Below are 57385 nucleotides of genomic sequence, written 5' to 3'. Positions count from 1 at the left end.
ACTTTGGAGTCGAAAGCGAACCAGCAGGTGGAGTCCCCGACCACGAACGGAAAGGCGAATAATCCTCCTCCCCCTATCCTCGACCATGAGCCAGACACTGACGGTCGAAGGCATGAGCTGTGGGCACTGCGAACAGACGGTCGAGGACGCCCTGCTGGACGTCGCGGGCGTCGAGGACGCGACGGCCGACAACGAGGCGAACTCGGTGACCGTGACGGGGAGCGCCGACGTCGACGACCTCGTCGCGGCCGTCGAGGACGCCGGCTACGACGCCTCGGCCTGAACCGACCTGCTGAATCGACCCGCCGTTTCTCAGGGTTCTGCGACGACCACCAGCCGGTGGCTCTCGCGTTCCAGCTCGCTCCCGTCGAGCCCCCCGTACAGGTGGACGGCCGAGAACCCGGCGCGTTCGAGCAGCCGGCGCAGCTCCGCCGGGGCGTACAGCCGCAGGTCCCACGACACCTCGCCGACGTGGTCGTAGCCGTCGTCGCGCTCCTCGAACAGCGTCAGCGTCGTCTCCATCCGGCCCGTCGCCGGGGTGTACTCGCCCTCCTCGACGCTGAGGACGCCATCGTCCCGGGCCGCGAACGAGGACCGGAAGTTCGCCATCGTCGCCTCCTTGTTCGCCAGCTCCATCACCAGCACGCCGTCGTCGGCGACCGTCCCGTGCAGGCCGGCCGCGACCGCCTCGTTCGTCGCCTCGTCGAAGTAGCCGAAGGCGGTCCACATGTTGGTGACGAGGTCGTACTCGCCGTCGACCGCATCGAGGTCGCGCATGTCGCCCACCTCGAAGGTCGCGCGGTCGGCCACGCCCGCCTCGGCGGCCCGGTCCCGGGCGGTCTCGACGTACGCCGGCGAGATGTCGACGCCCCGGACCGTCACCCCCGACCCGGCGAGTTCGACCGCGTGCCGGCCGATGCCGCAGGCCACGTCGAGGGCGGTCGCGGGCTCGACGCCGTGGTCGCGGGCGAGGCCGAGCACCTGCTCGACCTGCTCCGGGGCGTCGTCGACGCGCTGTCGCATCGTCACCGCGAACACCTCCGGGTGCTCGACGAACAGTTCCTCGGTCCAGTGGCTCATGGACCGGGTTTCGACGCCCCGACGGAAAAAGCACTGGCGTCCGACAGGTCAGGACAGCAGGACCGGGGTCAGTAGACCGTGCCGCCGCCGTAGACGATGAGGACCGCGACGACCAGCAGCGCGACCGCGGCGAGGCTGGCGCCGTAGAGGAACGGTTTCGCGTCCGCGGCCGGCGCCCGCACCTTCTTCTCGGAGAAGCCGTCGGCGAGCTTGCTCGCGCCGACCTCGCAGAGGCCGGTGAGGACCAGCCAGAGCGCGAGCATCGCCAGCACGAGGTGGCCCCGGGCGCTCCCGAACAGGGAGACGCCGCCACTGTCGCCGATGGTGTAGAGGGTGCCGGCGAGGTGGCCACCGGTGACGAAGAGGACCACCGAGGAGGCGCGGGTGACCCAGCGGAACCGGCCGACGATCGACTCCATCGGGTTCGCGTTCAGTGCGCCGTCTAGCGCCGAGGGGAGGAGCCCGAGGGTGAGAAAGAGCACGCTCCCGGCCCACAGGGCGGCGGTCACGCTGTGCAACGTCCGCATCACGAGGTCGAGGATGGCGACCATATCCGCGGGATGTGACCGGGGGGCGAAAAGCGTTGACTATTCCGACGGCCCTGCACAGTCCGCACAGAGCAACTCGATGGTCGCGGTCTTCGAGCCGAGCACCGTCTCCAGGTCGTTCACCGGGTGCGTCTCGCCGCAGCGTTCGCAGTCGGCCATCGGCTGGGAGACGTCCCCGAGCAGGGTGTCCACGTCGAAGGCGTCGCCCGTCTGCAGTGCCCCCGCGCCGAAGGCGTCCTCGCCGGCGTCGCCCCCGGCGGTCTGCCCGCCGACGGCTGGCTCGGGCTCGACCACGCTCGCCAGCGCCTCGCTGAAGAACTCGGCCGCGAGGTCGTCCGGGAGGCCGGCGTTGCCGTACAGTGCGGCGACGAGGTCGTCGTGGAGCGCGTCGGCGGACCGGTCCTCGCGTGCCGCGACGGCCGCGAGGGCGGCCTGTTCGCGCTCGGCCGGCCCGTCGCTCTCGGCCGGGTCGCGGATGAAGTGGTCGACGACGGCCCGGACCTGCCGGCGGACCGCGGGGGAGACGCTCCAGCGGGCCGGGAACGCGTCGTCGATGTGGTCGTCGAGGTCGCCCGCCCCGTGAGGGCCCTCGAAGTCCGAGGCGAGTTCGGCGGTTGCGGAACCGGCCTCTGCCTCTGTGCCCGCCGCGTGAACCGGTTCTGGGTGTGCGCCAGTCGACGGCTCTGTGGGGCCCGCCTCCGCGGTCGGCGCGTCGCCGGCAGGGTTGCCCGGGTCGGGGGCAGCGCCGGTGGCGTCGGCCGTCTCCGTCACCGCCTGCTCGGCCGTCCCGTCGGGAGTCTCTGCAGGCGTCGTGCCAGCGGCCGAATCGACGACCTCGCCGGGGCGTTCGGCCGCGTTGGGGTCCAGTCGGCCGGAGGCGAGGTCACAGAGGGTCGTCAGGCTCTCCTGGAGCGACGAGGGGTGGTAGCCGTGGCAGTCGGCGTACAGTCGGTCGATACGGTCGGCGAGTCCCGCGGGTATCTCGACCGTCACGACCGCCTCGTCAGTGTGCTGACCCTCGTCCATCGTGAACGCTCTCACCGTCGAGACGTATAAATTTCACTGACCCCGGCGCTGGACCGGACGTCGCCGGGACGCTCTCGATGCGTACAGTTATCACCCCACGGGGACGACATACGGAATCGAACCGGAACGATGTGGACAAGGAACCGACTCGTGCTGTTCGCCGTCGCCATCGCGGTCCTGCTCGTCGGGACCACGCTCACCGCCCCGTCGGTGAGCACGCCCGACCGCGAGGAACCGGACCGCCACCTCGTGACCCTCGGCGAGAGCGACACCGCCATCTGGCCCTACGTGGGCCCGAAGCGGAGCTTCGAGCGGCGCGCGAGTTCGATCAACCTCGTCGTGCAGGCCGACGCCGACGAGGTGACCCGGCGGCTCAGGACGGGAGAGACGGCGTTCAACGACAGCGAACCGGCCTTCACCGAGGAGAACCGCTCCGAGCGACAGGTCGACAACGGCACGGGCGTCACCTGGTCCGACGCCTACGGCGCGAAGCGGTACGTCTACTACGAGACCGACACCCAGCAGGTGTGGACCGCACAGACGAGCCAGTTGCACCACGGCGACTACTTCGGCGGCCAGTACCACGTCCGGGTGTACGACCTCAAGCAGGCCGAGGAGAACTGGACCGTCGTACAGGCACACGACGAGCACTGGGACTGGTTCACCCTGACCCACACGGTCGACAGCCTCGAGGAGGCCCGCGTCACCATCGAGCAGGACTTCATGGCCGCGGCCGGGACCAGCGAGGTCCAGCGCGTCTACTACGACAACGGCGACACCTACGACCACGACGGCTGGACCACGCTCGTCCACCTCGCGCTCCTCCCCCTGCTCGGCGCGACCGCGTTCGTCCCGTCCATCGAACAGGCGGTCGACCGGCTCTGGACCCGCCACACCGTCTGGCGGGTCGTCCTGTTCCTCGCCATCCCGGCGGTCGTGCTCGCGGTCCGGGCCGGCGGCGTCGCGGCGGAGAACTACCTCACGCTCGACCCCGACGTCGTCGTGGCCGCGCTGTATCCCGTCCTCGTGTTCGGGACCCCGGCCGTCGCGTTCGCGGCCGGGCGCCGCCTCGAACCGACCGACGGCTTCCTGTTCGGCGCGCTCGGCTTCGGCATGGCCGTCGTCGTCGACTACGCCGTCATCGGCATCTCGGTCCTCCCCATCGAGATCGTGATGCACCGGGTCGGACTGGCCGTGGCTATCGGCCTCATCGCGGCCGGCGCCCGCCCCCGCGAGGAGTTCGACTTCGAACCGGCGCTCGTCGTCGGGTCGATGCTGTGGTTGCTGTTCGTCGTCACGGCCCACGTGGTGTGAGCCGCGTGCCCGCGGCGGTCGTCGGCCAGCCGCCAGGCAGTCTGTACGCTTTTGTCGGACCCACCCGAACCGTCGGCCCGTGCTTCGCCCTCGCCCCGCGCCCCGGGTCCCGACCCGCCCGAGGCACAGTCTCTCCCACCCGCAGGCCCAGCCGTGGCGTGATTCGCCGTGATGCCCCGGTTCGACCACGTGCGCCGCATCGCTCGCACCGAGGTCCGCCGGACCGTCCGCGGCGTCGGCGACAACCGGACGCAACTGGTCGCGGTGGCGTTCACGGTCGCGATGTTCACCGTCATCGCCGGCATCGCCGGGTACGCACTCGTGCAGGTCGGCGAGGCGTTCCGGGCCGGCGACGTGCCGGACATCCCAGTCGCCGACGGGGTCGTCGGGCTGGTCCGGGGCGCCGTCGGCCTCGCCTTCCTCGGGCTGGTCCTGATGAGCGCCATCCGGACCGTCGGGAAGCGCGCGACCGTCGACGAGCCGGCCGGGCTGTTGCTCGCGAGCCGCGTCCGCGACGTGGTGCCGGCCGTGGTCTGCAGCGAGTTCGTCCTCTACCTCTCGTGGCTGCTCGCGCCGGTCCTCGTCGTCGTGGTCGGCTTCAGCTACGGCGCGGGGGCACCCGGCGTCGTGCTCGCCCTGCCGGCGGTCGTCGTCGGCGTCGGCCTGCCGGGCATCTGGCTCGGCTACCTCGTCGGGCTGGTCGCGCACCACCTCGTCACGCGCTACCCGCCACTGGCGCGCAACCGGGGCGTCCTCGTCGCCGTGGCGTTCGTGGCCTACTTCGGCCTCATCTTCACCGGCACCTTCGGCGAGGCGGTGTCGCTGCTGTTCGACCCGGTGCAGGCGTCGCCCCTGTCGTGGTACGGCGACCTGCTGTTGCTCGGCGCACCGGCCGTCTCGCCGTCGCTCCTCCGGGCGGGCGCGGCGGTGACCGCGACCCTCGCGCTCCTGCCGGTGCTGCAGGTCGCCACGGTGCGGGTCGCCTCGTACCACTGGTTCTCCGACCCGGCCCACGACGCCGAGACGGACGAGGCGGAATCGGCCGCGGTCGGCCCCGACGCGCTGACCGGCGACAGCGTCCTGTCGCGGGTCACCGACCCACTGCTGCGGCCACTGGCCCGGCCGACCCGGCAGGTGGTCCGGGTCGCGTGGCTCCGGACCCGGCGCGCGCCCATCAAACTGCTCTACCTCGGCTACCCCCTGTTCGCGTTCCTCCAGCAGTTCGCGACCATCGTCGAGACCGGCGAGGTCCCGGCGCACATGCCCTTCCTGCTGGCGCTGTACGTCGCCTGGGGCGCCGCGATGGCGTTCACGCTGAACCCCCTCGGCGACGACGGCCCGGTGCTGCCCGCGACGCTGAGTTCGCCCCTCACCGGCCGGCAGTTCGTCACGGGGCACGTCCTCGCCGGGGTGCTCCCCGGCCTGCCCGTCGCGCTGGTGGTCGTCGGTGCGAGCGCGGCGGCCAGTCCGCTCTCGCCGGACCTGGCGGCCGCGGCGGTCGGGACGGGCCTGCTCGGCGTCGTCCTCGCGCCCGTGCTCGCCGCGGGCATCGGCGTCTCGTTCCCCCGGTTCGGGAGCGTGAAGGTCGCCGGGAACCGGAAGGCGGTCGTCCCGAGCAAGACCGCGATGCTGGTGTTCTCGCTGGCGCTCGGGGCCGTCGCGTACGGTGCCGCACTCGCGTTCGTCCCGGTCGCCCGGGAGGCCACCGTCGGCATCCTCGGGCTGGTCGTCGCGGTCGCGACCCCGTGGGAGCTCTCGCTGGCGGCCGGGACGGCCCAGCCGGTCGGGTACGCGCTGGTGCTGGCCGGGGCGGTCGCGCCGCTGGCCTCCTTCCAGTACGCGGTCGGGCAGTACGACGCCTACACCGTGGACTGAGCCGTCGGTCGTCGGGTCGCCGGTCGTCGAATCGCCGATTGTTGCGCCGCCGCCGGTCGCGTCACCGGAACCGTTCCGGCGTGAGCCGGGGGAGCTGTTTCCGGATCATCGTGTACCCGAGCGAGACGAGCAACCCGCCGACGACGAGCTGGCGGACCAGCCCGTCGAAGACGAGCAGACCCGGCACCGCGACGAGGGCGCCGACCGCGAAGTCCTCCGGGGCGCCGTCGTACCGGATGTAGCGCCGGGGGGCGACCCAGCGCTTCAGCGGGTGGACGTACACCGCCCGGGTGGAGGTCGCCTCCCAGGGCCGGAGTTCGAGGCCGCCGCCGAGGGCGTCGCTCGCCGAGTGGATGGCGGCCGCCGCGAGGAAGACCGCCGCGCCGACGGTCAGCTGACTCGGCGCGAGCACGGCCGCGGCGGCAGCCGGCACGGTCGCGACCGAGTACCAGACGGGGAAGTGCAGGGTCTTGCGGTGGACCGCCGCCATGTCGAGGTCCGGGAACGTGCCGCCGGCGAGTCCCGCCAGCGCCGCGACGACCCCGAACCCGGGGGCGACGGCGTTGACGGCGACGGCCAGGAGGAGTCCCACGAACGCGTGGGTGGTCGCCATCATGGTGTCGGTGGTAGGACTGGCGACCTGAAAACCCTGTCTCCCGGCAGGGTTTTTCGCCTGGCGTGTGTACCCCCGGGCATGTCGCTGACACTCTACCAGCTCGACGGCTGTCCGTGGTGCGAGAAGGTGGCCGACCGGCTCGACGAACTCGACGTGGAATACGAGAGCGTCTGGGTCGAGGCGCTGCACTCCGAGCGCGACGAGGTGAAACGCGTCTCCGGCCAGCGCGCGGTCCCCGTCCTCGTCGACGACGAGACCGGCGTGACGATGAACGAGTCCGCGAACATCCTCGAGTACATCGACACGACCTACGCCGAGGCGTAGGCCCCCGGTTTCGCCATCGAAAGCACTACTTCTGGGCGGCCGTACCTGACAGCCATGCCCACACCGACCGTCGGTGACGACGCCGACGACTTCTCGCCCGACCGCGAGTACGCCCGCGACCTCGACGACGCGGACCCGCTGGCCGACCTGCGCGAGCGGTTCTTCGTGCCCGAGGACGAGCGCTACATGGACGGGAACTCGCTCGGCCTCTGCTCCGAGGACGCGGCGGCCGCCCTCGACCAGGTGGTCGAGGAGTGGAAGGAACTCGCCATCCGCGGCTGGACCGACGCCGACCCGGACTGGTTCCACTACGGCGAGCGCCTCGGGGACCGCATCGCCCCCCTCGTCGGCGCCCGCGAGTCCGAAGTGGTCGTCGGCAACTCGACCACCGTCAACATCCACACGCTGGTCGGGACGATGCTCGACGCCCACGACGGCGAGACCGTCCTCGTGAACGACCTCGACTTCCCGACCGACCACTACGCCATCGCCGCCCAGTTGCGCCAGCGCGGCCTCGACCCCGACGAGCACCTCCTGCGCGTCGAGAGCGAGGACGGCCGGACCATCACCGCAGATGCGGTCGAGACGGCCCTCGAAACCCACGACGTGGACATCGTGTTCATGCCGACGGTGCTGTACCGGTCCGGGCAACTGCTGGACGTGGAAGCAATCACCGAACTCGCCCACGAGCACGACGCCCTCGCCGGGTTCGACGCGGCGCACTCGGTCGGGGTGGTTCCCCACGAGTTCGACGAGGTGGGCGTCGACTTCGCGGTCTGGTGCACCTACAAGTACCTCAACGCCGGGCCGGGCGCCATCGCCGGCCTGTACGTGAACGAGCGCCACTTCGACGCCGAGCCCGCCCTCGCCGGCTGGTGGGGCCACGACAAGGCGACCCAGTTCGAGATGAACCACGCGTTCACCCCCGCCGACGACGCCGGCGCGTGGCAGATCGGCACGATTCCGGTGCTGGCGGCCGCGCCCCTGGACGGCGCACTCGACGTGACCCACGACGCCGGTATCGAGGCGCTGCGCGAGAAGTCGGTGCTGCTGACGGACTACCTGATTCGTCTCGCCGACGAACGCCTCGTGGACCTCGGGTACGCGGTCGGGACTCCCCGCGACCCAGAGCGCCGGGGTGGGCACGTCGCGATAGAGCACGAGGAGGCATACCGCATCAGCCAGGCGCTCAAAGAGCGCGGCGTGGTCGTGGACTACCGCCCGCCGAACGTGGTTCGCGTGGCGCCCTCGCCGTACTACGTCGGCTTCGAGGAGGTCTGGACCGTGGTCGAGGACCTGCACGACATCGCGGCGAACGAGCTGTTCCGGGAGTACGAACCGCAGTCCGGCGGCGTGACGTAGGTCGTCGCCGGGACAGAAGGAGAGGCCGTCTCAGTCGTCGTCGATGTCGATGGTCTCGGACTCGTCTTCGACCTCGTCTGCGTCCGCCGCCTCGTCTTCCGCGGCCTCGTCGACGTCGAGTTCGACGGGCTCGGTCTTCGCGGCCTCGGCCTTGTCGCCGGCGCGGTCGGCGAGGATGTAGCCGAACAGGCCGCCGACGAGCATGCCCAGGCCGGACGCGCGGGCCGACTCGACGTACCAGTCGCGGGGTTCGAGTTCGCCGGTGTTCTCGAACGTCGGGGAGAGCACGACGCGCTGGGCGATCTTGACGGTCTTGCGCGGGGCGATGAGACTGAGAAGCCCGTACGCCGCGGTCGCGGCCGACACTGCCTTTCGGATCTTCGGGGAGCCGAGCATACCTGTGGCTACGTCGCCCACCGGGAAAAACCCCGACCAAACGGCAGGGTCGGCTGGTGGGGACCGTGGCGCGGCCGGCTACACTACAGTGTCTGGAGCCCCGACAGTTTTCGTCCCGGCGACGCTGGGTGGCGTATGGACATCGACATCGAGGCCATCCGTGCAGAGGCCCGCGAACAGCGGGCGAACGCCTCGGCGTCCGAACTCGAAGCCATCGACCGCCGGGTCACCGAGTTGCTCGACCTGCTGGGGAAGGCCCACACCATGGCCATCCTCCGGGAGTTCGCTCTCGGCGACGACGCCTACCGCTTCTCCGAACTCGAGGACCGGCTGGAGGTGTCGCCGACGACTCTCTCGAACCGCCTCGGCGAACTCACCGAGGCCGGCCTGCTGACCCGGCGGTCCTACGACGAGATACCGCCCCGGGTCGAGTACCGGACCACCGAGACGGCCGACGCGCTCGACCCGATGTTCGAGCACCTCCACCGCTGGGCCGCGAGCCACGAACTCGAATAGCTACAGTTCCTGTAGTTACTACAGGGTCGCCGAGATGACTATATAAGCAGGCGGCGGTGCTACCCTGTGCCGATGACAGACGGTTCCGAACGACTCGCCATCGACGCGCGGGACGTTCGCCTGACCTACGGCGACGGCACCGAGGCCGTCAGGGGTATCGACCTCGCCATCCCGGACGGGGAGTTCTTCGGGTTCCTCGGCCCGAACGGGGCCGGGAAGACGACGACCATCAAGACGCTGGTGACGCTGCTCCAGCCGACCGGTGGCGAGATAACGGTCAACGGGCACGACGTGACCGCCGACCCGCGGGCGGTCCGGCGCTCCATCGGTTACATGCCACAGGAGACGAGCGTCGACCCGGAGCTGACCGCCCGCGAGAACGTGAAGTTCGCCGCGGAGGCCTTCGGCGTGCCCAAGAGCGAACGCGCCGACCGCATCGACGAGTTGCTCGACCTGACCGACCTCGCCGACGTGGCCGACAAGAGGGCCAAGACGTTCTCCGGCGGGATGAAGAAACGGCTCGACGTGGCGACCGTGCTGGTCCACGAGCCACCCATCGTCTTCCTCGACGAGCCGACGACAGGGCTCGACCCCAAAGCCAGGAACCGGCTCTGGGAGTACTTCCGGCGCATCAACGAGGAGGGCACCACGGTCTTCCTGACGACGCAGTACCTGGAGGAGGCCGACGAACTCTGCGAGCGCCTCGCGGTCATCAAGGACGGCGAGATCGTCATCGAGGGCGCGCCCGACGACCTCAAAGCGCGGGTCGGCGGCGACGTCCTGGAGATCGAACTCGACGACCCGACCCCGGACCGGCGCTCGCGGGCGGCCGAGGTCGTCCGGGAGTCGGGGCTGCTCGACGGGGCCGAGGTCCAGACGACCGAGGAGGGCGTCAGCGTCGCCTCCGAGCGCGCCCGGTCGGTCGGAACCGACGTGCTCATCGCGCTGAAGGAGGCCGGCTTCACGCCGACGGGGTTCACCGTCCACTCGCCGACGCTGGACGACGTGTTCCTCGCCATCACGGGCGAGCCGACCGAGGAGACGGCCTCCGAGGCCGAATCGTCGGCGGTCGCCGCCGAGGAGGTGCTGCGATGAGCTCCGAGACCGCTACCGGGGGCCAGACCATCGCACCCGGCAACGGCTGGCTCGGCGACGTCTGGGTGAACTTCAAGCGCTGGAACCTCAAGGCAGTGCGGAACCCGTTCGTGCTCACGGTCTCGACCATCCAGCCCGCCGTCTTCCTCATCCTCTTCTCGGAGGTGTTCGGCGGGGTCGCGGGCGCCGCCCTCTCGGGCCTGCCCGGCGACATCAGCTACGTCTCGTACCTGACCCCGGCCATCGTGATGCAGGTCGCGCTCATCGCGGCCGCCACCTCCGGCATCGGCCTCGTCGAGGACATCGAGGACGGGATGTTCGAGAAGACGCTGGTCTCGCCGATGCGGCGCTCGGCCGTCTTCGTCGGGAAGACGCTCTCGGAGATGCTACGCATCGCGGTCCAGATATGCATCGTACTCGGGCTCGGCAGCCTGCTCGGGGCGGAGGTCGCCACGGGCATCCCCGGCGCGCTCGCCATCATCGGCGTCGGCATCGTCTTCTCCATCTGGTTCGCGTCGTTCTCGAACGTCATCGCCATCAAGACGAAGAACTCCGAGGCGACCATCATCGCGGCGAACATCCTCCAGTTCCCCCTGCTGTTCCTCTCGACCGCGTTCCTGCCCAAGCAGGCGCTCCCGGAGTGGGTCCAGACGTTCGCCGAACTCAACCCCATCACCTACGGGGTCGAGGCCGCCCGCGAGATAATGCTGTTCGGCTGGGACACCGGCGTCATCCTCGAATCGCTGGCCGTCCTCGTCGCGCTCGACCTCGCGCTCGGCGCGGTCGCCATCTACGTGCTCACGAAGGCGTCGAGTTCGAAGGTGCAGTAGGCCGGGCAGGGATCGGTCGGGGGCCGTCAGGAGCCGGCCGGGGACCGGTCAGGGACCGGTCGGGAACTCCTCGCCGCCGTCGACCCAGGCGGACCCGCCGTCGCCACCGCCGGTCTTGTAGACGCCGCGGGCGGTGGCGACCGACTGGCCGGTCACGTCCTCGACCGTGATGTCGACGGTCGCGACGTCACCCCCGTTCCGGACGACCTCCGCTTCGGCGACGAGGTCGTCGGTCGCCGGCGAGAGGTGGTCGATGCGGATGTCGATGGTGGGTGTGGGCTTGTGGACGAGGGAGATGATGGCCGCGCCGCCGACGTGGTCCGCGAGGGAGTGGACCACGCCGCCGTGGGCGACGACCCGACCGGGGACCGACGAGTGCTCCTCGCCGAGTTCGAGGACCCCGCGAGCGTAGCCCTCGTCGGCATCGGTGAGTTCGATGCCGAGGTGCTGGGCGTAGGGCATCGCGTCGAAGATGTCTGCGACGGTCATGGCACTGGACAGGAGAGCCACCGTGAAACCGTTTCGCCAACGGGAGAGAACGGGCCGACCGTGGATTCTGGGCAGACGGGTGAGCGTGTGTCGGCTATCGTGGCAAACATTTTCCACGTATCGGACACGTTATTTCGTCGATGCGACGACGTGCCCTCCTCGGAACGATCTCCGCCGGGATGACACTCCTCGGCGGGTGTAGCGACCTCCAGTCGGGTGGCGGCCAGCCCGACGTGTACAACCCAACCGGACGCGCCACAATCCGCCCGCTCCAGACACCGTTCGTCCGACACGGCATCGACAGCGACGCCGACCAGTACCTGTACGCGGGACTGTTCACCGAGGGTGCGACCCTCGACGTGACCGACGAACCAGATGCACGACGGTACGCCGCCGAGGTCGCGAGTCTCGCGACCGACCAGTTCGCGCTGCTCACGACTCTCCGGACGTCGGCGAGTAACCCGGCATACTTCTGGCCCGCCGAAACCGAGTGGCGGGACGGCCGCCTCCGGGTCGAACTCGAACGGCAACCCAAGTCGCCACTGGACTCCGGCGACGAAGCGGTAGGTGTCGCACTGACGACGTTCGACGTCGACGGCGAGCCGCCGGACGGGGCCAGTCTGGTCACTCCCGGCGGTGCGACGCTCTCGGTCTGAGGCTGCCACACCGCTGGTGTATCGGCCTCGGGGACATCCGCTGACGAGGACAGTCGTGGGGCGGGCGCCAACCGCGGCGACGACCGCCAATCACAACCCCTACGGTGCCTGCCCGAACACCCTGAGCCATGCAACTGGGCGTAATCGGACTCGGCCGGATGGGCCGTATCGTGGTAGACAGAGTTCTCGACGCCGGCCACGACGTGGTCGCGTTCGACCTCGACGACGACGCCGTCGCGGCCGCCGCCGATGCAGGGGCCACCCCCGCCGACTCGGTCCGCGGGCTGGCGAACGAACTCGGCGAGGACAAGCGCATCTGGCTGATGGTGCCGGCCGGCGAACCGGTCGACGCCGCACTGGACGACCTCGAACCGCTGCTCGACGAGGACGACGTGGTCGTCGACGGCGGGAACTCCCACTTCGAGGACTCGGTCCGCCGCGCCGAATCGACCGACGCGGCCTACCTCGACTGCGGGACCTCCGGCGGCCCCGCGGGCGCGGAACTCGGCTTCTCGCTCATGGTCGGCGGCCCGCAGTGGGCCTACGACGAGCTGGTCCCGGTCTTCGACGCGGTCGCGACCGGCCCCGACGGCCACGACCGCATGGGCCCCGCCGGCTCCGGCCACTACGTCAAGATGGTCCACAACGGCGTCGAGTACGTGCTGATGCAGGCCTACGGCGAGGGCTTCGAACTGCTCGCGAACGGCCGATACGACCTCGACCTCGAGGCCGTCTCGCGCACCTGGAACAACGGCGCGGTCATCCGGTCGTGGCTGCTCGAGTTGTGCGAGGAGGCGTTCCGCGAGGAGGGCAACGACCTCGGCGACGTGGCCGACCACGTCGCGGGCGGCTCGACCGGCACCTGGACGGTGCAGGAGGCGCTCGAACAGGAGGTTCCCGTCCCGCTCATCTACCAGTCGCTCGCCGAGCGCTTCGGGTCGCGCGCCCCCGAACAGGGCCGGTTCTCCCGCCGGCTGGCGAACCGCCTCCGGTACGGCTTCGGCCGCCACGAGGTCGCCCGCGACGACTGAGGACAGCAGGCGACCGATTCCAGCGGAGATACACTTTTCAGGGGTCGCCGCGCCTCGTGTTGTATGTCAGCACTTACCAGTTCTGGTGGTCGTCGATGACCGCGGCGGCGGACCTGGTCGCGACGCTCGAAGCGAGCGGCGTCTCGACCGTCTTCGGCTTCCCGTGCGAACAGCTGGAACCGTACTACGCCGCGCTCGCGGACTCGGGAATCCGACACGTGCATCCGCGAAGCGAGGCCAGCGCGGCGATGATGGCCGACGCCTACGCTCGCGTCACGGGCCGACTCGGCGTCTGCGACGGCGTGGGCGGCCCCGGGGCGGCGTACACCGGCGTCGGGCTGACCGAGGCCGAGGGTGCCTCGAGTCCGGTCCTCGCGCTCACCGGGGACAACGACCGGTCCTTCAGGGGACGCGAGGCCATCCAGGACGCGGACAACGCGGCCATCCTCGACGCGTTCGTCGGCGCGAGTCACGACCCCGAATCGCCCGACCGGGTCGTCGAGGCGGTCCGGAACGCGGCGCGTGCGGCCACGGTCGGCGTCCCGGAGCCGACACACGTGAACCTGCCCGAGGACGTCCTCGCGGGGGAGACGGAGGCGGGACCGGGTGAGGCACTCTCGCTCGAGTTCGCCACCGGGCGACCCGCGCCCGCCGCGGACGACGTGGCGGCACTCGCCGACGTGGTGACCGAGGCCGAGCGCCCGGTCGTCGTCGCGGGCGAGGGCGCACTGCGCGCGGACGCCGCCGACGCCGTGACCGCGTTCGCGGCCGAGACGAACACCCCCGTCGTCACGTCGATGAACGGGAAGGGCGTCGTCGCCGAGGACGAACCGTACGCCGGCGGCGTCGTCGGCCGCTGGGGGTACTGCGAGGTGGCGAACGACCTCGTCGAGGACGCCGATGCCATCCTGGGGCTGGGCTGTCGCTTCGGCGAGCTGTCGACCGTCGGCTGGTCCCTGCTCCCGGACGACGCCACGCTGGCCCACGTCGACCTCGACCCGCACTGGCTCGGGCGCAACTACGACGCCGACGTGGCCGTCCAGGCCGACCTCCGGGCGACGGTCGAGGCGCTGCGCGAGGCACTCCTCGCGGTCGACTTCAGCGAGCGACGACCCCGCATCGAGCAGGTCGCCGCGGACCGCGAGGCGTGGCGCGAGGAGTACGCCGGGCGACTGGAGAGCGACCGGACGCCCATCGACCCGGCCCGCGTCGTCGCCGAGCTCCAGTCCACGATGCCGGAGGACGGCCTGCTCGTCTCCGCGACGTCGTTCCCCGGCTTCTTCACCGGCGCCTTCTACGAGGTCCGCGAGCCCGGTATCGGCTACATCCAGGCCCGCGGGAGCGACGGGATCAACTGCTGTCTCCCGCAGGCACTCGGCGCGCAGGCGGCCGACCCGGACCGGGCGGTCGTCGCCGTCTCGGGCGACGGCGGCATCGGCTACCACATCGCCGACCTCGAGACCGCCGTGCGCGAGGACCTCCCGGTCGTGGTCGTCGTGCTGAACAACCAGTCGCTCGCCTCCTCGAAGGCCAGCCAGCTGACGAACTGGGGCGTCGACGTCTCGACCGACTTCGAGGCCGGCACCGACTACGCGGCCGTGGCCCGCGGGTTCGGCTGTGCGGGGGCCGTCGTCGAGGACCCGGACGCGGTCCGCCCGGAACTCGCCGACGCGCTCGCCCGCGACCGACCGACGCTGCTCGACGTGCGGGTCGACCCCGGTGCGGTGCCGCCCGTGCTGATGGACTGACGGCGCCTCCGTGTACCCGGGTCAGAGCGAGTCCGCCGGCTCGTACACCCCGGCGTCCGTCTCCGCGTACCGCGCCTCGAGCACGTCCCGGAGCACGTCTGCGCCGACCATCGACTCGATATCGAACGGGCCGACCGCCCCGCCGCTCCCGCGCTTCAGTATCTCGTTCAGCGTCTCGGCGTCCGCGACGTCGTCGTCGACCATCCGGTGTGCCTCGTTCACCAGCGCGGCGACGATGGGCTGGACGTCGTGGGGCGCTTCGACAGCGGGCAGGACCGCCTCGCCGTCCTCCCAGACGAAGAAGCCCTCCCCGTCCTTCGCTCCCGCCCGCCCGTCGGCGACCATGCCCTCCATGCGCTCGCGGACCGGGGTGGGCGGGGCGAAGCGCCCGTCGTACTCCTCGGCGAGGTTGTCGACCGTGGCGAGGTGGATGTCGAGCCCGATGAGGTCGACGAACGCGAGCGGGCCGCGGGGGAACCCCATGTTCCGCGCGCCCACCTCGATGGCGGCCGCGTCGGCGGCCAGCAGCTCCCAGGTCCCGGCGCACTTGATGGCCGCCGAGAGGCGGCTGAGGCCGTTCGCCCGGCGCTCGGTGCCGAGCCGGAACGGTTCCTTCCCCATCCCGCGGGCGACCGACACCGCGAGGTCGAGGGCGGCCTCGCTGGCCCGTTCGCCGTTCACCTCGACGACGTCGCGCGGGATGGCGGGGTTGGCGAAGTGGAAGAGGACGACCCGTTCCGGGTGGTCGGCCGCCGCAGCCACGTCGCTGGCGGTCAGCGAGGAGGTGTTGGTCCCGATGACCGCGTCGGGGTCGAGGACGGCTTCGAGGTCCGCGAGCAGCCCGTGTTTCGCGGCGAGGTCCTCGCTGATCGCCTCGACCACGAACTCGCAGTCGGCGAGCGCGTCGAGGCCCGTCGCGTAGTGGACGCGGGAGACGACCGTCTCGCCGGCGTCCGCCGGCCGCAGGCCCGCGTCGACGAGCGCCGCTCCGACCTCGCGCTCGTGGTACCGTTCGGCCGCCGCGAGCGCGTCCTCGTCGACGTCCACGAGGACGACCTCGGCACCGCCGTTCGCCAGCAGGGCGGCGATGTCCCGACCCATCACCCCGGCGCCGACGACGCCGACGTGACGGCCGGCGAGCGACCCCCGACTCGTGCTATCAGGTGACATGTCCGGGGCGACGGGGCGAGGGCTTAAAACTCCTCGTCGAACCCCTCCAGGAGGCCGATTCCCCGCCCGGCGAGGTACCGTCGCCGGACGAGGTAGTACGCCCCGCCGGCACCGACGGTCAGCCCGGCCCACGCACCGAACAGCAGCGGGCTCTGGCTGGCGAGCAGGACGAGCAACACGGCGTTCGCACAGACGGCCGCCACCGCCAGTGCGACCGTCACCCGGGCAGGGACCGGCAGTGGCGTCGCCGCGTACCGGTCGGGGTGCCGGCGGACGAACCTGACCGCGGCGACCATCATCGGGACGATGAGGACGATGCCGCCGAACCCGAGCAGCGAGCCGAGGTCCGCGACCGGCAGCGGGCTGAGCAGGGAGGCGAGCGAGAGCAGGAAGACGAGCGTGAGCCCCCAGTGCGGCGTGTCGAACCGGGCGTTCGTGTCCGCCAGTACCGCCGGGAAGAAGCCGTCGTCGGCGAGGACGACCATGTACTTCGGAGCGATGATGAACACGGCGTTGATGCTGGTCGCGATGGCGAACAGCGCCCCACCCACGACGAAGAACGTCGCCAGCGCCGGCGGGAGGGCGACCTGGGCCGGGACGCTGAGCGTCGCGCCGTCCATCGACCCCGGGCCGGCTGCGCCGACGGTTCCGACCGCGACCAGCGCCGTGCCGACGTAGAGGACGAACACGAGCGGGATGCTCACCGCCAGCGACCGCGGGATGGTCACCGTCGCGGCCTGCACGTCCTCGCCGAGGTCCACGATGAAGTTCGCGCCGAGGCAGACGAAGTACAGCACGCCGGCGCCCGTCAGGAGGCCGGTGACCCCCGTCGAGAGGAACGGCTCGAAGTTCGCGGGCTCGACGGCGGGGGCCCCGACCACGATGAACACGACGAGACTCGCAACCAGCGTGGCGAACAGCAGCAACTGGACGCTGGCGGCCACGTCGATACCGGCGAGGTTGACCAGGTAGAACGCGGTCAGGACGACGACGCCGACGCCCACCGGGTCGACCGCGACGAGCGAGTCGACGTACCGGCCGAAGCTCAGGGCGTACACCGGCAGGCCGCCGCCGAACATGCTGATGGAGAGCCCCCAGGCGGTGAGGAACGCGACCCGCGGTGACCAGAGCCGGCTCGGGTACCAGTAGTTCCCGCCGGTCACGGGCCGGGCGGCCGCGAGCGCCGCCGTCGGCACCAGACTCATCGCGACGACGGTGAACGTGAACACGTAGGACAGCGGGACCGCGGTGCCAGCCAGCGTCGTCGCGACGCCCGTCAGCGAGAACAGCCCCGCCCCGACGATGAGCCCCACCTCGATGGCGACCGCCTGCAGCAGGCCGACGCTGTCGCCGGCCCCGTCGCCGCCCCCGCCGTCGCCGGCCGTCATCGCTCGGACTCGCGTCGACCGGGCCGACACCCGTGCTGGCCCCTGGCCGTGCCTCGTCCCGTCTCGCCCCCAGCGACCGGGGCGAGCGTCGACGCTTCGTCGTCGACCGCCCACCGCCCCACCACCGATTGCATGTCTCTCTCTAACAGGGACCCGACACTAATACTCTCCCCCGGTCGACGCGGCGGCACCGGTCGAGACGAGCCACCCCGACCCAGGGACGCGAGTGACAGTCCGGCCCGATAATTTATGTATTGGGTCGGAGACAGGAGATGGTATGGTGAAAAGTACGGTCCGATTCTCCGAATCGACCGTCGACGAGATCGAGTCACTCGTCGAGGAGGGGGTCTTCGAGAGCAAATCGGAGTTCTACCGCTTCGCGTCCGAGTACATCCTCGAGCAACTCTCGGACGACTACGAGCCGTCGACCGTCGACTTCGAGGACATCAAGAACGACGTCTTCCCCGACGAACAGCTCATCGAACCGGCCGAAGGCCCCGAGTCCGGCCTCCCCTTCTTCGAGTCCGTCGCGACCATCCGGCGGTTCGTCATCCGCGGGAACGTCCAGGACGCCGAGGACTTCATCGACCACCACTACAACAGCAGTTCCCGCGACGCCCTCCTCCTCGAGGAACTGCTGGAGTGCTACTGCCGGCAGTACGGCGCCGCCCGGTCGAACCGCGAGTGACCAGCCGACCCCCTCCGACGACGACTCGTCTCACCCCCTTCTGCCAGCGCGAGTGACGGCCGATTCCCTCCCCTGTGCCCGCTCGCCAATCACAAATGAATTAAACCCGTACTCCAAATCTCCGAACACATGGCCATCAACGAACTGGGACTGGCTATCGGGCTCTCCCTGACGGTCATCGCCGTCGTCATGCACTTCTTGCGTGGGACCGCATGGACCCCCACCGAGGACATCTCGCAGGAGGTCCTCGAACGACGCGCGTCGACCGTCGCCGAAACCGACTTCCCCGAACCCATGAACCGCGCCATCGGCGGCGGTGGCGCTGCCGGCGCCATCGCCGGCGGCGAGGCCGGTGGCGAACTCGAGGGCGGCGAGGACGCCGAAGAGGAGTCCACGAGCCCGGCCGATATCCCCGAGGACGAGGTCGAGTACTTCGACATCGAGTACACGAAGGAGGGCGCGACCGTCGAGGTCGCCAACAACGAGACCCTGCTCGAAGCCGGCGAGGACGAGGGCTGGGACCTCCCCTACGCCTGCCGACAGGGCCAGTGTGTCTCCTGTGCGGGCCACATCGCCGACGGCGGCGACTCCCGCGACTACGTCGTCCACGACAACCAGGAGATGCTCGACGACCCCGAACTCGAGGACGGCTACGTCCTGACGTGTGTCGCCTACCCCAAGGCCGAGTTCACCATCGAGACGAACGAGACGCCGTAACAGCCCGCAGACCCCCCGTTCTTCGTTTCTCACACGCCCCGGAGAGATTTCTTTCGCGGCCGTCACCTCGATACAACAGATTGAAACGGTAGTGTTTCGTTTCGAAGTAGCGTGAACAGCACACCCTCAGACAGTATCACAGAGGGTGGCCTCGCGCGACCCATGTTCCGGCTCGCGTGGCCGATCGTCGCCCTCCAGCTCCTCCAGGTCACGTACAACATCGCGGACACCTTCTGGCTCGGGCAGTTCGACACCGACGCCCTGGCCGCCATCAGTCTCGCGTTCCCCCTCATCTTCCTCCTCATCTCGGTCGCCGGCGGCTTCACCGCGGCGGGCAGCATCCTCGTCGCCCAGTACACCGGCGCGAAGAGCGAGGGCTCGGCGGGCCGCGTCGCCGGCCAGACCATCTCGTTCGTCTCCATCCTCGCGGTCGGCCTCGGCCTCGTCGGCTACGTCTTCACCGAGGAGATGCTCGGCCTCCTCCCCAGCCAGGCCGAGACCGCCGCGAACGTCATCCCCCTCGCCGCCCGCTACATGGAGGTGTTCTTCCTCGGCATCGTCTTCATGTTCGGCTTCTTCGTCTTCTCGGCGCTCATGCGCGGTTACGGCAACACCAAGACCCCGATGCGGGTCATGCTCGCCAGCGTCGCCATGAACGTCGTCTTAGACCCCATCCTCATCTTCGGCTGGGGGCCCATCGACGGCATGGGCATCGTCGGCGCCGCCGTCGCCACGGTCGCCTCCCGCGGCCTCGGGACCGTCCTCGGCCTCTACATCCTCTTCATGACCGACGCCGGCCCCACCATCGAGCTCCACCACCTCGCGCCGGACCTCGACGTCATCAGGGACATCGTCGACATCGGCGTCCCCAGCGCGCTCGAACAGTCCGCCAGCGCGCTCGCCATGGTCACGCTGACCGCCATGATCGTCCAGTTCGCCCCGCCCGTCGTCGCCGCCTACGGCCTCGGCAACCGCATCGCCTCGCTCATCTTCCTCCCCGCGATGGGCCTCGGCCGCGCCACCAACACCATGGTCGGCCAGAACCTCGGTGCAGGCAACACCGAGCGCGCCGAACGCGCCGTCTGGCTCGCCGCGAAGGTCTCCGGCGGCGTCCTGCTCGTCGTCGGCGTCCTCGTGTTCCTCTTCCCCACCGTCCTCGTCGACGCCTTCGTCAGCAAGGACATCCCCGACGCCCTCGCCACCATCGACCTCGGCGCCGAGTACATCCAGATCCGCACCGTCGAGTTCGCCTTCATCGGCGTCCTGCAGGTCCTGCTCGGCGCCTACCGCGGCGCCGGCAACACCAAGACCGCCCTCGTCTTCTCGCTCGTCGCGCTCTGGATCGGCCGGGTGGCGACCGTCTCGGTCCTCGCGTTCGACACCGTCCCCATCCTCGGCATCGCCGGCTACGGGATGGGCGCGACCGGCTTCTGGTACGGGATGGCCATGGGCAACGTCGTCGGCGCCATCGCCGCTGGCCTCTGGTTCACCCGCGGGACGTGGAAGCAGTCGGTCATCGACAAGCGAGGGCCGAGCCCGTCGGTCGCCGACGGCGGCGAGGAATAACGGCCTGCCATCGAAGCGCCCCCTATCGCTTGTCCAGTTCACAACCGTTATGTCGGCGCGATTGCTACGGTTCCCTGAGGGCCCGTAGCTCAGTGGACAGAGTGCTTGGTTCCGGACCAAGATGTCGCGGGTTCAAATCCCGTCGGGTCCGTCCCGTTTCGTACCGTTTCAAATTCGACAGACAGCGGTAGGTCCCTCTTATATTGAGTGTCCTACGCGTCAGCGAGTTCGATACGCTTCGTACCGCGGGTCGTCGCCTTCACGCGATTCTGCTGATTTAAGGTGCGCAGAGAGCATAATCCTGTGGTCATACGTTTTCGTGTGAGTCCATGTCTCGTGCTCTGTATCACCAAAGGTCAGGTCCACGGCCGCCACGCCGGCCAATAACGAGCGAAAAAGTAAACAGAAACACGACACTAGCGCCTCCTAACAACCACATCTGCTCTGGTGGCTGGATCTCCTGATACGCCAAGTACGCCTGAATCAAGGCCGTCGCTGCCAGCAGTCCGGTAGCAAGCGTGAGCACTATGTCGATTTTTCGACTCTCCGAACGCCACTCATCTTCCTTTTTTGTCCGGTGCTGATCATGAGCAACTTGGTACCCCTCCTCAGTCAAACGATACACAACGAAATCTGTGTCATCGAATGGTTTGATATAGTGAATAAGACCCTCATCAAGAAGATGGTTTAGTTCAATTATGGCTTGATTTTCGGTGAGTTCAGTCTCTGTAAGTAACGTGGAATCTGAAGATAGACGTTCTACAACCTCATACCCATCTTCTGAAATATTTTCAGGGACAGTCATATGGCTCAGACTTACTACAACATCAGTCTCATAGAGGACCTCGAGAACGCTGACCCATCCACGTGTTACCCATTTTTCGCCATCTACAGTTCTTTCCATCGGTAAGATGGTTATTTAGTGGCCTGAAAAATATTCGTGATACCCGACTCATAGATCCCCCACGCGAACACGCTTGCATGAATCCAGCATCTCTCTTTAAATAGTACGAATCTTCGAATTTACACTCTGTTACCATCTTTGGAGAGTTGCAAGCCGCCCAAATAAATGTCAAATTAATATAGCTGACTTTGTTTAAATACCTTTTCAGAGACAATTCGTCGAGGCCGTGCTAAATACAGGGCGCGTATTCAGATCTGAGATGCGGAACCGATACCTTCCAGTTGGAGTTTCAATGTCAGTCCAGTTCTTCTTCAATTTCCTCTAGCGACTCTGCCACCTGAGTCATAATCTGGATATACGTACCTCGGTAGTCCCTGACCGGGCGGCTCATATCAACAGAATCCATAGCTCGCTGCCATTTACTATTCCCGCGGTGGGCACGGTCAATACGAAGGTCGTACACAGCATTAAGTGGATCAAGCAAATCCCCCGCTCTACTCTCATTGAACAGGTAGACGGACATTTCATAGAGTGCAGATTTCGATCCGTCCACCTCTTCAGCTCGTTCCTCCGGAAGGTAGTCCTGAATATTATCGATATGGTTCCCTCCAATCCGTTCAAAGAATACTTCATTGAGGGCTTCCATCGCGTCCAACAACTGGTCTTTCTCATTGCGGGCAGGCATAATCACCTGATCAACTGGGTCGTCCTCACGGAGGCCACCGAGCATTGGAGAGCCGTGAACTGATTGGAATTGTTCGGCAAGAGCATCAATCGCATCCATCACTCGGCTACTGTACGACGAATCCGCGTCTTCGTCGACAAATTTCCCCTCTATGTAGGTTGTAATGGCATGGTCAGGAACACCACCTTGTGGCGTTCTGTTATGCGCTTTCCAGTGTGGGACTTCAGATGCAGGGATCTTTTTCAGGTCCTCGAGAAGGATGACGACCTCATACTCCTCGTTCCGGAAGATCCGCTGTATCATGAGGTCTTGCCATTCGACATTGCCCATCTGCGCTGTTGACCACTCGACAGTCCCGTCTTCGGATTTTATGTACTTCTCCAGAACGTCCATGTCGAAGAACGCCCAATCCGTGTACCTTGCTGATCCAGGAACACCCCCTTCGACATCCTTAACTGAGAATTCGTTCCCGTCAAGTGTGACAAACTTAGCTTCCTTGTTTTCCTCAAGTTGGCGTTGGGCACTCGCATCACTCGTGGTCGGATAGATGGGGCAGAGCCAGTGGAGTTCGCCGCTGGGAATGGTGGAGAGGCCTGTGGTTGGGGAAGCATATCGGAATGCAGGGCCATCGAATACATCAACTGGTTCATGGTCTTTTTCTTCAATGTTGATTGTTTGACTCTCGTATTGTATTTCGCGGGTTTCGAAGTATCCGATGACGAGAGCGGCATCGCGGACGTCAAGGTAGTCAAGCAGGTATCCAGTTTGGATATCGATGTGAACGATGTCGTTTTCTAGTACTGTAGGATCTCCGAAGGTGAGTTCCTCCCATTTTTCATCGCTGAATCTGACCACTAGGTCGTCGGTGTGATATGTCACGTAGTTTCCGGGGGAGTCCTCAACGAGATCGTGGTAGTCGATGATTCCTGGTTCGAGCTGTGGCCGGTTGTAGCGGAAAGAGGTTAGGAAGCGGTCCATGTCGACTCCATTGAAGGTACGCGTGGTGCCGTCGTCCCATTCGTATCCTCCAGAGGGTGTGCCGACTTCGCCCCCTCCGTAGAATTCTAGTTCCCGGATTTTACCGTACGGGTCTGTATCTAAAAAGTCGTCAATGTCGTCAATGTCGACAAGTGCGGGTAGGGCATAGAACGTTTGCTTGAGCTCCCCATGGGCAGTCTCTATGGTGTTCGTTCCTTGCTGATAGACGCGGGTCCAGTTTCCTTCTATCGGATAATATTCGTGGGACTGGTCGAACGCGATCCATTCTGGAAGTTTACTTAAAGGGATTACCTGGTCAAAGACATGGAACATATTGACTAACAAGATGGAGGGGGAGACTAATAGAGTATCGACGATGGTGGTTTAGTGTTGTGCTGCACCCATCCTTTCTGTCTCGCACACCGCTGCTGTCAGTTCAATAGTAATTCAGCAAAGTCATAGAGTCTTCTAGTCCGCAGCAATCAAGACTGTCCTTCTTGATTGGCGAACTCATCTTTGAGATATAAGATAGTGAGTCCTGTAATGGCGTCAATCTCGTTCAGATTTAAATATATATCACCCTTGTCACCCGTCACAACCCGCTCTACGATGCCCCTCTGTTTCAGATCGAACGCGTCGGTTAGGACTGCTGCATCTGGGCCGTAGGACTCGTCATCGTGATAAATCAAACGTCGTAATTGGTCTTCGACTGAGCGATGGTTTTGTGCACGGCGGTGGAATTGGACTCGCTCAGCAAGTTCTGATTTTCGGTCCTTCGCGGTTGATGTGATTGTATGGACAAGTTTGTCAACAGCTTTTCTAGCATCTTTCCTGTCGCAATCGTAGGGTAGCCGATTGACGAAGTGACGAGTGACTTTTTCTTTTACTTCGTCTTGGATGTCAAACTTTTCGATGACCAACTCCGCAACCTTCTCAGGAGTTACCTCATCATGATCAAGTTTCCGTAGCTCAAGTTCCGTATACCGTTTCCCTTTTCGGATTTTGCGCTGTATGGTCCCGAATACCCCATCAGTTGAAGACCAGTCAATTGTAGTCTCACTTTCTGGTCGTCCAGGACTGTCCTTCACGCAATATTCATAAACAACAATCTCGCTAGTGTGGAGGGTATTATTAGTGGAAAAGAGTCTATCAGTGTGGTCTTGCCAGCGGTTTTGTAGGAAACAATGGCCAATCAGTACGTTCGTATCTAAGTAGTAATTTGACATTCGCGTTCAAATTTCTGCAAAGTCTAATTGAGACACCATCACCGCGTCTGCTGCTTCAGCCGTGAAATCTGGAGGCTGTTCTATTTTAAGATGCTCACCCTCCAATTGCTGGAGTCGGTAACTCAGGTAACCTTGGAGATCATATGGGTCATCAATTCCGAGTTCCCTTGCGAACTCTTTCGGACCAATACCGGTCTCTGGTCCAGTCCCCAAGTCCAGCATGATAATTGTCCAGAAGATTTCCGCGATGTCTTCAACCTGACCGACATTCACAGAGTTATCATCGAGTGTGGTTGATAGAAGATCGTACCAGAGATAGAGGTCATTTAAATACTCACTGAATTCTTCTTCCGGGAAGGCATCTATAAAGTCGTTAACCTGTCCTCGTATAGTCTCTCGGTCGAATTCAGTCTCATTTTCGCCATGTACTTGTATCTCTGTCTGGATAGTAGTGTCCAGCTTCCGGTATTCTCGCTGAAAATCATATGGAGCGTCTTTATACATCCGCTCAGTCAGCCCCTCTGTTTTCAATCGTTCATACTCCTGTAAGACCTCTCTTGTCACCGATCGAATCTCTTTTTCAGTTTCTGAAGTAATGGATATCTCATCCAACGTGGTAGAGCACAGCACCTCAGATCTCTCTCCAGATGGCTCAATCGTGATGGAACTACCCGCTGTTGCAGTCATAGTCCCGTATTTGTACCAGAAATAGTCAATATCAGTTTCGTACCCTCTTGAGAGAAGGTTCTTATTAATGAAATAGGTGAGTTTATAGAACGCTTTTGGACTCATTGTGGAAGGCCGATCGAATTCCTCAAACAGGATTGCGGCCACGTCGTCAAGGTTAATTTGATTCGTGTCAGAGTCCATCTTTAAGAACTGTTATGCCAGGATACACTTGTAGATTTTCCATTCCTTGGTAGTGTTTTATATTCCCTGTCTTGTTACTTGAGGGACACACACTAGAATACCGTTTTCATGTTCCAGAATCACCAAGGTGGGCGGGAAAAAAGTGCAGAACACGGAGAGAGCTACAAGCAACAAATTCGTGAATATTGGGAAGCACGTGGGTATGACTATATTGGCGACTCGAGGGACGACAATTCGACTGTAGACCAAATCTTTAGGAGGACTTACGAACACGGGAGTCTCGATATCTGGGTTGAAGCAAAATATTCCAAACTCAGTCGGACTAATAGCGATTTCCTACGAGAATTCGCCAGCTACCTTATCGAGTTTCAGGAAAGGGCAGCAGCCGAGCCATTCGAACTACACATATTCATCCGGGAGATCGCGGCTCCGAACAAGTGGCGTGCTGTATTTGATATTCCATACCAAAAAGATGAATTGGTCGAGGAGTTCTACGACCGCGTAACGAAGAACGACGATCTTGCTGACGCACAGCGTGAGAAGGTGCTGAGTTACGATTATGAAACGTTTCGCGAATTCATCAGTGAGTATGTGACGGTCCATCCTGCAACGTACGAGGTACTCCGGATGGAGACAGACCAACTCGAAAAGAGCAATAGATACGATTTCGATGAGAGGTTCACCAGTGAACGTGAACCGATTAACGAAACCGAGCCACTTGAACCAAACTTTGCAGAAATCAACGACCTTCCTCAAAAGATCTACATTGGGGATGTCGATGTCCCAAATTACAATGAAGAAGCAGTTCGACTGCAACTTCCGCTAATTCAACCCTTCTGGTTCGAATCGAACAAAGTCTATTCGCTTCGACCACCAGAGGACTTCCCGGATATAATCAAGAAAGTGACGAAGATGGAAACCGTTTCTCCGGTTTCATTCAGTGGATGGATGGAAGATCCCAACCATATTGATACTGCTAAAGTCCTGTTATTGCGAGAGATATCGCGAGTGTTCGTTGAAACAAACAAGCCGGACAATCCAGTCGCATTCAAGTATCGCGGGAAGCATTTCTTGATGTTCGAACATCCCACGCTGGAGTTGGACAAAAAAGACATCAAAGGACAGCTGGTTTCGAAAGCATATACTAATGGGTCTTCACCCTTCGTTCGTCACCGTGCTGCTCAGTTGCAATTACTTTCATTCGACGGCGACCTCTGTCTCGCAGTCTTAGTGAAGAACCATTTCACAAAGAACGGCAAAAAACACACGTTGATACGGGGAGATCAAAAAGGTAGACTTCACCACCGATTCAACCAGAATAGCTACAACAATAGTCAAGCACACAGTGAGTACAAGCACTGGCGGCGAATTCTCAATATCCATAATAAGCACAAGGACACCTCAGGACAGGCAATCGGTTTCAGAAAAATCACAGAGATTGTTGTAAACAAACGGTCTCCAGGCGATAAAGAAGAGCTCACAACTCGAGATACGGATAGTCAGCAGCAGCAATTGGGTGATTTTAATGACTAAATTCACAACAGAGTATATTTCTGAACCTCGCTTGCGCTTCGGTGAAGGGGAAGCCCAAGACCCGAGAGCAGGCCTTATGAAACACGGACCGTGGTCACCGGGCGGAGCAGCTAATCACAACGAGATAAAGCTAGGCTTCATCGGAACGAGTCAATCGATTGCTGCAAGCAAACAATTATTCCGAGAGATGGAGGCAGTGATTCCTCGGGATGGAGATGAAATCGCACGTCATAAGCCTCCATTCCCCTCCATGGGTGAACAGTCACCATTCAGGGCAAGCTTGAATCTTCAACCAAAGTGGGAGGACAAGCTCACCAGAGAAGACATTGAAATTATAAAAGACGAACCCACACCGAGCGGAAGCGTTCGTGAGTTACTGGAGATCATGAAATTCCGCATAGAATGGCTCTCCGAACAGGATCCACCGCCGAAAGTCGTTGTTATATCCCTCCCAGAGGAAATTGTAGAGGCTTGCTCACCCGCGGGAGTTGAAAAGCCCAAGATGAAGGACGGCACGACCGACTTCCACGACCGAATAAAAACATTCGGTCTTCAATATGACCTCCCAACACAGCTGATTCGACCGCAAACGTTGGACTTCAGCCGCCAAGGTCAAGAAAAGGCACAAGTAGCATGGAATTTAGCAGTTGCTCTTCTGTACAAGTCAAGAGAAGGACGCCCATGGAAATTAGCCCATCTTGAAAATGATACCTGCTACGCAGGGATTTCATTCTACCGAGACCGAGAAAATCGGGAGAAAGCGCATGCGTCGCTTGCTCAAGTTTTCCTGGGCACGGGAGAAAGCTTCGTCCTTCGGGGCGACCCAGCAGTAAAAGATGAGGAGTCCAGAAACTATCACCTGACAAAAGACAGCGCAGAAGAAATTGTTGGGCAAGTTCTTAATCAGTATGAACGGTACAGAGGGACTAAGCCGCGGCGTCTCGTGCTGCATAAGACCTCCAGATTTGATGAGGAAGAGAGACAGGGATTCATTTCAGGGTCTGAAAATGTAGATACCCGAGATTTTGTGACAATTAGGGATAATGATCCCGTTCGGTTCTACGCAACTGGACAGTATCCCCCCCTACGAGGTACAGTCATAACACCGCGAGGGACATCTAAGCATTTCCTCTACACGAAAGGCTACGTCCCGACTCTCGAGACTTACCCCGGTCCACGTGTACCAACCCCAATTACGGTTGAGCCCGACCCGGAAGTCTGTGAAACATCGTATCTTGATCTTTGTAAGGAGATTTTATCTTTCACCAAGATGGATTGGAACACTTCTGACTTCGCGAGGAGGAAGCCAGTGACAATCAAAGTTGCACGTGCTGTAGGTGCCATCTTGGCCGAGTCAGAGCAGCGAGGAATACGGGTAAAGCCACAGTATTATTATTACATGTAATATTCGGTTCGGAGATTGTTTAAATACGGCAGAACCAGGTTTCCTCCATCTCTCAAGCTAAATTTGGAGAACCAGTAACTAACGCCGCCCCAACAACAACCAGCACCACGCCCGCGACCACGCCCCGGGTGACGCGCTCAAGGTTGCCGAGCCAGAGCCACGAGAAGACCACCGTGAACAGCGGCGCGGTGGCGACGATGGGGTCCACGACTGCGATCCGGCCCTCTGGTGCGGCGAGCGCCGTGAACATCGAGAGCAGGGCGACCGCGGTGATGACGCCGCTGGCGGCGAACACGGCGTAGGTCTTCGGGGGCTTGCCCATGACGCGCTTGCGACCGGTAGCGAGGACGTAGCCGCCGAGGGCGACGAGGGCGGCGAACTCGTTGACGGCGACGGCTTCGAGGGGCGTCGCCTCGCCGATGCCGAGGCCCCAGCGCCGGGCCACGTTGCCGGCGGCGAACAGGAGCGCGGCGGCGAGGGGGACCAGCAGGTCGCGGGTGGTCCAGCCGCTCAGGTCGCCGCCGCGGGAGACCGAGAGGACGGCGAGGCCGGCGACGATGACGACGATACCGACCGCGGTCGGGGCCGAGAGGGGTTCGCCGAGGAACCCGACCGCGAGGGCGGTGGCGAACAGGGGGCGGGCACTGACGACCGCGCTGGAGATGCTCGCGCCGACGCGGGCGTTGCCGGCGAAGATGGCGAGGCGGCCCATGGCGGTGCCGACCGCGCCGGCGGCGGCGAAGATGGCGACGGTCCCGAGCGTCAGGTCGGCGAAGGGGGCGGGCTGGAAGACCGGGAGGGCGAGCAGGTAGACCGCGGAGTCGACGACGACCACGGTGAGGGCGGCCTGGAGTGGCGTGCCGCCGTCGGAGAGCGCCCGTTTCTCGATGACGGGCGTGAAGCCCCACAGCACGGCCGGCGCGAGCGCGAGGAGGAGGATGGGAAGCGGGGCCGAGAGGTCCATACCGGGCCTCCGGAAGCCGTCAGTAAATACGGCGGGGATTCGACACGTGGCCGGCGACCGCACCGAGGGCCTTTGCCTGCCGGGGCCCGATGCCCACGCATGGGACTCCTCGACCGCTTCAGGAACTGGCGGTGTGCACGCTGCGGGAAGACGTACTGGCGCGAGCCGCGGGAGTGCCGGGACTGCGGGCACACGGTGTACGACCGCATCGAGTAGCCTAGGGGCGGTAGGTCGGTCCTTTTCCCGCCGCCGGGCCGGACTCTCGGACATGACCTACAGTGCCGAAGTCGTCGCGGTCCACCAGCAGACACCGGACGTGAAGCAGTTCCGGCTCCGGGTCGACGACCACGAGTTCGACCACGACCCGGGCCAGCACGTCACGGTCCAGTTCACCTTCGACGGCGAGGGGACCGAGGGCGACGTCGAGCCCGGCGAGGAGGTCGTCCGGCCCTACACGCCGACGAACCTGCCCGGCACCGGGGAGCTGACGCTGGCCATCAAGCAGTACCAGGACGGCCTCGCCTCGGCGTACATGCACCAGCGCCGCGTCGGCGACGAGGTGACGCTCGGGGAGCCCGAGGGCGACCTCCACGTGCGCGAGTACGGGAACGACGTGGCGTTCGTCTCCACCGGGACTGGCATCACCCCGATGCTGGCGATGCTCCGGGACTACCTCGACCGCGGCGAGGGCCACGTCCACTTCGTCCACGGGGCGCGGGACCGCGAGCACGTCATGTTCCGCGAGACGCTGGAAGGGCTGGCCAGCGAGCACGCGAACCTCGACCTGACGTTCGTGCTCTCCGAGAGCGAGCCGTCGTGGAACGGGCGCATCGGCCACGTGCAGGACCACCTCGGAGACCTGTTCGACGCGGTCGACGACCGCGACCACTACGTCTGTGGCGTCCCCGAGATGGTGGTCGAGACGCGCGAGACGCTCCACGACCTCGGCGCCCCGGACGAGCGCGTGTACGCCGAGGGGTGGGAGTCGGACGCGGTCGGTGAGGGCGACGGCGACGACGACTGACCCGGGCCGGTCCTACTCCTGCCGGACCGCCTTGACGTGGCGGTCGTGGCCGCGGTCGGCGAGGACCCGCACCTCGAAGCCGAGGTCGGCGAGCGTGTCGACCACCTCGTCGGGCTCGCGGCCGTAGTCCACGGTCGAGCGACGGGTGTCGGTCGGTTCGTGGACCTCGCAGTACACCACCCGACATTCGGGACGGGAGAGCGTCTCGGAGAGCCCGTCGATGACGACGCCCTCGGCGCCCTCGACGTCGATCTTGACGACCGAGGGCGGGTCGACCACGCCCTGCTCGACCAGGTCGTCGCCGACCGCGGTCTCTATCTCGACACCGGATTCGCACTGCGGGTCGAGCGAGGCCGTCCCGCTCCACTCCGAGCGATGCTTGAACGGGTTGTCGAGGGTCGCCTGTCCGGCCTCGTTCGACAGCGCCACGTCGAAGACGGCGACGTCGGCGTCGTTGTGCTCGACGTTCAGCTCGAGCAACTCCCGCATCGGCGGGTAGGGTTCGAACGCGACGACGTGCCCGCGGGGCGTCTGTTCCGCCGCGAGACAGGCGAACAGCCCCATGTGGCCGCCGACGTCGAAGAACACGTCGTCGGGGCGGAGTTCGTCGAGGAGGTCCTCGAGCATCACCGACTCCATGTCGGGGAGGTTCCTGACCATCCGGCTCTCGCCGACGGTCCGTGTCCTGAACCCGGCCGAGACGCCGTCGACGGTGACGGGGCGGGCCCCGCGGAGGGCCCAGTACTGGTCGATGAGCCGGTATCGCACGGCGTCGAGACTCACCCGGGCGAGGTCGGTGGCGCCGTGTCGCTGGTAGGCACCTGTGAGGCGGGAGCCGAGTGACATTGCCCCCGTATTGGCGGCGTGGCGGCAACATTTGCAGGGGTACGTGTGTAGGGTTGGCACGGGTCACGCCCAGTCACGGGCACGGCGCAGTCACAGGCGACGGTGTCCGGCCGAGGTCGCGGTCGCCGGGTATCGGGCCGGTGGCGACGAACCGGTGTCGTGTTCGTCCTCGACGGGATGGGAACGAGATGCGAGGACGGTCTGCACGCGGTGTCCCAGCGGAGAAATGATAGAATAGATTCATTCATGATTGATGCGGTACCAGTAATGAATCGCGTTCTCAGCTCCTGAAAACCCACTGAAACGCACCCCTGTCCAAACCATCTTGGCAAATGATGCAACTTCGTCACGTCGTAACGCAGAGGCATGGCGTCTTCCGAGAGCGAACGCTACGGTCGGCGATCGTTCCTGAAGGCTGCAGGCGGTGCAGCTGTGACCACGACGGTTGCCGGCTGTCTGGGTGGAAACGGCGGCGGAACCGACACGCAGACCGACCAGGGTGAATCGACAGGGACCTCGACGACGTCGGGTGGTGATAAGGGGAAGGAACTCCCCGAGGACTTCCCGGTGACCATCACGCAGGGGAACATGCCCGGGACGCTCGACCCCCACGACCACCGGGCCATCCCGAACGACATCGTGATGCTCCAGTGCTACGAGGGGCTCCTCCGGCGGACCCGCGAGGGGAAGATCGAGGCGAACCTCGCGAAGGAGTGGGAGCGCAAGGAGAAAGGGCGGGTGCGCTTTCACATCCGCGACGGACCGACCTTCCAGAAGACGGGGAACGAGCTGACCCCCGAGGACGTCGCGTACTCCATCAACCGCATCGTCGAGAAGGACACGGGGTTCGTCAGTCCGCAGTCCGGCCAGCTCGCCGGCGTGACCGGGGCGGAGGCCGTCGACGGGGAGCGCGCCGTCGACGTCACGTCCGACGGGCTCAACCCCATCGTCTTCGCCGAGTTCGCCATCTACTGCGACATCGTGGAGAAGCAGTGGGTGAAAGAGCACGAGAAGAGCTACATCGCGAAGAACATGAACGGCACCGGGCCGTTCGAGCTGACGACGTACAAACCCGGCTCGCGCATCGTCTTCGAGCGGTACGAGGACTACTGGAAGGAGCCGGCCGCGGTCACGAAGCTCACGTTCGACGCGGCGAAGAAGGCCAGCGTCCGCGTGAACCAGCTCGTCGCCGGCGAGACGGACATCACGGTCAACGTGCCGCCGCAGGCGGTGCCCCGGGTGAAGAACGAGAAGAAGGCGGGCGTCGAGGCGGTCGGGTCGACGCGCGTCCTCTACAACGCGATGCGCTCGGACGTCGAGCCGTTCTCCTCGCCGAAGTTCCGGCGCGCGATGAACTACTCCATCGACCTGGAGAGCATCGTGAAGGACGTGCTCTCTGGCTTCGGGAGCCAGACCGGCCAGCCGACGCTGAAGCCGTTCTTCGGCTACGACGACGGGCTGAGCCCGTACGAGCACGACCCGAAGAAGGCCGAGAAACTGGTCGAGGAGAGCGGCCACGCCGGCGCCAGCATCCAGTTGCACACGCCGGTCGGGCGCTACCTGAAGGACGTCCAGATCGCCCAGGCGGTCGCGAACATGATCGACAACCTCCCCAACGTCTCCTGTGGCGTCAAGCAGCGCGACTTCAACGCGCTGGCCAAGCAGCTGACCGACGGGAACCTGGAGACCAGCCCGAAGTTCTACCTCATCGGCTGGGGCAACGCGACGTTCGACGCGAGCCAGACCATCAACCCGACCCTGTCCAGCGACGGGGTGCTCACCTCCTACAAGAACGACGAGCTCGACAGCCTGCTGCAGAAGGCGAACAGCACCGCGGAGAAGCAGAAACGGAGTGACCTGCTCCAGCAGGCGAACACGCACTGTCACGAGCAGGCGCCGTGGATCTTCCTGAACCGCCAGTACAGCGTCTACGGCGTCTCGTCGGACATCTCGTGGAAGCCCCGCGTCGACGAACGTATCCACGCCTACGCCATCGAGCCGGCCCAGTGACCAGGCATGAGCTACGGCAGGTTCATCCTGAAGCGGCTGGGGCAGGCCGTCCTCGTCGTCTGGGGCGTCATCACGGTGGTGTTCCTGCTCCGGTTCGTGACACCGGGCAGCCCCATCACCTACATCGCGCCCCTCGACGCCGGGCAGGCCTTGCGCCAGGAAATCGCCCGCGAACTCGGGCTCGACAGGCCCCTGTACGTCCAGTACCTGGACTACCTCTGGGGGCTGCTCCACGGCGACATGGGCCGGTCGTACAAGGCCGGCGTGAGCGTCTCCGAACGCGTCTTCGCGCGGCTCCCCCGGAGCATCGAGCTGGCGGTCGCCTCGACGGTCGTCGCGGTCGTGCTCTCGATCCCCCTCGGCGTCATCAGCGCGACCCACCGCCACGAACCGGAGGACTACGGCGCGACGACGTTCTCCCTGCTCGGCATCAGCACGCCGAACTTCTGGCTCGGTATCATGCTCGTGCTGGTGCTGGCGGTCCAGTTCAACGTCTTCCCGACCAGCGGGGTCGGCCACATGCAGGGCCAGACGGTGCTGTTCGTCGACGCCGTGAGCCACCTGCTCCAGGGCGACCCGGACTGGATGGTCACCTGGCTGAAGCACATCGCGCTCCCGGCCATCACGCTGGGGACGTACTTCACCGCCCTCGTCACCCGGCTCACCCGGAGCGGGATGCTCGACGAGATGGGCCAGAGCTACGTCCGGGCGCTCCGGGCGAAGGGCATCCCCGAGTCGCTCGTGCGGTACCGCCACGCGCTGAAGAACACGCTCATCCCCATCATCACGGTGCTCGGCCTGCAACTGGGCACCCTCATCGGCGGCGCGGTCATCACGGAACGGGTCTTCGCCTGGCACGGGCTCGGTAGCATGCTCATCAACGCCATCAACGCCCGCGACTGGATGCTCATCCAGGGCAGCCTCATCGTCATCTGCGTCGGCTTCGTCGCCGTGAACACCGCCGTCGACGCCCTCTACGCCTACCTGAACCCCGAGGTGAGAGCCGAATGATATCGCCACGAACGCGCCGGAACCTCAAGAAGGAACTCCGCCGGAACGGGCTCGCGAAACTCGGCATCGTGCTGTTCGTGCTCGTCATCGCGGTCGCGGTGTTCGCCCCCTTCATCGCGCCGAACAACCCGCGAGCACAGCACCTCGGCCAGAAACTGCTCCCGCCGCTCGGCTTCAGCAAGGTCGTCACGTCGTCCTCGACGGAGCTGGTCAACGGGTCGGTCCAGACCGTCACCGAGACGCGGAAGGTGAGTGCGACCTGGGAGTACCCGCTCGGGACCGGCCCCCTCGGCCGCGGGATGTTCTCACGTATCGTCTACGGGGCCCGGACGTCGGTCCTCGTCGGCCTGCTCGGGACCGGCGTCGCGGCCGTCGTCGGCGTCCCCGTCGGCCTCGCCGCCGGCTACTACGGCGGGAAGGTCGACGACACCCTGATGCGGGCCGCCGACATCATGCTCGCGTTCCCGTCGCTGGTGCTCGCCATCGCGCTCGTCGGGCTGTTCGGCCGGGCCTCGGTCCAGATTCCCGACCCCTGGGTCGCGCTGGGGCTGGCGCCGGGGAACATGCCATCGCACTTCGTCCTCCCCGGGACCGTCGTGCTCGTGGTCGGCCTCGTGAACTGGGTGTGGCTCGCCCGGGTCGCCCGCGGCGAAGCGCTCTCCGTCTCCGAGAGCGAGTACGTCAAGTCCGCCCGGAGCATCGGCGCGAGCGACCTGCGCATCATCGGCCGGCACGTCCTGCCCAACGCCATCACGCCCATCCTCGTGCTGGCGACCATCCAGGTCGCGGCCATCATCCTGCTGGAGAGTTCCCTGGCGTACCTCGGGTTCTCCGGGACGACCCTGTCGTGGGGGTTCGACATCAACCAGGGCCAGCAACACCTCGCGAACGCCTGGTGGGTGGCCACGTTCCCCGGTCTGGCGATCGTGGTGACGGTCATCGGCGTGAACCTCATCGGCGACTGGCTGCGTGACGCACTGGACCCCGGCATCGAAGGGGAGGGTGGTCTCTGATGACGCGGGACCTCATCCGCGTCCGCGACCTCTCCACCCGCTTCTTCACCGAGGAGGGGCAGGTGAACGCGGTCGAGTCGGTCGACTTCACGGTCCGCGACGGCGAGGTGTTCGGTGTCGTCGGCGAGTCCGGCTCGGGCAAGTCCGTCACCGCGCTGTCGCTCATCGACCTCGTCGAGTCGCCCGGGCGCATCACGGACGGGGAGATATGGTACCGGAACGGATCGCTCGCCGAGCGCACCGCCGGGGACCAGCCCGCGGCGGTCGACGGCGACTTCGTGGACGTCCTCGCGCTCCCCGAGGACGCCCGGCGCTCGCTGCGCGGCCCGAACTTCGCGACCATCTTCCAGGACCCGCTGTCGAGTTTCGACCCGGCGGTCACCGTCGGCGAGCAGATCGGCGAGGCCGTCGAGGTGCAGCGCCGGGCCAGTTCGAACCCGCGGTCGACCGACTCGCGGACCCGCGAGTACAGCCTCGGGAACATCGTCCTCGACAGCGTCGTCCCCGACCGGGGCTACGTCTCCGACGACTCCTGGGACGAGGCCATCGAGCTGCTCGACCAGGTGGGCATCCCGGACCCGGCGGCGCGCGCCGAGGAGTACCCCCACGAGTTCTCCGGGGGGATGCTCCAGCGGGCGATGATCGCCCAGGCACTCGCCGGCGAACCCGACCTGCTCATCGCGGACGAACCGACCACGGCGCTGGACGTGACCATCCAGGCCCAGATACTGAACCTGCTCGACGACCTGCAATCGGAGACCGACATGAGCATCCTGCTCATCACGCACAACCTGGGCGTCATCGCCCGGATGTGCGACCGCGTCGGCGTGATGTACGCCGGCGAGATCGCCGAGCGCGGTACCCTGGAGGACGTCTTCCAGGACCACGTCCACCCCTACACCGAGGGGCTGCTCGGCTCCGTTCCCGACCTCGAGGACCCCGAGCCGCGGCTCCAGCCCATCGAGGGGAACGTCCCGAGCCTCATCGACGAGGAGATGGGCGACCGGTGTTACTTCGCCGACCGCTGCCCGAAGGCGATGGAGGACTGCCTGGAGAAGCCGCCGGAGTACGAGGTCGGCGAGGAGCACGCGGCGCGCTGCGTGCTCGCCGAGATGGACTACGACGAATCGCGCGCACTACCCGACGATCACTTCGAGGAGGAAGCATGAGCGACACACTCGTCTCCGTCCAGGAACTGGAGAAGTACTACTACGACCAGGACAGCCTCGTCGACCGGCTGCTTGGCCGCGACCCGACGGCCGTGCAGGCCGTCGACGGCATCAGTTTCGACGTGGCCGAGGGCGAGACGCTCGGCCTCGTCGGCGAGTCCGGCTGTGGGAAGTCCACCACCGGCGAGACGCTACTCAAACTGCGTGAGCCGACAGACGGCGACGTGGTCTTCGACGACGACAGCGTCTACGACCTCGGCGGCGACGACCTCACCCGGTTCCGGCGGCGGACCGGCATCGTCTTCCAGGACCCCTACTCGAGCCTGAACCCGCGGATGACCGCCGGGCAGATGATCCGCGAGCCGCTGGACGTGCACTCCATCGGCACCGACGAGGAGCGCGAGGAGCGCGCCCGCGAGCTGCTCGAACGCGTCGGGATGTCGGCCGACCAGTACGAACGGTACCCCAACGAGTTCTCTGGCGGGCAGCGCCAGCGCATCGGCATCGCCCGCGCCCTCGCCGTCGAACCGGACTTCGTCGTGCTGGACGAACCGGTGTCCGCGCTGGACGTCTCGGTGCAGGCCCAGATACTGAACCTGCTCGACGACCTGCAGGACGAGTTCGACCTGACGTACCTCCTCATCGCGCACGACCTGAGCGTCGTCCGGCACATCTGCGACCGCGTCGCCGTGATGTACCTCGGCGAACTGGCGGAGGTCGGGCCGACCGACCGCATCTTCGACGACCCGCAACACCCCTACACCGAGGCGCTGCTGGAGAGCGTCCCGCGCGCCGAGGTCGCGGAGAACGGGCGCCGCGCCGACGTGCTCGACGGGGGCGTCCCGTCCCCGCGCGAGCCGCCTTCGGGGTGCCGGTTCCACACGCGCTGTCCGTACGCCCGGGAGGCGTGCACGCAGGAGGACCCCGACCTCTTCGACGCCGGGGAGCAGGCCGCCGCCTGCTTCCGGGTGCGCGAGGACCACGCGTACTGGGACTCGCCGTCGCTGGAGACTGAAGAGGCGTCCGGCGACGGGCAGGTGGCCGAGGACGAGGGAGCCGGCGACGAGCAGGTGGTCGGCGAGTAGGCCGCCCCCGACCCACGTCCCCGACCGGACCGTCCACGAACCGGGACAGTCAGGCGAGGAAACAGATTTGTGGCGGTCGCCTGAACTGGAGGTATGGACCGGCATCTCTCCCGGCGGGCCGTCCTCGGGGGGACGTCGACGCTGCTGGGGCTGGCGAGCCTCGGCCGGCGCTCCCGCGCCACCCCGACGACGCCCCCGACCCGGTTCGACCCGGCGACCCACGGGTTCGGCTTCCGGAACTGGGGGACGAAGTCGCAGTACTTCGCGGCGCCCCCGACCGAACCGCGGGGGAACCTGCCGGAGCGGGTCCGTACGGGCTGGCGGAATCACGCACGGGCCCTCCTCGGGGTGCAGTCGATCAGCGCCTCGACGCTGCTCGTCGAGGCCATCGCGACCCAGCTCCGGACCGCGGTGACCCAGCGTGCCGGGACCAACGGCCACTGTTACGGGATGGTGCTGGCCGCGCAGTCGTACTTCGAGGACGCCGGGACGATACCGGTCGACCGCGAGGTGGCGAGCGAGATAGAGAGCCCGGTCGTCCCCGTGGACACGCCCGAGACACCGGTCTACGACGACATCGTCCGGCGGCAGGCGTCGCAGTTCCTGCGGCTCCGGGTGTGGCTCGGGCGGGTGCCGATGGTCTACCCCGGCTGGATCGACACGACGGCGGTGGTCCGTGACATCGCGGCGTCGGTCAGGGAACTCGGCAGCGCCGCCGTGATGGTGTTCACGCCGGGGTCGCTCTCCGCCCACCAGGTCCTCGTCTCCGACGTGACGGAGACCGACGGTGGCGTCTCGATGCGGGTCTACGACCCGAACCGGCCGGCCTGGGCGTACCGGCACGTCGAACCGACCATCGAGTTCGAGCGCGAGGACGGCCGGCTGGTGATGCAGCCCTACGAGTCGGGGACCACCACCTACACGCAGGTCCTGTTCAACCGGCACGACCGCATCGAGCGCGCGACCGACCGCGACAGCGCGACCCCGCTCGACCACCTCACGGTCGAGGCGGAGACGCTCCGCGAGGGCGCGTTGCCCCTCGGGCTCGTGCTCGTGGACTCGGACGACGTCGTCCTCACCGTGGTCGACCCGGCCGGCGAGCCCGGCGACCGACTTCGGAGCCCGCAGATGGACCGCTCGCGCGGCGAGTACGCCCGGATGCGGTCGCTGTACGGCGTCGCCCCCGGCGACTACCGGATCCGGGTCGTCGGGACCGACGAGGCGACCTACGGACTCCGGACGCTCGTGGCGGACCACGAGACGGCCATCGTCGACGACGCGCGCCGGGCCGCCATCGACCCCGGCGAGGTCCACGAGTACGTGCTCTCGGTCGACGACGACCGGACCGGCGCGGTCCGGCGGGCCGGGCGTGGCCGCCTGCCGCCGTCGGTGCTCGGTGGCGCGGCGGCCGTCGGCGGCCTCGGGGTGGGTGCGGTCGGGTACCGACTGCTCGCCCGCGACGGGCGGTGACCCCACCCCCGGACAACGCCGGTAATGGGCCCATACCACGGAGAAACGGCGTTCCGTGCCCGAACGGAACCGTGTGAACAGTTACCGACCGTCCCGGTGAGCGCCCGGCGAACGACCCGTTTCGGCGCCTGAAGCGCCCCATAGGTAACCTATCTTACATCCTCTCTACTGGTAGCTGCCATGACCGAACGGGAGAACGGGGGATCTGGGACGCCGCGCCTGTCGAGACGACAGGTGCTGGCTGGACTGGGCGTGGTCGGCGTCGCGAGCGCGGGGACCGGACTGGGGACGACCGCGTTCTTCGCCGACCGCGAAGAACTCGAGGGCTGGCTGGACGCCGGCCGCGTCGACCTGCTGCTCGACTACCGGTCGACGTACCAGCCGTGGGATCGATACGAACTGAAGGGGGAGACGCCGCCGGCACTCGTGGCCGACACCACGATGACCTACGAGATAGCGGCCGCACCGGCCGTCCGGCACGTCGACACCGGTGAGGCCCTCTCCCACCAGGAGTGGGCGGACCTCGTCACAGGGAACACGGACGCCTTCGGTGACGTCTGTACGCTGGCGGATCCTACTGACATCTCCGACCTGCTCCCCGAGGGCTTCGAGACGCTCCGGAGCGGCACGGCCGAGGCACCCGGGGTCTACCACCCGGGCTTCATCGACGGCCCGCGGGGCATGTTCGTCGACCTCGTCGACGTGAAACCGTACGACGAGGGCGAGACAACCTTCAGCCTGCACGTCTGTGGCAACCCCGCCTTCGTCTTCGCGGAACTGCTCCGCGAGGACAGCGAGGGGCAACCGCTCCCGCGAAGCGACGAGCACGTGCTGGTCGAACCGGAGAGCGCGGCCGGCGACACCACGCTGGACCTCGGCGAGCTGTGTGACTACCTCTACGTCGTGGTCTCGACCGACCCCGACTGCGACAACCTCGCCCCCGCCGCGGACGACTCTGGCGACACCAACCCGCTCGGCGTCGAGGGCGAGGACGGCCACGTCCTCTACGCCGGGTCGATGACGGGCTGGCTCGAACAGTTCGGGCCGACCGGTGACGGCCGCCTCGTCATCCCGCCGGTGTTCCCCGTGAACGACACCAGCAAGCAGTCCTGCTTCACGCCGGGAGTCCACTGCTACGTGATGAACTGGTACCTCCCGTGCAAGGAGTTCGACGGGGCGTCCCGCCTCGGCTTCACCGACCTGCCCGTCAAGAACGCGCTGGTCGAGGGCCAGGTGGTCACCGACCAGGACGGCGACGCCGCCATCACGTTCAACGACGAACTCCGCCAGCGCGGCTACGTCGTCGACGGCCTCGACGCCACCGAATCGGTGAACGTCACCCAGACCGACTCCTGCCACGTCGGCATGCGCTTCGTCGCGGAGCAGTGCCGCCACAACATGGAGTGGGAGGAGGACGGGACGGCCGACCCCGAGGTCAGCCAGGAGCCCGGGACGACCACCGAGGGCGGCCAGGACGGGGGCGGGACCGGCACCGGCGACGGGACCACGACCCAGGAACCGGGCACGACGACCGGTGAGCCGGGTACGACGACCGGTGAGCCCGGGACCACGACGAGCGACCCCGGAACGACCACAACGAACCCCGGCACCACGACGACGACCGACCCGGGAACCACCACGACCAACTCGGGGACCACCACCACCACGACGAACCCCGGCACCACCACCACCACGACGAACCCCGGCACCACCACCACCACGACCAATCCGGGAACCACGAAACCCACCACCAGGTCGGTCAGGAGGCTCGGGGCACCCGAACCCACCACCACCGTCACCCCGGGCACGACCACCGGTCCGGGCACCACGATGAACACCGGCGGGACGACGACCGCCGGGGCCGGTGGGAGCGTCGGAGGCGGGACCGCCGGCGGCGGAACCACGACCGCCGGGGGCGCCGGCACGACCACCACCGCGGCCGGTGCCGGTGGCGGGGCGGCGACCACGGGCGGGAGCAACGCCGCGGCCGGCGGCGTGACCTGGACCAGCAACCCCCTGAAGTTCGCGGGGTCGCAGCTGTCCTCGCCGGCCGGCCTGCTGCTCGGCGGCCTCGCCGGCACGGTCGCCGCCATCGTCGGCCTCTGGCGGAAGTACCACGAGGACGACGAGAGCGTCTAGGGGCGGCGCGGCCCCTGGCGCGGTGACCGACGCCGACAGCACTGTGAGACGGGTCTTTTTCTACCTGCGTGGTTCGACAGTGTCTACTGATTGAAAGATACTTGTCCCGGGGGCCGGTACGGCCGGCCATGGTCCCCTCCCACGCGACCGATAGACGACGAGTACTCCGTGCCCTCGGAGGCGGTGCCCTCGCGGGCCTCGCCGGGTGTCTGTCCGGGTCCGAGACGGCCGACCCCACGCTCCGGGCACCGGAGACGGTGCTGGCGGACGACCCGTTCGGCATCCGCGTCGAAGGTCTCTCCCCGGGCGCCACGGTCACGCTCCGCGCCACGTCCCTGTTCGGGGGCGACCGGTACGGCTCCTTCGCGCGGTTCGAGGCCGACGAGTCGGGGGCGCTCGACCTCCGTGAGGCCGCGCCGGTCGCGGGCACCTACGAGGGGACCGACCCGATGGGCCTCGTCTGGTCGCTGCGACCCGCGGCCGACCTGCCCGAGGGCGCCCCGCCCGGCATGGCGAAGACGGACACCGATGACGGCCCGGGCCTCGCCGAGGACGAACTGGCGGTCCGGGCGGTCGTCGACGACGACCAGGTCGCCGGGACCCAGGTCCGGCGCCGCGTCGCGGACCCCGACCTGACGACCGTGACGGCCCCCGAGGGCATCGTCGCGCGCTGTTACCTGCCGCCCGACGACGGCCCCGCGCCGGCCGTCCTGGTCCTCCACGGCGGCGGGAGAGGGCGCTGGATGGACCGGCCAGCGAAGCAACTGGCCTCGCACGGGTTCGCTGCGGTCGCGCTCCGGTACGTCGGCCCGCAGGCGCCCATCCGGTCGCGCCCGAAGCGGATTCCCCTCGGGTACGTCGACCGCGCCATCGACTGGGTGACCGGCCTCGACGGCGTCGCGGACGGCCCGGTCGGGGCGATGGGCTGGTCGCTCGGCGGCCAGCTCGCGCTCCTGCTGGGCGCGCGCCGGGACGACGTCGGCGCTGTCGCGGCCTACTGCGCCATGGACCACGTCACGCACTTCGACCGGTTCGGCACGTCACCGTGGGAGGTCGACGGGGAACCGCTTCCCTCCCTCGAAATCGACTGGGACGACGGCGAGGTCAGGCCCGTCGGCGACTCGAAAGGCTACCACACCCGCCCGGCGTTCGAGGCGGCCTTTGCGGCAGCCGACGAGGCGACGCTCGCGGACGTCCGGATTCCGGTCGAACAGACCGACGGGCCGGTCGTTGCGGTCGGCGGGGGCGCCGACGCGGTGCTCCCGGCGGCCGACGCGGCCCGCCGCATCGAGACGACGCTGACCGAGCACGACCATCCACACCGGGTCGAGGCGCTCACCTACGAGGACACCGGCCACGCCACCGCGATCCCGTACCGGCCGACCACGGGCCGCGCCGTCAGGGGCAAGCGTGCCTTCGGCGGGACGCCGGCCGGCATCGCCCGCGCCGAGGCGGACTCGTGGCCGACGGTGCTGTCGGTGCTCGAAGACGGATTACAGGACTGAGTGCGAGCCTGGTGCGAGACCGGTACGGGACTGGTACGAGAGTCTGGCTGCCGACCCCGGCTCACGCCGTGGAACTCGTCGACCGCGAGGTCGACGGAGCGTACCCGCCGCGGACCGCGTTGATGACGGCCCCCACGAGCATCACGATGCCACTGAAGTAGAACCACGTGAGCAACAGCAGGATGCCGGTGAAGATGCCGACGTGCTGGTCGCCCGTCGCGACCGCGACGTAGAGCTGGAACAGCCCCTGCAGGAGCGCCCAGCCGACCGCGGCGAAGCCCACGCCGGGGAGTATCTCGCGGACCGAGACGTCGGCGTCGGGGAAGACGTAGTACATCGGGAGGAACGCGACGACGAGCCCGACCGCGAGCACCAGCGGGAGCAACAGCCCGAGGTAGGGCACGGTGCCCGCGAAGGTAGCGAAGGCGCTCGTCGCGACGATGATGGCCGCCAGCGAGAGGACCAGCGAGACGAGGACGACGAGGCCGTCCCTGAGCTGGTCGACGAACGACTCGGACTCGTCGACCTCGTAGATCTCCGAGAAGGCCACGTCGAGCCCGCGGAACACCTTCAGCGCGCCCCAGAGGAGGACGGCCGTCCCGACGACCGAGGAGCCAGCCGCCCCATCAGCCCGTCGGCTGAGGATCTCCTCGAACAGGCCGCCGATGGTCGCCGAGACGTTCTCGGTGACGAGCGCGAGCACCTCCTGGCGCGTGCCGGGGGCCAGCAGCGTCACCGCGAACACGGCGAACAGGAACAGCGGCACCATCGAGATGAAGGCGTTGTACGCGATGCCGCCGGCGAGGAACGTGACGTTCTTTTCGCGGACGACGGTGACGACCGCGTCGACGAACGATCTCGCGCTGGAGAGGCGTCCCATGTACGGACGACTACCGGGGCGACAGGCAAAAGGGACCCAGTTACTCTCGAAATCCGTCGTGTCGGGGGATGACAGCAGGGGGACGGGTGCGCGCGTCGGTTACTGCCCGGCGGCGATGAGACTCGGCGTCTGCGTCTCCTCGTCCTCGTCGCTCGCGGCCTCGTAGACGACGTGGGCGGCGGCGACGTCCTGGATGGCGAGGCCGGTCGAGTCGAAGACGGTCACGCCGTCGTCCGCGGTCCGACCCTCGAGTTTGCCGGTGACGATCTCGCCGATCTGGCCGTAGATGTCGTCGTCGGAGAGGACGCCCTCGTGGAAGGGGACGTTGATCTCGCCGGAGTGGGTCGTCTGGTCGTAATCGTCGATGACGAGCTTGGCGTCGAGGAGCACCTCGTCGGCGAGTTCGTGCTTGCCCTCGGCGTCGGCACCCATCGCGTTGACGTGGGTGTGCTCGCCGAGGTCCTCGGCGGAGACGATGGGGTCTTCCACCGGGGTCACCGTCGAGAGCACGTCACAGGATGCGGCCTCCGCGATGGAGCCCTCGCGCACGTCGAACTCGTCGTCGAAGGCGTCGATGAACGCCGAGACGCGCGCCTCGTCGAGGTCGCTCACGACGACCGTCTCGATGTCGCGGACCGACGCGATGGCCTCGACCTGCGTGTAGGACTGGACACCCGCGCCGACGATGCCGAGCGAGGAGGCGTCGGCGACGGCGAGGTGGTCGGTGGCGACCGCGGCGGCCGCGCCGGTGCGGCGCATCGTGAGTTCGGTCCCGTCCATGATGGCCAGCGGGAAGCCGGTCTCGGGGTCGGAGTAGATCATCGTGCCCATCACGGTCGGCAGGTCGTGGTCGGCGGGGTTGTCCGGGTGGACGTTGACCCACTTGATGCCCGCGGCGTCCCAGTCGCCCGCGTCCATGTAGGCGGGCATCGACCGGAAGTCGCCGTTGTACTGGGGCAGGTCGATGTAGGACTTCGGGGGCATCTGGGCGTCGCCGGTCTCGTAGGCCGCGAACGCGTCCTCGATGGCCGCGACGAGGGCTGTCATGGGCGAGTACTGCTGTACGTCGTCACCGTCGAGCAGGTGGGTCTGCATGGAGGGTACTTGCGGAAACGTGGGCTAATAAGAGTCCCCGCACATGTCCGGGGGTCGGTGGCGGTGGTGGCGGTACTGCTTACTCCGCCCCCGGGTTCTCGCCGAAGCGCGCCTCGACCCAGTCCTGGTCGTCGATTGGCGGACGCTCGTACTCGCCGCGGTCCTCCCGTGCCGGGAGTTCGATGGGGTCCGGCGTCAGGTCCTCGTACTCGATCTGGTCGAGCAGGTGGCTGATGCAGTTGAGCCGGGCGTGGCGTTTCACGTCGGCGTGGACGACGTACCACGGCGCCTCGGGGATGTCCGTGTGTGCGAACATCTCGTCTTTCGCCTTCGAGTACTCCTCCCAGCGGGCGCGGGCCTCGAGGTCCATCGGGCTGAGCTTCCAGCGACGTTTCGGGTCCTCGTTGCGCTTCTGGAAGCGGCGCTCTTGCTCCTCGTCGCTGATGGAGAACCAGTACTTCACGAGGACGATGCCGTCACGGACCAGCATGCGCTCGAACCGCGGGCACTCCTCGAGGAAGCGCTCGTACTCCTCGTCGGTGCAGAAGTCCATCACGCGCTCGACGCCGGCGCGGTTGTACCAGCTCCGGTCGAACAGGACCATCTCGCCCTCGCTGGGCAGCTGTTCGACGTAGCGCTGGAAGTACCACTGGCCCTGCTCGCGGTCGGTCGGTTTCCCGAGCGCGACGACGCGGACGACCCGGGGGTTCAGGCGCCGGGTGATGCGCTTGATGACGCCACCCTTGCCGGCGGCGTCCCGACCCTCGAACACGACGACGACCCGGAGCCCCTGGTCGCGGACCCAGTACTGCAGTTTCACGAGTTCCTCCTGCAGGCGTTTCAGCTCCCGCTTGTAGTGTTTCTTCTTCAGGACGCCGTCGTCGTCGTAGTGGTCGGCCGGCCGGTCGATGGTCATCCAGACGTGTACGCTGGCCGAGGATAAAACACTGCAGTGAGGCCGGGGCGTCGCCGTCGGACCGAAGCCGCCGGGACGACCCGTCCTGTTCTCATCAGGAACTCGTCATCCGCGACCGGGGTGCAAGCACCCTTCAGCGGCCATATCCGTCGGTCGTCCATGCATATCCATGCATCAGTGATATACGCCGAACACCGCGAATCAGTACTGGAGCGGTCAGTACACACATGACGCAGGTGGCAACACGTCAGCGTGACCGCGTCTAGATGCGACCCGATTGCGAACCATCACAACAGTATAATCTCATGTTCGTTCGTTTCACTCTCGACTCCCAACTTCTGCAGCATGCACTCGCCGTACCGACAGACATGCAGGCGACGGTCGAACAGTTCGACACGACGGCGGAGATGCCTCTTCGGGCCGTCTGCTGGGTGACCGGCGGCGACTTCGACGCCTTCGAGGCGGCACTCGAGGAGGACCCCACCGTCACCGACAGCACGGTTCTCGCCGACGAGCGGAGCCGCCGACTCTACCGGATGACCTGCCCGGCAGACCTCCCCGACGTGGAGGCGTACCGGGCGGTCGTCGACCTCGACGGGGTCATCCTCAACGCCGCGACGGACGGCGAGGGCTGGACGGTCAAGACGCTCTTTCCCGACCGCGACGCCTTCGCCAGTTTCCGCGACACCTGTCAGGACGTCGGCCTCACGCCGACCGTCGAATCGATCCACAGCGGCGCCGTCGAGCACGACGACAAGGGGGCGGACCTGACCCCGGCCCAGAAGGAGATCCTGACGCGGGCCGTCGAGGTGGGGTACTTCGACATCCCGCGGCAGACGACGCTCCGGGGCCTCGGCGCCGACGTGGGCGTCTCCGGGCAGGCGGCCTCGGAACGGCTCCGCCGCGGCATGGAGACGCTGGTCCGCGAGACGCTCGCGGACGACCTGCCCGAGGAGTAGTACAGACTCAGTCGTCGGCGACCGGCGCGGCCGGGCTCGCCGCCGCCAGTCCTTCTCTCGCGGTCGGCGTGAGCCGGTTCACGACCGACCGTCCGTCGCGTTCGCGCTCGACCAGCCCCGCGTCTTCCAGCCGGCCGAGGTGGTGCGAGAGCGTGCTGGGGTCGCGGTCGAGCGCCTCGGCGAGTTCCCCGACGAGCGCCCCACCCTCGGCGGCGAGTCGCTCGATGATGGCGGCCCGCGGCGGGCTGGCCAGGGCCGCGTGGAGTTCGCGGTCCTCGGTGTCGGCCGGGAAGTACCGGCGCTTGCCCTCTAGCTTGACGCTCGTGACGAGGCCCTCCTCCTCCAGGATGCGCACGTGGTGGCGAACCGTCGAGAGGGGGACGTCCGAGGCGTCGCTGATGGCGGAGAGGTAGACGCCGGGCGCGTCGGTCACGACGCGGTGGATACGTGCCCGGTCCTCGTGGGCCAGCGGGTCCGAGCCGTCGTACCGGCTGTACCGGAGGACCGCACCCAGTGGCGAGTCGTCGAGCGCGTCCCGCAGCCACCGGAGGATGGACCGGCCACGCGTGTATGCGGTGCCGCCGACGGCCAGCGAGGCGGCGGCGAGGCCAGCACCCATCGGCCCCGGAACCGCCCCGCCGAGGCCGGCCGGGGTCGCGGGGAGCCAGCCGGCCGCCCCGGTCGCTGCCGCGTCTCGCCCGTCGGGCGACCCGGCGAGGACGTCTCCGGCCCGGGACTGGTCGCCGGTCGTCCCGGTGGCGAACTGGCCGCCGCGCCACGCCGCCCGGTCGACGCGCCGGCTGGTGCTGTCGGGCTGCCGGGCTGCGGTGGCGTCACCGGAGTCGAGGACCGTCAGCAGGGATTCGACGGGGGCGACGACGCCGGCCGACAGGGAGACCGAGTCGACGGTGGCGTCGGCCGACAGCGAGGCGGTGTCGCCGTCTGCAGTGAGGCTCGCGTTCCCGGAGGTGTTCACGGCTCCCGACGACCCGCCCGAGGTGTTCGTCGTGAGCCCGTCGTCCAGCGTCGCGTCGGTGTCGGTCGACGTCGTGGTGTCGCCCGCCGTCAGGTCGGTCGAGAGCGAGCCGGAGGCGGTGACGGTGTCGCCGGACGCGTCGGTCGTGTTCTCGACGGTGTCGGTGGTGTCGCTGGTGGTGTCCGTCGTGCCGGAGAGGGTCTCGTCGGTGGTGTTGGTCGTGTCGTCGGTGGTGTCGTTCACCGTCCCGTCGACGAGGTCCGTCTCGTTGTCGGGGCGGTCGACCGCGACGGAATCGGTTCCGGAGGCGTCGGGAGTTCCGACGGTTCCGGCAGTCCCGAGCGTGTCGGCAGTTCCGGCAGTCTCGGCCGCCCCGACGGCCCCGGCAGCGACCGGCCCCGCCAGGGCCGCGGTGGCGCCGGACAGGACCACGAGGACCGCGAGGGCGTGTGCGAGTGTCGCCGTCGGGTACCCGGGTTCGCCCCCGTCGACACGTGCCATGCTTCGGGTTAGAGCATGTCATTCGAGACCAAATGTGTTGCCATATTTGCCGGAACAGGGTGGCCGGTGGCGGGGACGGGGGCGGGGTCGGCCGCCGACCAGTTCCCAGAGTCACTTGGTACCACACTCAACTACCTCCTCTGCATACGCAGTGTCATGTCACGCGAGGCCGAGGTCCTCGTGGTCGACGACGGCGAGGACGCGGACGCACTCGGCCTGTGCCTCACGGCACGCGAGTTCCAGGCCCGCACCGTCGAGACCCTCACCAGCGCCCGTCACCAGCTCGACGGACACGTCGAGTGCGTGGTCTGTGGGTCGCTCGCCGACCGGACCGTCACGGAACTCGTGGCGACCCTCGGCCGGTACGAGGCCCCGGTCGTGTACGTCTACGAGGACGACGAGGCCGCGACGACCGCCCTCGACGTGGGGGCCGCGGCGACGGTCCCCCGGGGCGACCCGACCGCCGACTGGGGCGACCACCTCGCGGCGACCGTCGACAGCGTCGCCGGCGGCCAGCAGGGCAGCGACGCCGGCACGTCGCTGGCGAGTGCCGCCCTCGAGGAGTTGCGCGACGTCTTCTTCGTCTTCGACCTCGACGGGAACTTCCTCCGGTGGAACCGCACGCTCACCGAGGTGACGGGCTACACCGACGCCGAGGTCGCGGCGATGGTGCCGACCGACTTCGTCCCCGAGGACGAACGCGAGACCATCGAGAACGCCATCGGGCGCGTCGTGATGCAGGGCAAGGCGTCGGAGACGGCCCACCTGCTGACGAAAGCCGGCGAGGAACGCCCCTACGAGTTCACGGCGTCGCTGCTCGACGACGGTGGGACACAGGCCATCTGTGGCATCGGTCGGGACATCCGGGACCGCCGGCGGCGCGAGGCCGAACTCGAGGAGCAGGCCGAGCGACTCGAGACGCTGCACCGGGTCAACGACGTCATCCGCCGGGTGACGAGCACGCTCGTCCGGACGGACTCGCGCGAGGAGATCGAGCAGACGCTCTGTGACCAGTTCGCCGCGGCCGACCCCTACGCGTTCGCCTGGGTCGGGGAGTACGACCCGGCGACCGACCGGGTCGAGCCGACCGCCTGGGCGGGTGACGGCGCCGACTACCTGGAGGACCGCCCGGCCGCGGACGAGCTCCGCGGCGAGGACGTGACCGCGGGGACGGCCGTCAGGGAGCGCAGCATCAGGTTCGCCCAGAACATCTCCGAGGACCCCGTGGCCCACGCCTGGCGGCGGGCGGCCCTCGAACGCGGCTACGAGTCCGCCGCGGCCATCCCGCTGGTCTACGACGACGTGGTGTACGGTTGCCTCTGCGTGTACGCGCCCCGGCCGTTCGCCTTCGAGGAGCTGGAACGGACCGTGCTGGCCGAACTCGGGGAGACGGTCGGCCACGCCATCCGGGCCGCCGAGACGCGCAAGGCACTGGTGAGCGACACCCGGACGGAACTCACCTTCGCGGTCACCGACCCCGACGAGTTCCTCGTGCAGGTCGCCCACGAGACCGACGCGAGGCTCGAACTCACCGGGACCGTCAGCAACCCCGACGGGTCGGTCTCGGAGCTGTTCGCGGTGCGGGGTGCGGCCCTGGCGGACCTCGAGGCCCTCGTCGAGGCGGCCCCGGCGACGGTCGAGATACTGGCCGAGCGCGACGCCGAGGCGCTGGTCCGGGTGGTCGTCGACGGCGACTCCGTCGTCGAGGCCATCGCGGACGTGGGCGGGTCGGTCCGGAGCGTCCGCGTCGGCGACGGCGAGTGCCGCATCGTGGCCGACGTACCGACCGACGCCGACGTCTCGACCGTCCTCGACCGCGTCTCCGGGGTCCTCGACGTGGAGTTGCTCTCCCAGCGCGAGGTCGAGCGCGGGGCCACGAGCGACGTGGCCTACCGGGCCGCCATCGAGCAGTCGCTGACCGACCGGCAGTCCGAGGTGCTGGAGACGGCCTACCGGGCCGGCTTCTTCGACTGGCCCCGCGAGACCTCCGGCGACGAGATGGCCGACCTCCTCGGCGTGACGCCGCCGACCTTCCACCAGCACGTCCGGGTCGCCGAGCAGAAACTGCTCGACGCCCTGTTCGACGGCGACCCCACCGACCACCTAACTTGATTAGGTATCCAGTGTCGCCGATAGGTACTGGTGAGAACCGAACAGTACACCGCCTGTTTTGGCCACCTACAGGCCCTGTAACACTCATTTGGACGCGTTTGTCACAATCACTTTTGAATCCTGCATCGACGTTCGGGATGGACCACCATGGGACACGAGAACAGTGGTAAACCGCACGACGTGGCAGAGACAGTTTCGAACGAGACGGCGCGGACCGGCGGCGAAGATGTCGCTTCGCGTGATATTTGGTCTCGGCTTCAACAGGGCGTCACTGCACTGGGAGGACGTGGCATGACACGCGACGACGGCACGAACCTCTCACGACGGAACTTCCTGCGGTCGACAGGGACGCTCGCTGCAGCAGGCCTGCTCGGAGCCGGCGCGACCGGGTCCGCGGCGGCCGCGACCGGCGAACTGGACCCCGACTTCTTCAACTGGCGGGCCCGCGAGGCCAGCCGCGTCTGGGACCGCGGCTACCGCGGGCGGCCTGACCGCACCATCGCACTGACCGACTCCGGTATCGAAGCACGGCATCCAGACCTCGGGCCGTGGAACGGGGTCCGGGCGACGGTCCGGAACGGCGACCTCGTCATCCCGAAGTCGGAGCGAGAACGCATCGACCTCGCCGGCGAGGGCGAGTCCTTCTCGGGCACCATCGGGCCGGGCACGTTCGCGGACCCGACGACGAAGACCCACGAGTTCACCACGCCGACAGACGCCGAGGGCATCGACGTGACGATGACCTGGACGCCCGGCGACGTCGACGGGAACGGCGAGGACCTCGAGCTGTACCTCGACAGGCAGACCGAGGACGGCTGGGAGCGCGTCGCCGCCTCGACGACCGGTAGCCAGCCCGAGGCCATCGACAACTACGTGAAGTCGGGCCACACCTACCGGTTCGTCGTCGAGACGTGGCTGAACGTCACGGCCGAGTACGAGATCTCGGCCGGCTACTACGCGTTCGAGGGCGAGTTCGAGGCGGCCGACCCGAGCGTCGTCTTCGAGGACGTCGGGACCACCGCGGACGACCCGAAGACGGTCGGCTGGTTCGACGAGGGCACGCGCTACGGTCTCCACGAGAAGCCACGTGACCCGAACGGCCACGGGAGCCACTGCGCGTCCATCATGGGCGGGACGGGGCGGGCGAGCGCCATCGACCCCGAGACCGTCACGACCGAGGCCCCCGGCGAGGTGCTCGCGCTCGGTGACACGCGCCAGTACGAGGTGCAGGCTGAAGCCGGGACGGGCGTGTTCGGCTCGGCGTACGGCACCGCCATCGAACTCCTCATCGAGGGGCCCGACGGGCAGGAACTCGACGCGGCCACGCTCACCAGCGACTCGGGCATCACCGACAACGTCGTCGTGGAGGCCCCGGCCGAGCAGTCCGGGACCTACACCGTCATCGCCCGCGCCAGCGGCGGCGAACTCGTCTCCTCGGGCGACCTGGAGTCCATCAGCGTCGGCGCGTTCACCGACCCGCAGGACACGAACGGCGACCGCACCGGGTCCCCGGTCGGGCTCCACACCGGTGTCGCGCCGAACCAGAGCCTCGTCGGCCTGCAGGGTCTCTCCGGCCCGACCGGCCACCTCGCCGACCACGCCGAGGCCTTCGCGGACATGTTCAACATGCGCGCCGTGAACATGTCGTGGGGCTACGTCGGCGGGCTTCCGCTCGGCTCGGTGGGTGGCATCCTCGACTCCATCCCGGCCGGCATCAAGGACATCGCCCAGGCCGGCATCCTCACCTGTGCCGCGGCCGGTAACGCGGCCACCCCGGCCAACGGGAACGGCTCACCCGCCATCGCGGACGAGTGCATCTCGGTGACCGCGACCGGCCCCCTCGACGGCCTCAGCGCGTACTCCTCGGGCGGACTCGGCGCGCTCGACGAGGACGAACTCGACCAGTACATGAAACCCGACGTATCCGCACCGGGCGGCTACGTCGACGACCTCATCAACGCGGCGCTCACGGGTGACGCGAACGCGGCCGAGTCCGAGCAGCCCGCCATCCGCGACTACACGGGCAAGGCCGGTACCTCGATGGCGACGCCCTTCACGACCGGCGTGGCCGGCCTCGTCTCGCAGGCGATGGAGGAGGACGCCCCGGCGAGCATCGCGCTCCCGGCCCCGGCCGCCGCCGACCTCGACGACGTCTACCGGCTCAAGCAGGTCCTGCTCGCGACCGCCAGCGAGACGGCCTTCACCGCCGCACCGTTCCACCGCGCCCACCCGGCGACCTACGAGTTCGGCGGCCGCGACCCCTACGAGGGCTTCGGCCGGGTGAACCCCGACGCCGCGGTCGACGCGGTCACGCGCGAACTCTCCGGCAGTTCCGACGAGGTGCTGGGCCTGAACCTGCCCGAGGACAGCCGCGCGGTCGCGGGCCACGTCCAGGCCGGCCCCGGCACGGTCGAGGCGAGCGTGAGCTTCGAGTACTACTCGGGCGGCAACAAGGGCCAGACCAAGGGCGCCCCCCACGTGGACCTGTTCGTCTACGACGCCGAGGAGCCGGCGCAGTACGGCGAACCCAACATCGTCGCCCGGGCGCAGGGCCTGCAGGGCGACGCCAGCGCGACCGTCTCGCTCCCGCGGGACAGCGAAACACGGACGTTCTACGTGGTCGCGAAGCTCGTGGACGTCCCCGGCGCGGTCAACGGCGACGACGTGCAGGCACACTGCACGCTCGACGTCTCGGTCGAGGACGGCTTCTTCGTCTCCGGCACGCGCGAGGACGACGGCTCGGTGTTCACCGGCGGCCAGACCAACCAGGTGACGGTGACCGCGAACCCATCCACGGACAGCCAGGTCCGGGACGTGATCCCGACCTCGTGGACCGTCCTCACGGACTACTCCGACGACGTCGAGCGCGTCGAGGTGAGCAACGGCGTCCAGTACGTCTACTTCACCGAGAGGGCGACCGCCGACACCGAGACGAGCTACACCTACTTCGCGGAGGCCCCGGACAACGTCTCGGCCTCCGACGCCTACCAGTTCGGGCCACAGGAGGTGAAGCCGGGCGAGGCCCGCGGCTGGGTGGCGGTCTCCGGCACCGGCGAGACCAACTACGTGGTCGCCCAGTCGACCTGAGGCTCCTGTCCAGGCTCCCGATGACCCGCCCCGCCGCCACGACGGCCCCGGGCTGACCCCCCACGAGTCCCGGGGACTGTCGAGGGGACACGATGGGCCACCGCCCCGTGCCACAGGGCGGCCGGCCCGCCGACGACCGGCGGCTGCGACGGCGGCGAGGGAACCTGTCGACGGGACGCGGCAGCCGGACGCCACGGCTGCCACCCCCTTCCCCCTTCTGCGACGGGCCACCGACGACCCATAGCCCACCAGACCCACGACGATTCCAGACAGCGAGACACCACCAGTACCCCATCCATGACAGACGACGACACGACACACGGTTCCGCGACACGCGACTCACGGGCACGACTCGACCGGCGAACGTTCCTCACGGCGACCGCCGGCCTGGCCGGCGCGGCCGCGCTCCCCCTCGCTGGGGGCGTGGGCGCTGCGGCCGCCGCGACCGACACCAGCGTCCTCGACGACGCCTTCGACCTCTCGGGCGACGCGCCCATCGAGGGCATCGTCGTCTTCGACTCGCGCGAGTCGATGGACCGACTGGACGACCTCGACCTGCAGGCCGGGAGACACGAGTACCGCGAGTTGCCGATGACCTACACCGCGCTGACGCCGGACCAGCTCACCACGGTCGCGGGCTGGGACGGCGTCAGGCGCGTGAAGAAGGCCGAGGAACTGGAGTGGTTCACCGACGACTCCCGCGAGCTGACGGGCGTCGACGTGGTCCAGGACGAACTCGGCTACGACGGCTCCTCGGTCGACGCGGTCGTCATCGACTCCGGGTTCAGCGGCCCCCACCCCGACTTCGAGGGGCGGCTCGAGTCGAACTGGCAGTGGGTGGACGAACCGCTCGAATCGCGGGACGCGGCCTGGCTCGACCTCGGCGCCGGCGCCGACACCGACGACATCGGCCACGGGACCCACTGCTCGGGCATCGTCGCGGGCGACGGGAGCGCCAGCGAGGGCCAGTACCGCGGGAACGCCCCGGGCGCCCGGCTGTCGGTCTACTCCACGAACACCGCGGTCTACCTGCCCTACGTCGTCGGCGCGTGGGACCACATGCTCTCGCGGGCCCGCGACCCCGACGTGGACTTCGACCCCGACGTGGTGTCGAACTCCTACGGGGTGGCCCGCGACGTGCGATACAACCCGAACGACCCGGTCAACGTCGCCTCCTGGGTGGCCTTCACCGACGGCATCGTCCCCGTCTTCGCCGCGGGCAACTCGGGCCCCGACGCCGACACGCTCTCGCGCTTCGCGAAGGCACCCCACGTGCTCTGTGTGGCGGCGACCAACGACCAGCGTTCGGTCACGGACTTCTCCTCGCGGGGACGCACCCCCGACGAGGACCGCGAGACCAACTACGACCGGGCGACCGCCCTCTGGCGGCTCTGGCGGTACCACGCCGCGGTCGACTCGGGACAGTTCCTCGTCGACGTGGGGACCTGGACCGGCGAGGTCGGCCCGGCGGCGACGGGCGACGTCCAGACGGACAGCGACTTCTGGGAGTGGGAGGCGCCCGCGAACGCCGACATGCTGGAGCTCACGCTGGACATCGACCCCGACGGCGAGCAGGTGCGCGTCTCGGTCCACGAGGGGTCGCGCGACGGCACCGTCATCGCCCAGATGGGCGAGGAACCGGTCCACCAACATCGCACCCTGGCCACGGACATCGCGGGCGGCGAGACGTACTACGTCGAGGTCGAGCCGATGGTCTCGGTCACGGTCTCGTACACCATCGACTACGAGGGCATCGAGGAGCTGGGCGGCGAGCCGACCCGGTACCGCCCGGTCGGGCTCTACCGCCCCGGCGTCGCCATCCCCGGCGACTCCATCATGGCCACGGTCGGCCCGACGGACTCGCTGGACGCGCTCGAACCCGACGCCGAGCCGTACTACACGCCGATGACCGGGACGAGCATGGCCTGCCCGAACGCGGCCGGGGTCTGCGCCCTCGTCATCGACGCGGCCCGCCAGAACGGCCACGAGCCGCACCCCATCGAGGTCATCAACACGGTCGAGGCCACCGCCAGGGACCGCCAGACGGCCTACACGCCCTGGAACGCCGGCGCGGGCTTCGTCGACGCCGCGGCCGCGGTCCGGCGGGCCGAGTCCGGCGACTTCGCGCACTTCCACGAGACCGACCTCGTGGACGCGGACACGCCGGCGTGGCTCTCGGTCGCCGGCTCGCGGGACGACGACGGCTCGACGTTCACCGCCGGCCAGACCAACGAGGTCGCGGTGACCGTCGGCGCCGTGAGCCACACCGCCGCGGTCCGGGACACGGTCCCGGCCGAGTGGACCGTCCTCGCCGACGTATCCGACGACGTGAGCCACGTCGAACCGGCCGGGGACGTCCAGCACGTCCACTTCGACGCGAGCGTGGCTCCCGACGACGACGCCCGGACGTTCCGGTACCTCGTCGAGGCGCCCAGCGAGAGCGAGGACACCGGGACCTACACCTTCGGCCCCGCGGCCGCCCGGAGCGACCGGACCGACGACGACTGGGTCGGCTTCGGCGGGACCGAGACGAACGCGGTCGTCGCCGAGGAGACGTAGGCAGCCAGCACCGCCCGCGAACCGCACTCGACCCGATATCCCATGACAGACCGCACGGACGACGGCTTCGACCGACGTACAGTTATCAGGACGGCCGCCGCGAGCGCCCTCGGCCTCGCCGCCACCGGGACCGCCAGCGCCCACGACGGACTGGGGTCCAGCGACTCCAGCACGTCCAGCGGCGACCACGACCACACCGACCCGGCCCAGCACACCGACAGCGAGACCGTCGAGAAACTGGACTACCACAGCCTCGGCGGTGTCGGCACCTCCAGCAACGCCGGGACCGCCGACGACCCACACTACGGTGCCATCACGGAGATCCGGACCCACGGCGACTTCGCCTACGTCGGGTTCTTCTCCTCGGACGACCCGACGAACGACCGCGGCATGGCCATCCTCGATATCTCCGACTTCACGAACGCCGAGTCGTTCACCGAACTGCGGAACGCCGAACTCTCGGTGCTCTCGTTCGTCCGCAACGACGACGCGGCCGCGGCCGTGATGGACGTGAAGGTCTCGGCCGACGGCGCCTACGTCTTCCTCTCGAAGCAGCCCTACACCGCGCTGTTCAACGAGACGGACCCGACGCCCGGCACCGACGGGGAATCGACCGACGCGACCGCCGGCAGCGTCGTCGCCGTCGACGTGCGCGACAAGGGCAACCCGGAGGTCGTCGGTGCGTACACCGCCTGGACGACCGGGAGCCACAACGCCACCTACCACCGGGTCGGCGGCGAGGACTACGTCTTCGCCTGCAAGGACCTCGACGCCGACGGGACCGCCGGCCTCTACGTGCTGCACTTCGACCGTGCGACCGGCCAGTTCACGCTGGTGAACCGCTGGACCATCGACGGCGACGGCGGCCTCGGCACCGGCGGCACGAAGTACATCCACGACATCACCATCCAGGACGACCCGCGGACCGGGACACCCACCGGGTACCTCTCGTACTGGGACCTCGGGTTGCGGGTGCTCGACCTCTCGGACCCGGCGAACATCGAAGAGATCGGCCGGTTCGAGATGGACCGGGCGCACTACGCCGAACCCGCGCCGCGGCTGCTCGACGGCCGGCGGGTCGTCGTCGCCGGACAGGAGACCCCGAGCGTCGACGGCGGCTCCTCGGGCAAACTGTACCTGCTCGACGCCGACGGCCTCGACGAGGGGTACGACGGCTCGCCCAACCTGGCCGAACTGGACTCGTGGGAACTCCACGCCGAGACCAGCTTCCAGAACTTCACCCTGAGCCCCCACAACTTCGACGTGACCGAGGACGGCTGGGTCCACCTCGCCCACTACCACGGCGGGGTCCGGTACCTCGACGTCGACACCGATATCTGGCAACTCCGGGAGGAGGGCTACTACCTCCCCCACGAGGACGTGCCCGCGGACTCGAAGATGGAGGGCCTGAACTCGGCCACCCCGTTCACCTGGGGTGCGGTCGAGCGCGACGGCATCACCTTCGCCGCGGACATCAACACCGGCGTCTACGCGCTCCGGCACGAGTACATCCCGTTCGACGCCGACGGCGGCACCAGCGTCGCCGCCGAGCGCGAGGACGACGGCTCGACGTTCACCGCCGGCCAGACCAACCAGGTCGACCTCACCGTCGCGACCGACACCGAGGTCCGGGTCCGCGACGAGATTCCGGCCGAGTGGAGCGTCGTCGGCGGTGACGCGACCACCACTGAGACGGTCAACGACCGGACCACGGTCACCTTCGACCTGCCGACCGACGGCGGCGAACTCACCTACTTCGCGGAGGCCCCCGGCGGCCTCGAGAACACGCGGACGTACACCTTCGGCCCCGTCTCCTACAGCACCGACGGCGGCGAGACGTGGACCCCACTCGCCGGAACGACCGAGGACAACACGGTGCTCGGTGTCTCCTCGGGCGGCCTCGGTGCCCTCGGCGTCGTCGGCGCCGGAAGCGCGGCCTACCGGGTCCGCGACCGCCTCTTCGGGTCCCTGCCGGGGGTCGACCTCGACCACGGCGCCCGCGAGGGGGAAGACTCCTGACGCTGGGCC

General features: G+C 67.2%; 48 protein-coding genes and 1 tRNA gene. 31 read left to right on the top strand and 18 right to left on the bottom strand.

From position 1 onward, the window contains the following. Positions 1-85 precede the first annotated feature (85 nt). On the top strand, positions 86-283 hold the full coding sequence (locus NOV86_RS14055) for a heavy-metal-associated domain-containing protein (RefSeq protein ID WP_267642186.1): 198 nt from the start codon (positions 86-88) through the stop codon (positions 281-283). Positions 284-312: 29 nt separating this feature from the next. On the opposite strand, the gene NOV86_RS14050 is transcribed toward NOV86_RS14055, so the two are convergent. From NOV86_RS14050 to NOV86_RS14040, 3 genes are all read right to left on the bottom strand, one after another. Beyond that, positions 313-1080: a class I SAM-dependent methyltransferase gene (locus tag NOV86_RS14050; protein WP_267642184.1), complete on the bottom strand. Its 768-nt coding sequence runs from the start codon at positions 1078-1080 to the stop codon at positions 313-315. A 68-nt stretch (positions 1081-1148) separates the two neighbouring features. Then, positions 1149-1631, bottom strand: a complete 483-nt coding sequence (locus NOV86_RS14045; RefSeq protein WP_267642183.1) for a CopD family protein — start codon at positions 1629-1631, stop codon at positions 1149-1151. 36 nt (positions 1632-1667) lie between these two features. Further along, positions 1668-2654 (bottom strand): hypothetical protein, encoded by a 987-nt coding sequence (locus NOV86_RS14040; protein ID WP_267642182.1) that lies wholly within the window; start codon positions 2652-2654, stop codon positions 1668-1670. A gap of 129 nt (positions 2655-2783) precedes the next feature. Here NOV86_RS14040 and NOV86_RS14035 point away from each other — a divergent pair, with 129 nt between their 5' ends. Both NOV86_RS14035 and NOV86_RS14030 read left to right on the top strand, forming a co-directional pair. After that, positions 2784-3968 carry a hypothetical protein gene (locus NOV86_RS14035; protein ID WP_267642181.1) on the top strand — a complete coding sequence of 395 codons (1185 nt, stop codon included), beginning with the start codon at positions 2784-2786 and terminating at the stop codon, positions 3966-3968. Between the two features lie 171 nt (positions 3969-4139). Next, complete coding sequence (locus NOV86_RS14030) at positions 4140-5843, top strand: hypothetical protein (protein ID WP_267642180.1); 1704 nt, start codon at positions 4140-4142, stop codon at positions 5841-5843. Between the two features lie 61 nt (positions 5844-5904). Here the strand turns inward: NOV86_RS14030 and NOV86_RS14025 are convergent, their stop codons facing one another. Next, a complete protein-coding gene (locus NOV86_RS14025) occupies positions 5905-6459 on the bottom strand; it encodes a metal-dependent hydrolase (RefSeq protein WP_267642179.1) in 555 nt (184 codons plus the stop codon). A gap of 78 nt (positions 6460-6537) precedes the next feature. Between NOV86_RS14025 and NOV86_RS14020 the strand changes: the two genes are divergently transcribed. Together NOV86_RS14020 and kynU are read left to right on the top strand one after the other, a co-directional pair. After that, positions 6538-6783: a glutaredoxin family protein gene (locus tag NOV86_RS14020; RefSeq protein WP_267642177.1), complete on the top strand. Its 246-nt coding sequence runs from the start codon at positions 6538-6540 to the stop codon at positions 6781-6783. A 54-nt stretch (positions 6784-6837) separates the two neighbouring features. Then, positions 6838-8145: a kynureninase gene (kynU, locus tag NOV86_RS14015; protein ID WP_267642176.1), complete on the top strand. Its 1308-nt coding sequence runs from the start codon at positions 6838-6840 to the stop codon at positions 8143-8145. Positions 8146-8175: 30 nt separating this feature from the next. Here kynU and NOV86_RS14010 read toward each other — a convergent pair whose 3' ends face one another. Further along, complete coding sequence (locus NOV86_RS14010) at positions 8176-8541, bottom strand: DUF6199 family natural product biosynthesis protein (protein WP_267642175.1); 366 nt, start codon at positions 8539-8541, stop codon at positions 8176-8178. Between the two features lie 135 nt (positions 8542-8676). Between NOV86_RS14010 and NOV86_RS14005 the strand changes: the two genes are divergently transcribed. The 3 genes from NOV86_RS14005 (at position 8677) to NOV86_RS13995 (ending at position 10982) form a co-directional block, all read left to right on the top strand. After that, on the top strand, positions 8677-9057 hold the full coding sequence (locus NOV86_RS14005; RefSeq protein ID WP_267642173.1) for a winged helix-turn-helix transcriptional regulator: 381 nt from the start codon (positions 8677-8679) through the stop codon (positions 9055-9057). A gap of 72 nt (positions 9058-9129) precedes the next feature. Continuing rightward, the gene (locus tag NOV86_RS14000) at positions 9130-10152 is read left to right on the top strand and encodes an ABC transporter ATP-binding protein (protein ID WP_267642172.1); all 1023 of its coding nucleotides are present in this window, start codon (positions 9130-9132) and stop codon (positions 10150-10152) included. After that, entirely contained in the window at positions 10149-10982 is an 834-nt protein-coding gene (locus NOV86_RS13995) for an ABC transporter permease (RefSeq protein WP_267642171.1), read from the top strand. Before NOV86_RS14000 ends, NOV86_RS13995 begins: the two co-directional genes overlap by 4 nt. 48 nt (positions 10983-11030) lie before the next feature. On the opposite strand, the gene NOV86_RS13990 is transcribed toward NOV86_RS13995, so the two are convergent. Then, on the bottom strand, positions 11031-11471 hold the full coding sequence (locus tag NOV86_RS13990) for a PaaI family thioesterase (protein ID WP_267642169.1): 441 nt from the start codon (positions 11469-11471) through the stop codon (positions 11031-11033). Between the two features lie 140 nt (positions 11472-11611). Here NOV86_RS13990 and NOV86_RS13985 point away from each other — a divergent pair, with 140 nt between their 5' ends. The 3 genes from NOV86_RS13985 (at position 11612) to NOV86_RS13975 (ending at position 14906) form a co-directional block, all read left to right on the top strand. Next, the gene (locus NOV86_RS13985) at positions 11612-12127 is read left to right on the top strand and encodes a hypothetical protein (RefSeq protein WP_267642168.1); all 516 of its coding nucleotides are present in this window, start codon (positions 11612-11614) and stop codon (positions 12125-12127) included. A 128-nt stretch (positions 12128-12255) separates the two neighbouring features. Next, complete coding sequence (gene gnd / locus NOV86_RS13980) at positions 12256-13158, top strand: phosphogluconate dehydrogenase (NAD(+)-dependent, decarboxylating) (RefSeq protein ID WP_267642165.1); 903 nt, start codon at positions 12256-12258, stop codon at positions 13156-13158. 95 nt (positions 13159-13253) lie between these two features. Next, the gene (locus NOV86_RS13975) at positions 13254-14906 is read left to right on the top strand and encodes a thiamine pyrophosphate-binding protein (protein ID WP_267642164.1); all 1653 of its coding nucleotides are present in this window, start codon (positions 13254-13256) and stop codon (positions 14904-14906) included. A 21-nt stretch (positions 14907-14927) separates the two neighbouring features. On the opposite strand, the gene NOV86_RS13970 is transcribed toward NOV86_RS13975, so the two are convergent. Together NOV86_RS13970 and NOV86_RS13965 are read right to left on the bottom strand one after the other, a co-directional pair. Then, on the bottom strand, positions 14928-16076 hold the full coding sequence (locus tag NOV86_RS13970) for a 3-hydroxyacyl-CoA dehydrogenase (protein ID WP_267642163.1): 1149 nt from the start codon (positions 16074-16076) through the stop codon (positions 14928-14930). Between the two features lie 23 nt (positions 16077-16099). Continuing rightward, positions 16100-17464, bottom strand: a complete 1365-nt coding sequence (locus tag NOV86_RS13965; RefSeq protein ID WP_267642162.1) for an APC family permease — start codon at positions 17462-17464, stop codon at positions 16100-16102. Between the two features lie 277 nt (positions 17465-17741). Here NOV86_RS13965 and NOV86_RS13960 point away from each other — a divergent pair, with 277 nt between their 5' ends. The 4 genes from NOV86_RS13960 to NOV86_RS13945 all read left to right on the top strand — a co-directional run bounded on the left by NOV86_RS13960 (position 17742) and on the right by NOV86_RS13945 (position 20586). Next, complete coding sequence (locus NOV86_RS13960; RefSeq protein ID WP_267642160.1) at positions 17742-18152, top strand: ribbon-helix-helix domain-containing protein; 411 nt, start codon at positions 17742-17744, stop codon at positions 18150-18152. Between the two features lie 129 nt (positions 18153-18281). Then, entirely contained in the window at positions 18282-18869 is a 588-nt protein-coding gene (locus NOV86_RS13955) for a 2Fe-2S iron-sulfur cluster-binding protein (RefSeq protein ID WP_267642159.1), read from the top strand. A gap of 111 nt (positions 18870-18980) precedes the next feature. Then, positions 18981-20435, top strand: coding sequence for an MATE family efflux transporter (locus tag NOV86_RS13950; protein ID WP_438266721.1), 1455 nt, complete (start codon positions 18981-18983; stop codon positions 20433-20435). A 78-nt stretch (positions 20436-20513) separates the two neighbouring features. Next, a tRNA-Arg gene (locus NOV86_RS13945) sits at positions 20514-20586 on the top strand. A gap of 195 nt (positions 20587-20781) precedes the next feature. Here NOV86_RS13945 and NOV86_RS13940 read toward each other — a convergent pair. The 4 genes from NOV86_RS13940 to NOV86_RS13925 all read right to left on the bottom strand — a co-directional run bounded on the left by NOV86_RS13940 (position 20782) and on the right by NOV86_RS13925 (position 25098). Beyond that, positions 20782-21339 (bottom strand): hypothetical protein, encoded by a 558-nt coding sequence (locus NOV86_RS13940; RefSeq protein ID WP_267642157.1) that lies wholly within the window; start codon positions 21337-21339, stop codon positions 20782-20784. 295 nt (positions 21340-21634) lie between these two features. Next, positions 21635-23335: a hypothetical protein gene (locus NOV86_RS13935; RefSeq protein WP_267642156.1), complete on the bottom strand. Its 1701-nt coding sequence runs from the start codon at positions 23333-23335 to the stop codon at positions 21635-21637. 149 nt (positions 23336-23484) lie between these two features. Next, entirely contained in the window at positions 23485-24228 is a 744-nt protein-coding gene (locus NOV86_RS13930; protein WP_267642155.1) for a hypothetical protein, read from the bottom strand. A 6-nt stretch (positions 24229-24234) separates the two neighbouring features. Continuing rightward, complete coding sequence (locus tag NOV86_RS13925) at positions 24235-25098, bottom strand: hypothetical protein (RefSeq protein ID WP_267642154.1); 864 nt, start codon at positions 25096-25098, stop codon at positions 24235-24237. A gap of 108 nt (positions 25099-25206) precedes the next feature. Here NOV86_RS13925 and NOV86_RS13920 point away from each other — a divergent pair, with 108 nt between their 5' ends. Further along, positions 25207-26631 carry a hypothetical protein gene (locus NOV86_RS13920; protein WP_267642153.1) on the top strand — a complete coding sequence of 475 codons (1425 nt, stop codon included), beginning with the start codon at positions 25207-25209 and terminating at the stop codon, positions 26629-26631. Next, positions 26624-28036, top strand: a complete 1413-nt coding sequence (locus NOV86_RS13915) for an argonaute/piwi family protein (RefSeq protein ID WP_267642152.1) — start codon at positions 26624-26626, stop codon at positions 28034-28036. Before NOV86_RS13920 ends, NOV86_RS13915 begins: the two co-directional genes overlap by 8 nt. Positions 28037-28088: 52 nt before the next feature. Here the strand turns inward: NOV86_RS13915 and NOV86_RS13910 are convergent, their stop codons facing one another. Further along, complete coding sequence (locus tag NOV86_RS13910; protein ID WP_267642151.1) at positions 28089-29000, bottom strand: EamA family transporter; 912 nt, start codon at positions 28998-29000, stop codon at positions 28089-28091. Between the two features lie 268 nt (positions 29001-29268). On the opposite strand from NOV86_RS13910, the gene NOV86_RS13905 reads away from it, so the two are divergent. Continuing rightward, positions 29269-30024, top strand: coding sequence for a ferredoxin--NADP reductase (locus NOV86_RS13905; RefSeq protein WP_267642150.1), 756 nt, complete (start codon positions 29269-29271; stop codon positions 30022-30024). A gap of 12 nt (positions 30025-30036) precedes the next feature. On the opposite strand, the gene NOV86_RS13900 is transcribed toward NOV86_RS13905, so the two are convergent. After that, positions 30037-30870, bottom strand: coding sequence for an FkbM family methyltransferase (locus tag NOV86_RS13900; RefSeq protein WP_267642148.1), 834 nt, complete (start codon positions 30868-30870; stop codon positions 30037-30039). 366 nt (positions 30871-31236) lie between these two features. Between NOV86_RS13900 and NOV86_RS13895 the strand changes: the two genes are divergently transcribed. The 8 genes from NOV86_RS13895 to NOV86_RS13860 all read left to right on the top strand — a co-directional run bounded on the left by NOV86_RS13895 (position 31237) and on the right by NOV86_RS13860 (position 42272). Next, on the top strand, positions 31237-32880 hold the full coding sequence (locus NOV86_RS13895; RefSeq protein ID WP_267642146.1) for an ABC transporter substrate-binding protein: 1644 nt from the start codon (positions 31237-31239) through the stop codon (positions 32878-32880). A gap of 6 nt (positions 32881-32886) precedes the next feature. Further along, a complete protein-coding gene (locus NOV86_RS13890; protein WP_267642144.1) occupies positions 32887-33891 on the top strand; it encodes an ABC transporter permease in 1005 nt (334 codons plus the stop codon). After that, the gene (locus NOV86_RS13885; protein WP_267642143.1) at positions 33888-34904 is read left to right on the top strand and encodes an ABC transporter permease; all 1017 of its coding nucleotides are present in this window, start codon (positions 33888-33890) and stop codon (positions 34902-34904) included. The genes NOV86_RS13890 and NOV86_RS13885 overlap by 4 nt, the downstream gene beginning before the upstream one ends. Continuing rightward, on the top strand, positions 34904-36073 hold the full coding sequence (locus NOV86_RS13880) for an ABC transporter ATP-binding protein (RefSeq protein ID WP_267642142.1): 1170 nt from the start codon (positions 34904-34906) through the stop codon (positions 36071-36073). Before NOV86_RS13885 ends, NOV86_RS13880 begins: the two co-directional genes overlap by 1 nt. Next, positions 36070-37158, top strand: coding sequence for an ABC transporter ATP-binding protein (locus tag NOV86_RS13875; RefSeq protein WP_267642140.1), 1089 nt, complete (start codon positions 36070-36072; stop codon positions 37156-37158). The genes NOV86_RS13880 and NOV86_RS13875 overlap by 4 nt, the downstream gene beginning before the upstream one ends. Positions 37159-37251: 93 nt before the next feature. After that, positions 37252-38628, top strand: coding sequence for a hypothetical protein (locus tag NOV86_RS13870; RefSeq protein WP_267642139.1), 1377 nt, complete (start codon positions 37252-37254; stop codon positions 38626-38628). 180 nt (positions 38629-38808) lie between these two features. Further along, positions 38809-40767 (top strand): hypothetical protein, encoded by a 1959-nt coding sequence (locus NOV86_RS13865; protein ID WP_267642137.1) that lies wholly within the window; start codon positions 38809-38811, stop codon positions 40765-40767. Between the two features lie 128 nt (positions 40768-40895). Next, entirely contained in the window at positions 40896-42272 is a 1377-nt protein-coding gene (locus NOV86_RS13860) for an acyl-CoA thioesterase/BAAT N-terminal domain-containing protein (RefSeq protein ID WP_267642136.1), read from the top strand. Between the two features lie 61 nt (positions 42273-42333). Here NOV86_RS13860 and NOV86_RS13855 read toward each other — a convergent pair whose 3' ends face one another. The 3 genes from NOV86_RS13855 to ppk2 form a co-directional block, all read right to left on the bottom strand. Then, a complete protein-coding gene (locus NOV86_RS13855; protein ID WP_267642135.1) occupies positions 42334-43152 on the bottom strand; it encodes a YihY/virulence factor BrkB family protein in 819 nt (272 codons plus the stop codon). Positions 43153-43251: 99 nt separating this feature from the next. Then, on the bottom strand, positions 43252-44247 hold the full coding sequence (locus NOV86_RS13850) for an ornithine cyclodeaminase family protein (protein ID WP_267642133.1): 996 nt from the start codon (positions 44245-44247) through the stop codon (positions 43252-43254). A gap of 79 nt (positions 44248-44326) precedes the next feature. Continuing rightward, on the bottom strand, positions 44327-45163 hold the full coding sequence (ppk2, locus tag NOV86_RS13845; RefSeq protein ID WP_267642131.1) for a polyphosphate kinase 2: 837 nt from the start codon (positions 45161-45163) through the stop codon (positions 44327-44329). 266 nt (positions 45164-45429) lie between these two features. Between ppk2 and NOV86_RS13840 the strand changes: the two genes are divergently transcribed. Further along, entirely contained in the window at positions 45430-46122 is a 693-nt protein-coding gene (locus NOV86_RS13840; protein WP_368408768.1) for a helix-turn-helix domain-containing protein, read from the top strand. 7 nt (positions 46123-46129) lie between these two features. Here NOV86_RS13840 and NOV86_RS13835 read toward each other — a convergent pair whose 3' ends face one another. Next, the gene (locus tag NOV86_RS13835) at positions 46130-47599 is read right to left on the bottom strand and encodes a winged helix-turn-helix transcriptional regulator (RefSeq protein ID WP_267642126.1); all 1470 of its coding nucleotides are present in this window, start codon (positions 47597-47599) and stop codon (positions 46130-46132) included. Positions 47600-47755: 156 nt separating this feature from the next. Here NOV86_RS13835 and NOV86_RS13830 point away from each other — a divergent pair, with 156 nt between their 5' ends. The 4 genes from NOV86_RS13830 (at position 47756) to NOV86_RS13815 (ending at position 57376) form a co-directional block, all read left to right on the top strand. Beyond that, entirely contained in the window at positions 47756-49711 is a 1956-nt protein-coding gene (locus NOV86_RS13830) for a bacterio-opsin activator domain-containing protein (RefSeq protein WP_267642124.1), read from the top strand. Positions 49712-50002: 291 nt separating this feature from the next. Then, positions 50003-52798, top strand: coding sequence for a S8 family serine peptidase (locus NOV86_RS13825; protein WP_267642122.1), 2796 nt, complete (start codon positions 50003-50005; stop codon positions 52796-52798). Between the two features lie 297 nt (positions 52799-53095). Further along, on the top strand, positions 53096-55357 hold the full coding sequence (locus tag NOV86_RS13820) for a S8 family serine peptidase (RefSeq protein ID WP_267642120.1): 2262 nt from the start codon (positions 53096-53098) through the stop codon (positions 55355-55357). Between the two features lie 42 nt (positions 55358-55399). Next, positions 55400-57376: an LVIVD repeat-containing protein gene (locus NOV86_RS13815; protein ID WP_267642118.1), complete on the top strand. Its 1977-nt coding sequence runs from the start codon at positions 55400-55402 to the stop codon at positions 57374-57376. Positions 57377-57385 lie beyond the last annotated feature (9 nt).

Origin of the sequence: Haloarchaeobius amylolyticus (assembly GCF_026616195.1) — an archaeon.
Classification (GTDB): Archaea; Halobacteriota; Halobacteria; order Halobacteriales; family Natrialbaceae; genus Haloarchaeobius; species Haloarchaeobius amylolyticus.
Note: the sequence above shows the minus strand (reverse complement) of the source record. Positions and strands in the feature narration are given on the sequence as shown.

Excerpts from the sequence above, each read along its gene's own strand:
- NOV86_RS14005 (WP_267642173.1), top strand. The coding sequence starts at position 8,677 with ATGGACATCGACATCGAGGCCATCCGTGCAGAGGCCCGCGAACAGCGG.
- NOV86_RS13820 (WP_267642120.1), top strand. The coding sequence starts at position 53,096 with ATGACAGACGACGACACGACACACGGTTCCGCGACACGCGACTCACGG.
- NOV86_RS14055 (WP_267642186.1), top strand. The coding sequence starts at position 86 with ATGAGCCAGACACTGACGGTCGAAGGCATGAGCTGTGGGCACTGCGAA.
- NOV86_RS13860 (WP_267642136.1), top strand. The coding sequence starts at position 40,896 with ATGGTCCCCTCCCACGCGACCGATAGACGACGAGTACTCCGTGCCCTC.
- NOV86_RS13815 (WP_267642118.1), top strand. The coding sequence starts at position 55,400 with ATGACAGACCGCACGGACGACGGCTTCGACCGACGTACAGTTATCAGG.
- NOV86_RS13935 (WP_267642156.1), bottom strand. The coding sequence starts at position 23,335 with ATGTTCCATGTCTTTGACCAGGTAATCCCTTTAAGTAAACTTCCAGAA.
- NOV86_RS14040 (WP_267642182.1), bottom strand. The coding sequence starts at position 2,654 with ATGGACGAGGGTCAGCACACTGACGAGGCGGTCGTGACGGTCGAGATA.
- NOV86_RS13895 (WP_267642146.1), top strand. The coding sequence starts at position 31,237 with ATGGCGTCTTCCGAGAGCGAACGCTACGGTCGGCGATCGTTCCTGAAG.
- NOV86_RS13865 (WP_267642137.1), top strand. The coding sequence starts at position 38,809 with ATGACCGAACGGGAGAACGGGGGATCTGGGACGCCGCGCCTGTCGAGA.
- NOV86_RS13940 (WP_267642157.1), bottom strand. The coding sequence starts at position 21,339 with ATGGAAAGAACTGTAGATGGCGAAAAATGGGTAACACGTGGATGGGTC.
- NOV86_RS13970 (WP_267642163.1), bottom strand. The coding sequence starts at position 16,076 with ATGTCACCTGATAGCACGAGTCGGGGGTCGCTCGCCGGCCGTCACGTC.
- NOV86_RS13955 (WP_267642159.1), top strand. The coding sequence starts at position 18,282 with ATGGCCATCAACGAACTGGGACTGGCTATCGGGCTCTCCCTGACGGTC.
- NOV86_RS14030 (WP_267642180.1), top strand. The coding sequence starts at position 4,140 with ATGCCCCGGTTCGACCACGTGCGCCGCATCGCTCGCACCGAGGTCCGC.
- NOV86_RS14035 (WP_267642181.1), top strand. The coding sequence starts at position 2,784 with ATGTGGACAAGGAACCGACTCGTGCTGTTCGCCGTCGCCATCGCGGTC.
- NOV86_RS14020 (WP_267642177.1), top strand. The coding sequence starts at position 6,538 with ATGTCGCTGACACTCTACCAGCTCGACGGCTGTCCGTGGTGCGAGAAG.
- NOV86_RS13890 (WP_267642144.1), top strand. The coding sequence starts at position 32,887 with ATGAGCTACGGCAGGTTCATCCTGAAGCGGCTGGGGCAGGCCGTCCTC.
- NOV86_RS13990 (WP_267642169.1), bottom strand. The coding sequence starts at position 11,471 with ATGACCGTCGCAGACATCTTCGACGCGATGCCCTACGCCCAGCACCTC.
- NOV86_RS13915 (WP_267642152.1), top strand. The coding sequence starts at position 26,624 with ATGACTAAATTCACAACAGAGTATATTTCTGAACCTCGCTTGCGCTTC.
- NOV86_RS13880 (WP_267642142.1), top strand. The coding sequence starts at position 34,904 with ATGACGCGGGACCTCATCCGCGTCCGCGACCTCTCCACCCGCTTCTTC.
- NOV86_RS13875 (WP_267642140.1), top strand. The coding sequence starts at position 36,070 with ATGAGCGACACACTCGTCTCCGTCCAGGAACTGGAGAAGTACTACTAC.
- NOV86_RS14010 (WP_267642175.1), bottom strand. The coding sequence starts at position 8,541 with ATGCTCGGCTCCCCGAAGATCCGAAAGGCAGTGTCGGCCGCGACCGCG.
- NOV86_RS14045 (WP_267642183.1), bottom strand. The coding sequence starts at position 1,631 with ATGGTCGCCATCCTCGACCTCGTGATGCGGACGTTGCACAGCGTGACC.
- NOV86_RS13925 (WP_267642154.1), bottom strand. The coding sequence starts at position 25,098 with ATGGACTCTGACACGAATCAAATTAACCTTGACGACGTGGCCGCAATC.
- NOV86_RS13835 (WP_267642126.1), bottom strand. The coding sequence starts at position 47,599 with ATGGCACGTGTCGACGGGGGCGAACCCGGGTACCCGACGGCGACACTC.
- NOV86_RS13840 (WP_368408768.1), top strand. The coding sequence starts at position 45,430 with ATGCGACCCGATTGCGAACCATCACAACAGTATAATCTCATGTTCGTT.
- NOV86_RS13920 (WP_267642153.1), top strand. The coding sequence starts at position 25,207 with ATGTTCCAGAATCACCAAGGTGGGCGGGAAAAAAGTGCAGAACACGGA.
- NOV86_RS13960 (WP_267642160.1), top strand. The coding sequence starts at position 17,742 with ATGGTGAAAAGTACGGTCCGATTCTCCGAATCGACCGTCGACGAGATC.
- NOV86_RS13975 (WP_267642164.1), top strand. The coding sequence starts at position 13,254 with ATGACCGCGGCGGCGGACCTGGTCGCGACGCTCGAAGCGAGCGGCGTC.
- gnd (WP_267642165.1), top strand. The coding sequence starts at position 12,256 with ATGCAACTGGGCGTAATCGGACTCGGCCGGATGGGCCGTATCGTGGTA.
- NOV86_RS14000 (WP_267642172.1), top strand. The coding sequence starts at position 9,130 with ATGACAGACGGTTCCGAACGACTCGCCATCGACGCGCGGGACGTTCGC.
- NOV86_RS14025 (WP_267642179.1), bottom strand. The coding sequence starts at position 6,459 with ATGATGGCGACCACCCACGCGTTCGTGGGACTCCTCCTGGCCGTCGCC.
- NOV86_RS13930 (WP_267642155.1), bottom strand. The coding sequence starts at position 24,228 with ATGTCAAATTACTACTTAGATACGAACGTACTGATTGGCCATTGTTTC.
- NOV86_RS13830 (WP_267642124.1), top strand. The coding sequence starts at position 47,756 with ATGTCACGCGAGGCCGAGGTCCTCGTGGTCGACGACGGCGAGGACGCG.
- NOV86_RS14050 (WP_267642184.1), bottom strand. The coding sequence starts at position 1,080 with ATGAGCCACTGGACCGAGGAACTGTTCGTCGAGCACCCGGAGGTGTTC.
- NOV86_RS13850 (WP_267642133.1), bottom strand. The coding sequence starts at position 44,247 with ATGCAGACCCACCTGCTCGACGGTGACGACGTACAGCAGTACTCGCCC.
- NOV86_RS13995 (WP_267642171.1), top strand. The coding sequence starts at position 10,149 with ATGAGCTCCGAGACCGCTACCGGGGGCCAGACCATCGCACCCGGCAAC.
- NOV86_RS13965 (WP_267642162.1), bottom strand. The coding sequence starts at position 17,464 with ATGACGGCCGGCGACGGCGGGGGCGGCGACGGGGCCGGCGACAGCGTC.
- NOV86_RS13905 (WP_267642150.1), top strand. The coding sequence starts at position 29,269 with ATGACCTACAGTGCCGAAGTCGTCGCGGTCCACCAGCAGACACCGGAC.
- NOV86_RS13985 (WP_267642168.1), top strand. The coding sequence starts at position 11,612 with ATGCGACGACGTGCCCTCCTCGGAACGATCTCCGCCGGGATGACACTC.
- NOV86_RS13885 (WP_267642143.1), top strand. The coding sequence starts at position 33,888 with ATGATATCGCCACGAACGCGCCGGAACCTCAAGAAGGAACTCCGCCGG.
- kynU (WP_267642176.1), top strand. The coding sequence starts at position 6,838 with ATGCCCACACCGACCGTCGGTGACGACGCCGACGACTTCTCGCCCGAC.
- ppk2 (WP_267642131.1), bottom strand. The coding sequence starts at position 45,163 with ATGACCATCGACCGGCCGGCCGACCACTACGACGACGACGGCGTCCTG.
- NOV86_RS13825 (WP_267642122.1), top strand. The coding sequence starts at position 50,003 with ATGACACGCGACGACGGCACGAACCTCTCACGACGGAACTTCCTGCGG.
- NOV86_RS13870 (WP_267642139.1), top strand. The coding sequence starts at position 37,252 with ATGGACCGGCATCTCTCCCGGCGGGCCGTCCTCGGGGGGACGTCGACG.
- NOV86_RS13910 (WP_267642151.1), bottom strand. The coding sequence starts at position 29,000 with ATGGACCTCTCGGCCCCGCTTCCCATCCTCCTCCTCGCGCTCGCGCCG.
- NOV86_RS13900 (WP_267642148.1), bottom strand. The coding sequence starts at position 30,870 with ATGTCACTCGGCTCCCGCCTCACAGGTGCCTACCAGCGACACGGCGCC.
- NOV86_RS13855 (WP_267642135.1), bottom strand. The coding sequence starts at position 43,152 with ATGGGACGCCTCTCCAGCGCGAGATCGTTCGTCGACGCGGTCGTCACC.